The sequence below is a fragment of the Luteococcus sanguinis genome (genome assembly GCF_039527675.1).
GTDB lineage: Bacteria > Actinomycetota > Actinomycetes > Propionibacteriales > Propionibacteriaceae > Luteococcus > Luteococcus sanguinis.
The window spans coordinates 23,675-65,368 of the sequence record NZ_BAAAKI010000002.1; the positions used below are offsets into that span (position 1 = coordinate 23,675).

41 protein-coding genes are annotated in these 41,694 nt (G+C 68.8%); 25 read left to right on the top strand and 16 right to left on the bottom strand.

Annotated elements, in window-relative coordinates; all coding sequences use genetic code 11:
- Nucleotides 1–26: 26 nt before the first annotated feature.
- Nucleotides 27–1,883 carry a glycoside hydrolase family 13 protein gene (locus ABD089_RS01495; protein WP_343884406.1) on the bottom strand — a complete coding sequence of 619 codons (1,857 nt, stop codon included), beginning with the start codon at nucleotides 1,881–1,883 and terminating at the stop codon, nucleotides 27–29.
- 108 nt (nucleotides 1,884–1,991) lie between these two features.
- On the opposite strand from ABD089_RS01495, the gene ABD089_RS01500 reads away from it, so the two are divergent.
- Nucleotides 1,992–2,426: a MarR family winged helix-turn-helix transcriptional regulator gene (locus ABD089_RS01500; RefSeq protein ID WP_343884407.1), complete on the top strand. Its 435-nt coding sequence runs from the start codon at nucleotides 1,992–1,994 to the stop codon at nucleotides 2,424–2,426.
- 137 nt (nucleotides 2,427–2,563) lie between these two features.
- On the opposite strand, the gene thpR is transcribed toward ABD089_RS01500, so the two are convergent.
- Genes thpR through ABD089_RS01515 form a run of 3 tightly spaced genes read right to left on the bottom strand, consistent with a single transcriptional unit; the run spans nucleotide 2,564 to nucleotide 5,271 of the window.
- Entirely contained in the window at nucleotides 2,564–3,094 is a 531-nt protein-coding gene (thpR, locus tag ABD089_RS01505; protein ID WP_343884408.1) for an RNA 2',3'-cyclic phosphodiesterase, read from the bottom strand.
- The gene (locus ABD089_RS01510; protein WP_343884409.1) at nucleotides 2,991–4,274 is read right to left on the bottom strand and encodes a glycosyltransferase; all 1,284 of its coding nucleotides are present in this window, start codon (nucleotides 4,272–4,274) and stop codon (nucleotides 2,991–2,993) included. Before ABD089_RS01510 ends, thpR begins: the two co-directional genes overlap by 104 nt.
- A 7-nt stretch (nucleotides 4,275–4,281) precedes the next feature.
- Nucleotides 4,282–5,271, bottom strand: a complete 990-nt coding sequence (locus ABD089_RS01515; protein WP_343884410.1) for a phosphodiester glycosidase family protein — start codon at nucleotides 5,269–5,271, stop codon at nucleotides 4,282–4,284.
- A 169-nt stretch (nucleotides 5,272–5,440) separates the two neighbouring features.
- On the opposite strand from ABD089_RS01515, the gene ABD089_RS01520 reads away from it, so the two are divergent.
- The 7 genes from ABD089_RS01520 to ABD089_RS01550 all read left to right on the top strand — a co-directional run bounded on the left by ABD089_RS01520 (nucleotide 5,441) and on the right by ABD089_RS01550 (nucleotide 13,293).
- The gene (locus ABD089_RS01520; RefSeq protein WP_343884411.1) at nucleotides 5,441–6,043 is read left to right on the top strand and encodes a DUF4956 domain-containing protein; all 603 of its coding nucleotides are present in this window, start codon (nucleotides 5,441–5,443) and stop codon (nucleotides 6,041–6,043) included.
- Nucleotides 6,040–6,828 carry a polyphosphate polymerase domain-containing protein gene (locus ABD089_RS01525; protein WP_343884413.1) on the top strand — a complete coding sequence of 263 codons (789 nt, stop codon included), beginning with the start codon at nucleotides 6,040–6,042 and terminating at the stop codon, nucleotides 6,826–6,828. Before ABD089_RS01520 ends, ABD089_RS01525 begins: the two co-directional genes overlap by 4 nt.
- A 36-nt stretch (nucleotides 6,829–6,864) precedes the next feature.
- The gene (locus ABD089_RS01530) at nucleotides 6,865–8,625 is read left to right on the top strand and encodes a carbohydrate-binding domain-containing protein (protein ID WP_343884415.1); all 1,761 of its coding nucleotides are present in this window, start codon (nucleotides 6,865–6,867) and stop codon (nucleotides 8,623–8,625) included.
- Between the two features lie 85 nt (nucleotides 8,626–8,710).
- Nucleotides 8,711–10,309, top strand: a complete 1,599-nt coding sequence (locus ABD089_RS01535; protein ID WP_343884416.1) for an ABC-F family ATP-binding cassette domain-containing protein — start codon at nucleotides 8,711–8,713, stop codon at nucleotides 10,307–10,309.
- 65 nt (nucleotides 10,310–10,374) lie between these two features.
- Nucleotides 10,375–10,938 carry a helix-turn-helix domain-containing protein gene (locus ABD089_RS01540; RefSeq protein WP_343884417.1) on the top strand — a complete coding sequence of 188 codons (564 nt, stop codon included), beginning with the start codon at nucleotides 10,375–10,377 and terminating at the stop codon, nucleotides 10,936–10,938.
- 28 nt (nucleotides 10,939–10,966) lie between these two features.
- Nucleotides 10,967–12,823, top strand: coding sequence for an ABC transporter ATP-binding protein (locus tag ABD089_RS01545; RefSeq protein ID WP_343884418.1), 1,857 nt, complete (start codon nucleotides 10,967–10,969; stop codon nucleotides 12,821–12,823).
- On the top strand, nucleotides 12,823–13,293 hold the full coding sequence (locus ABD089_RS01550; protein WP_343884420.1) for an NUDIX domain-containing protein: 471 nt from the start codon (nucleotides 12,823–12,825) through the stop codon (nucleotides 13,291–13,293). The genes ABD089_RS01545 and ABD089_RS01550 overlap by 1 nt, the downstream gene beginning before the upstream one ends.
- Before the next feature lie 294 nt (nucleotides 13,294–13,587).
- On the opposite strand, the gene ABD089_RS01555 is transcribed toward ABD089_RS01550, so the two are convergent.
- The 5 genes from ABD089_RS01555 to ABD089_RS01575 form a co-directional block, all read right to left on the bottom strand.
- A complete protein-coding gene (locus ABD089_RS01555) occupies nucleotides 13,588–14,961 on the bottom strand; it encodes a DUF222 domain-containing protein (RefSeq protein WP_343884422.1) in 1,374 nt (457 codons plus the stop codon).
- A 275-nt stretch (nucleotides 14,962–15,236) separates the two neighbouring features.
- Nucleotides 15,237–16,046 carry a putative RNA methyltransferase gene (locus ABD089_RS01560; protein WP_343884423.1) on the bottom strand — a complete coding sequence of 270 codons (810 nt, stop codon included), beginning with the start codon at nucleotides 16,044–16,046 and terminating at the stop codon, nucleotides 15,237–15,239.
- A gap of 19 nt (nucleotides 16,047–16,065) precedes the next feature.
- Nucleotides 16,066–16,812, bottom strand: coding sequence for an SDR family oxidoreductase (locus ABD089_RS01565; RefSeq protein ID WP_343884424.1), 747 nt, complete (start codon nucleotides 16,810–16,812; stop codon nucleotides 16,066–16,068).
- Nucleotides 16,796–17,569 carry an SURF1 family cytochrome oxidase biogenesis protein gene (locus ABD089_RS01570; RefSeq protein ID WP_343884425.1) on the bottom strand — a complete coding sequence of 258 codons (774 nt, stop codon included), beginning with the start codon at nucleotides 17,567–17,569 and terminating at the stop codon, nucleotides 16,796–16,798. The genes ABD089_RS01565 and ABD089_RS01570 overlap by 17 nt, the downstream gene beginning before the upstream one ends.
- 10 nt (nucleotides 17,570–17,579) lie before the next feature.
- Nucleotides 17,580–17,927, bottom strand: coding sequence for a DUF3099 domain-containing protein (locus ABD089_RS01575; protein WP_343884426.1), 348 nt, complete (start codon nucleotides 17,925–17,927; stop codon nucleotides 17,580–17,582).
- 166 nt (nucleotides 17,928–18,093) lie between these two features.
- Between ABD089_RS01575 and fabG the strand changes: the two genes are divergently transcribed.
- From fabG to ABD089_RS01590, 3 genes are all read left to right on the top strand, one after another.
- Entirely contained in the window at nucleotides 18,094–18,837 is a 744-nt protein-coding gene (gene fabG, locus ABD089_RS01580) for a beta-ketoacyl-ACP reductase (protein WP_343884427.1), read from the top strand.
- A 66-nt stretch (nucleotides 18,838–18,903) separates the two neighbouring features.
- On the top strand, nucleotides 18,904–19,677 hold the full coding sequence (gene fabI / locus ABD089_RS01585) for an enoyl-ACP reductase FabI (RefSeq protein ID WP_343884428.1): 774 nt from the start codon (nucleotides 18,904–18,906) through the stop codon (nucleotides 19,675–19,677).
- 145 nt (nucleotides 19,678–19,822) lie between these two features.
- Entirely contained in the window at nucleotides 19,823–20,014 is a 192-nt protein-coding gene (locus tag ABD089_RS01590) for a hypothetical protein (protein ID WP_343884429.1), read from the top strand.
- Between the two features lie 5 nt (nucleotides 20,015–20,019).
- Here ABD089_RS01590 and ABD089_RS01595 read toward each other — a convergent pair whose 3' ends face one another.
- Nucleotides 20,020–20,751, bottom strand: coding sequence for a hypothetical protein (locus tag ABD089_RS01595; RefSeq protein ID WP_343884431.1), 732 nt, complete (start codon nucleotides 20,749–20,751; stop codon nucleotides 20,020–20,022).
- A 77-nt stretch (nucleotides 20,752–20,828) separates the two neighbouring features.
- Here ABD089_RS01595 and ABD089_RS01600 point away from each other — a divergent pair, with 77 nt between their 5' ends.
- Nucleotides 20,829–21,638: an ABC transporter ATP-binding protein gene (locus tag ABD089_RS01600; RefSeq protein ID WP_343884432.1), complete on the top strand. Its 810-nt coding sequence runs from the start codon at nucleotides 20,829–20,831 to the stop codon at nucleotides 21,636–21,638.
- Here the strand turns inward: ABD089_RS01600 and ABD089_RS01605 are convergent.
- Nucleotides 21,610–22,623 carry a bile acid:sodium symporter family protein gene (locus ABD089_RS01605; protein ID WP_343884433.1) on the bottom strand — a complete coding sequence of 338 codons (1,014 nt, stop codon included), beginning with the start codon at nucleotides 22,621–22,623 and terminating at the stop codon, nucleotides 21,610–21,612. The two genes, ABD089_RS01600 and ABD089_RS01605, sit on opposite strands and share 29 nt — an antisense overlap.
- A gap of 127 nt (nucleotides 22,624–22,750) precedes the next feature.
- On the opposite strand from ABD089_RS01605, the gene ABD089_RS01610 reads away from it, so the two are divergent.
- The 3 genes from ABD089_RS01610 to ABD089_RS01620 all read left to right on the top strand — a co-directional run bounded on the left by ABD089_RS01610 (nucleotide 22,751) and on the right by ABD089_RS01620 (nucleotide 24,464).
- Complete coding sequence (locus tag ABD089_RS01610; RefSeq protein ID WP_343884434.1) at nucleotides 22,751–23,551, top strand: TrmH family RNA methyltransferase; 801 nt, start codon at nucleotides 22,751–22,753, stop codon at nucleotides 23,549–23,551.
- A gap of 80 nt (nucleotides 23,552–23,631) precedes the next feature.
- The gene (locus ABD089_RS01615) at nucleotides 23,632–23,958 is read left to right on the top strand and encodes a PadR family transcriptional regulator (RefSeq protein WP_343884435.1); all 327 of its coding nucleotides are present in this window, start codon (nucleotides 23,632–23,634) and stop codon (nucleotides 23,956–23,958) included.
- On the top strand, nucleotides 23,955–24,464 hold the full coding sequence (locus ABD089_RS01620) for a hypothetical protein (protein WP_343884436.1): 510 nt from the start codon (nucleotides 23,955–23,957) through the stop codon (nucleotides 24,462–24,464). Before ABD089_RS01615 ends, ABD089_RS01620 begins: the two co-directional genes overlap by 4 nt.
- Nucleotides 24,465–24,480: 16 nt before the next feature.
- Here the strand turns inward: ABD089_RS01620 and ABD089_RS01625 are convergent, their stop codons facing one another.
- Nucleotides 24,481–24,957: a DoxX family protein gene (locus ABD089_RS01625; protein WP_343884437.1), complete on the bottom strand. Its 477-nt coding sequence runs from the start codon at nucleotides 24,955–24,957 to the stop codon at nucleotides 24,481–24,483.
- 3 nt (nucleotides 24,958–24,960) lie between these two features.
- Nucleotides 24,961–25,581 (bottom strand): peptide deformylase, encoded by a 621-nt coding sequence (gene def / locus ABD089_RS01630; protein ID WP_343884438.1) that lies wholly within the window; start codon nucleotides 25,579–25,581, stop codon nucleotides 24,961–24,963.
- A 141-nt stretch (nucleotides 25,582–25,722) separates the two neighbouring features.
- On the opposite strand from def, the gene ABD089_RS01635 reads away from it, so the two are divergent.
- Nucleotides 25,723–26,646: a tyrosine recombinase XerC gene (locus tag ABD089_RS01635; RefSeq protein WP_343884439.1), complete on the top strand. Its 924-nt coding sequence runs from the start codon at nucleotides 25,723–25,725 to the stop codon at nucleotides 26,644–26,646.
- Nucleotides 26,647–26,664: 18 nt separating this feature from the next.
- Here ABD089_RS01635 and ABD089_RS01640 read toward each other — a convergent pair whose 3' ends face one another.
- Entirely contained in the window at nucleotides 26,665–27,645 is a 981-nt protein-coding gene (locus tag ABD089_RS01640; RefSeq protein ID WP_343884440.1) for a M23 family metallopeptidase, read from the bottom strand.
- Between the two features lie 326 nt (nucleotides 27,646–27,971).
- Here ABD089_RS01640 and rpsB point away from each other — a divergent pair, with 326 nt between their 5' ends.
- The 7 genes from rpsB to gdhA all read left to right on the top strand — a co-directional run bounded on the left by rpsB (nucleotide 27,972) and on the right by gdhA (nucleotide 34,889).
- Nucleotides 27,972–28,937 carry a 30S ribosomal protein S2 gene (rpsB, locus tag ABD089_RS01645; protein WP_343884441.1) on the top strand — a complete coding sequence of 322 codons (966 nt, stop codon included), beginning with the start codon at nucleotides 27,972–27,974 and terminating at the stop codon, nucleotides 28,935–28,937.
- Between the two features lie 32 nt (nucleotides 28,938–28,969).
- The gene (tsf, locus tag ABD089_RS01650; RefSeq protein WP_343884442.1) at nucleotides 28,970–29,782 is read left to right on the top strand and encodes a translation elongation factor Ts; all 813 of its coding nucleotides are present in this window, start codon (nucleotides 28,970–28,972) and stop codon (nucleotides 29,780–29,782) included.
- Nucleotides 29,783–29,882: 100 nt separating this feature from the next.
- Complete coding sequence (pyrH, locus tag ABD089_RS01655; protein WP_343884443.1) at nucleotides 29,883–30,596, top strand: UMP kinase; 714 nt, start codon at nucleotides 29,883–29,885, stop codon at nucleotides 30,594–30,596.
- Between the two features lie 69 nt (nucleotides 30,597–30,665).
- Complete coding sequence (frr, locus tag ABD089_RS01660) at nucleotides 30,666–31,220, top strand: ribosome recycling factor (protein ID WP_343884576.1); 555 nt, start codon at nucleotides 30,666–30,668, stop codon at nucleotides 31,218–31,220.
- A gap of 11 nt (nucleotides 31,221–31,231) precedes the next feature.
- Nucleotides 31,232–32,119, top strand: a complete 888-nt coding sequence (locus tag ABD089_RS01665) for a phosphatidate cytidylyltransferase (protein ID WP_343884444.1) — start codon at nucleotides 31,232–31,234, stop codon at nucleotides 32,117–32,119.
- Nucleotides 32,116–33,408, top strand: a complete 1,293-nt coding sequence (gene rlmN / locus ABD089_RS01670; protein WP_343884445.1) for a dual-specificity RNA methyltransferase RlmN — start codon at nucleotides 32,116–32,118, stop codon at nucleotides 33,406–33,408. Before ABD089_RS01665 ends, rlmN begins: the two co-directional genes overlap by 4 nt.
- Nucleotides 33,409–33,551: 143 nt before the next feature.
- The gene (gene gdhA, locus ABD089_RS01675; RefSeq protein WP_343884446.1) at nucleotides 33,552–34,889 is read left to right on the top strand and encodes an NADP-specific glutamate dehydrogenase; all 1,338 of its coding nucleotides are present in this window, start codon (nucleotides 33,552–33,554) and stop codon (nucleotides 34,887–34,889) included.
- Nucleotides 34,890–34,917: 28 nt separating this feature from the next.
- On the opposite strand, the gene ABD089_RS01680 is transcribed toward gdhA, so the two are convergent.
- Together ABD089_RS01680 and ABD089_RS01685 are read right to left on the bottom strand one after the other, a co-directional pair.
- Nucleotides 34,918–36,030: an LOG family protein gene (locus tag ABD089_RS01680; RefSeq protein WP_343884447.1), complete on the bottom strand. Its 1,113-nt coding sequence runs from the start codon at nucleotides 36,028–36,030 to the stop codon at nucleotides 34,918–34,920.
- On the bottom strand, nucleotides 36,027–37,469 hold the full coding sequence (locus tag ABD089_RS01685; RefSeq protein ID WP_343884448.1) for a serine hydrolase domain-containing protein: 1,443 nt from the start codon (nucleotides 37,467–37,469) through the stop codon (nucleotides 36,027–36,029). The genes ABD089_RS01680 and ABD089_RS01685 overlap by 4 nt, the downstream gene beginning before the upstream one ends.
- A 48-nt stretch (nucleotides 37,470–37,517) precedes the next feature.
- On the opposite strand from ABD089_RS01685, the gene dxr reads away from it, so the two are divergent.
- Together dxr and ABD089_RS01695 are read left to right on the top strand one after the other, a co-directional pair.
- On the top strand, nucleotides 37,518–38,735 hold the full coding sequence (gene dxr / locus ABD089_RS01690; RefSeq protein ID WP_343884577.1) for a 1-deoxy-D-xylulose-5-phosphate reductoisomerase: 1,218 nt from the start codon (nucleotides 37,518–37,520) through the stop codon (nucleotides 38,733–38,735).
- Nucleotides 38,736–38,986: 251 nt separating this feature from the next.
- Entirely contained in the window at nucleotides 38,987–41,686 is a 2,700-nt protein-coding gene (locus ABD089_RS01695) for an ExeM/NucH family extracellular endonuclease (protein WP_343884449.1), read from the top strand.
- Nucleotides 41,687–41,694 lie beyond the last annotated feature (8 nt).

The window sequence follows — 41,694 nt, forward strand, 5'->3', positions numbered from 1 at the left end:
GTGTCTTGTCCGTGTCTTGCTCGCTGTCACCAGACCCAGATGGTCACCGGGGAGCCGGTGTCGGTGATCGTCACCTGGTGGTCGTCGACGCTGACTCCGCCGCCGATCACCGCGCGTCCCTCGCCGATGCCCTTGAGGGCAGCAGCGGGCAGGCGCAGCTCACCGAAGGCGTCGCGGCTGACGACCACCAGCGCGCGCTGGTCTCCGGTCTCGCGCAGGAAGCAGATGGCGTCGTCGTTCGCGCCGGCCCAGCGCAGGCCGCCGTGGCGCAGCGCGTCCAGCTCGCGGCGGGCGGACCCCAGGCTGCGGTACAGCTCGAGCAGGTCGGTGTCCCAGCCGGACTCGTCACCCCAGGGGAAGGGACGGCGCCCGTCCTCGGCGTAGTCGCCCTCGAGGCCGACCTCGTCGCCGTAGTACAGCATCGGGACGCTGGGCATCGTGTAGAGCATCGCGGCCGCTGCGCCGGCGATCCGCCGGTCACCGTGGGCCAGCGTCAGCACGCGGGTGGTGTCGTGGGAGCCGATCAGGTTCATCGAGTGGCGCAGCACGCTCCACGGGATGTGGGAGCTGAACTCGGAGATGGTCTCGACGACCTGCTCACCGCCGAGGCGGGGGACCATCAGCGGCGAGCCGAGGAACTTGGGGGCGTCGTTGGGGTGGCGCAGCCAGGTCCACATCGGGCGGGTGAAACCGGTGTAGTTCATCGCGCCCTGCCAGCCGTGGCCGTCCAGGTCGCCGGTCAGGTCATGCCCGTGCTCGACCACGAGGTACTTGTCACCCTCGGCGTCCACGGCGGCGCGCATCGCCCGGGCCACCTGGTGGTAGTGGTCCTGGTCGCGGTAGCGACCGGTCATGTTGCCGACGTCCACCCGCCAGCCGTCCAGACCATAGGGGGCGCGCAGCCACCGGCGGATCACACCGTCGGTGCCGAACAGCCGCTCGAACAGGGCCTCGGACGCGAAGTTGAGCTTGGGCAGGGTGCGCACCCCGAGCCAGGTCGCGTAACCGAACTTTCCCTCCGGTTCCCAGAGGTAGAAGTCGTGCTCGGGGGAGTTCGGGTCGGCCAGTGCGGTCTGGAACCACTCGTGGGTGACGCCGGTGTGGTTGGTGGTGAAGTCGCCGATCACCTTCATCCCGCGGGCATGGGCAGCCTCGACCAGTTCGACCAGCGCCTCGTCGCCACCCAGGATCGGGTCGACGTGGTCGAAGCTGGTGGCGTCGTAGCGGTGGTTGGACTCGGACGGGAAGAAGGGGGTCAGGTAGACCACGTCGGCACCGAGCGAGGCGATGTGGTCGAGGCGTTCGGCGACGCCGCGCAGGTCTCCGCCGTAGACGAACTCGCTGCCGTGGGCGGGGGTGTCGAGCTTGACCGGCTCATCCCACCCGCGAGCGACGGCCCATTCGGGCAGATCGCGCTCGTCGGCTGCGGACGAACGCGCGAAGCGGTCGGGGAAGATCTGGTAGACGACGGCATCGCGGGTCCAGGCGGCCGGTTCGGGGGCAGTCACCAGCCGGAAGTCGGCGGCATCGGGGACGTCGCGGGTGTGCACGCCCGTCCCGTTGACCCACGCGTAGCCGGTGGGGCCGCCGGCGAGGATCCAGCGGTAGTTGAGCGTCGGGTTGGGCATCACGAGCTCGCACTGCCAGACCGACTCCCAGTCGTCGCGCGACAGTTCGTGCGCCTCGACGAAGCGGGGTTCGGCGTCCGCGAGGTGACGAATGTGCACCGAGGTCACCGGATGGGAATGGGGGACGCGGAGCCGCAGCCGCACCTTCTCGCCCAGCGCCGGGTGCGCGGGGTCGACGTACAGCGCTGACCCGTCGTGGTGGGGTTCCTGTAGAGGATGCGCGGCAGGAAGCGGTGGTGGGGCAGTGGGTGACACAATCATCCTTCAGTGGTGCCGGGCATCCTGCTGGTGCTCGCGGGCAGGGTCAATGGAGCCATTATGGTGACTAGTCACCAAAAAAGGGAATGGGCAGGAGACGGACTGATGGAGGAGCTGGTTGAGCGGCTGCGCGTCGCCTACCTCGTGCTGGACGACGGCGACCGTCGCACCATTGCCGCGGCCGACCTGACCCCCACCCAGTACAACCTGCTGCGCACCGCCGACGAGCACCCCGAGGACCCGTCCGTCTCGAGCGTGGCCAAGGAACTGCTCTGCACCCGCGGCAACGTGACACGCCTGGTGTCCCGCATGGCTGCGCAGGGCCTGGTGGAGACGGTGGGAGACAAGGACGACCAGCGACTGGTGCGGGTACGGATCACCGACGACGGCCGGGAGCGACTCAACCAGGCCAGGGCACTGCTGGCGGAGGCGGACGAGCGTCGCTTCGGTTCGCTGGCTCCTTCGGAGCTCACGCACTACCGCGAGGTGCTGGACGAGATGATCCAGCTGATGCGGGCCGACCTCGACGCCCGGTTCTGATCGCTGCCGTCGGCGCCTGCGCGTCCGGCCGGAACACGACCGGCGGGGCGGATCTCCCCCACGAAGATCCACACGCCCGCCGATCGGGTGCCATTCGCTTTTTCAACGGCACAAGACGATTGTGGCCCATCTCGGGGTCAGAAGCGATGGTCTCCAAGGGGTAGACGAGCAACCGGAGTGTGGGTCGCACGCCCGTGCTGGCGCGTGTCGAGCGTGGATCGGACCAGCGCCAACTCCGCCACACCGAAGCGCGGACCGTCCAGATCCTGGAGCACTGGTTCCCACGCCGACAGATCGGACGGACGGTTCGCCCGGGCGAGCGTGAGGTGTGGCTGGTAGGGCCTCGACTCGATCTGGATGCCGGCCCGACGCGCAGCCCGACGCGACCCACGGGCCAGCTCCGGCAGACCGTCCGCGGGGTCGTCGAGCAGGGCGATCAGGTGGCGGGCCCGGACGAGTTCGGGGAAGGCGCCGCCGCCTCTGATGGCCAGCTCGAAGGGCGCCGTCCCGCGCGCCACCTCGGCCAGCCCGTCCACGAAGTCGTCCAACTGCTCGTCGTCTACCTCAGGGCAGAAAACGGTCGTGACGTGCCACTGGTGCGGCTGGTTCCAGCGCAGGTCCCAGCCCGGCCGTCGCGACTCCAGCCGGTCGTCCAGCCACTGCACCACCGCTGGCGATGGCAGCACCGCGGCGAACAGCCGCTGCGTCGCTCGCCCGCTTGTCCGTCCCATGCCCAGATTCTTCCAGCCCCGAATGGTGCAACCCAGCGTGGCCGCGCGCGAAGACCCACAGCGCCTGGCCGAGATAGCTGGTCACCACCAGGGACACCTCCGTGGCCACCTTGGCGATCGGCAATGAGACCCCGGCGCTGGTGAAGCTCAGCATCAGCAGGTAGTTCGCCACCAGCAGCAGCACCGCGAGCTGCAGGTAGCGCCACAGCGAACGGCCCAGGGGCTGCTTCTCGGCGCGGAAGACCCAGTGCCGGTTGAGCGTGAAGTTCACCGCGCCACTCACCACCCGCGCCACCACCAGGGCGCCCAGCAAGGACCCGAGGGCGCCCTGCAGCACCAGCAGCAGGGCGGTGTCGATCGCGAAACCGGTCAGGGACGAGGCGGCGAAGCGCAGCTGTCGCGCGCTGCGGCGCAGGCCGTGGGCCAGCAACGGACGGTAGATCCGCGCGGAGTCGGCCAGGGGCCGGAAGTGCGAGGACTCGTTGTCGGCAAGGTAGATCGTCTCGATCGGCACCTGGGTGATGCTTAGGTGGTCGTCCCCGGCGGCCAGCAGCAGGTTCAGCTCGTACTCGAAGCGGTCGCCCTCGATGCCCTCCAGCCACCCGAGCAGGCGGGCCGGGTAGGCGCGCAGGCCAGTCTGGGTGTCGAGGATGGAGGTCCCGGTGATCCAGCGGAACAGGATGCGCGTCGCGTCGTTCCCGAACCGGCTGCGCGCGGGCACCTGCCCGGTGAACATCCGCACCCCCAACACCATGTCCGTGTCGTTGCGCAGACCCTCGGCGACGGACTGGATGTCGGCTGGGGTGTGCTGGCCGTCGCAGTCGGCGCACACGACATCTCGTCCGGCCCGATGCTCGCGCACCCACGCGAAACCGGCCCGCAGCGCGGCTCCCTTGCCCCGGTTGGTGGGGAAGCGGACGACCGTCGCGCCGGCCACCTCGGCGAGGGCGAAGATGGAGTCGTACTCGGGGCCGGAGCCGTCGTCGACCACCAGCACCTCGTGTTGCGGGGCGGTGCGGGAGAGGGTGTCGACGAGTTCGGCGAGGCGGGTGTCCGGCTCGTAGGCGGGCACCAGGACGACGACATCTCGGGTGCTGGGGACTGCTGCGGCACTCATGTCACGCTCACTTCGACAGGTAGATGATGTCGGAGGTACCGCGCTCCTGGCCCTTGCCGAGCGGGTTGTTCACCAGCGACCCGTTGAAGACCATGGCGGTGGACCCGCCACCGTCCAGGTTGTAGGCGACGGTGCAGCCGATGCCCTTCATGAGTTCGGCCAGATCAGGCAGCGTGAGGCCGTTGGAATAGCCGGACGATCGTCCGTCGACGGCCACGAAGACGAAGTGGTTGGTGCCCAGGGTGCCGACGGCGGTACGTGGCTGGTTGCCCTGGATGGAGTGGTTGCCGACATTGGTGTCGATCTCGATCGAGTCGATGCCGTCGATGACCTTGCCACCGGTCACCAGGCCGGGGCCGAAGCTCCAGGTCTGCCAAGCGCCGTCGGAGACCAACTGCTTCGCGGTGGTGGCGGTCTCGTCGTAGAGCGACATGTCCCCGTCGCGGGTGAGCAACAGGCCCTGGCGGGCCCCGGAGTCGCGGAAGGCGACGCCATTGCGGATGACGATGCCCGTCTCGCGGAAGCCGTAGTAGTCGCCGTTGATGCCGAACAGGCCCCCGAACTGGCTGAGGATGTCGGAGGGGTTGGCGATGATGTTCGTCCCGAAGGTGTCCTCGGCGAAGGCGGTCTTCACCAGCGTGGCGTCGGTGACCTGCACGTCCGCGATGAACCAGGCAAGGGCGCTGTCGCCCGAGCCGGAGCTCTTCGAGGTGATGGTGATCTGCTCGGTGTCCGAGGTGTAGGAGGTCTCGGTCAGAGTGCCGCTGGTGGCCGAGGTGGTCGATGCCGACTCACTCGCCGACGCGGTGGCGGTCGAACTGGCCGACGAGCTCGCGGACGAGCTGGCGCCCTGGCCGTAGGACGAGGCATTGGTGATCTCCGCATGGTCCACGACGAAGCGGTCGAGGGCCCAGGCGGTGCCCCCGCCGACGCCGAGAAGCGTGGTGCCGAGGGCGCCGCCGAGGATGGCTCGGCGGCTGGTTCGTGAAGTGGTCATGGGAAAACTGTGGACACCGACCCTGTCCGGGAACTGTGCGCTGACTAGGCAGGACATGTATCGACGACTCACAGGGCGGCCAGGTGGCCCACACAGGGAACCCACAGACCCAGCGGGCTTGATGGAGCCTGTCCGAACCCCCCCACCACCAACCCACTCAAGGAGCGATATGACCATCGCCGCACTCTGGCCGATCGTCGCCAACCTGGTCGCGATCAGCATCTTGACCTTTGGCCTGTACTTCCCCCGCCACCACCGCCGGGACCTGCTGACCGCCTACCTCGGCGTGAACGTCGGCGTGCTGGCGGTCGCGAGCGTCCTGATGGACTCCGCGATCGGGGCCGGCCTCGGCCTGGGCCTGTTCGGTGTGCTGTCGATCATCCGTCTCCGCTCCGACGAACTCAACCAGCGCGAGGTGGCCTACTACTTCAGCGCCTTGGCACTCGGGCTGCTCGGTGGCATGAGCACCGCTCCGATCGCGATGACGGTCGCGCTGATGTCGGCCATCGTGCTGGTGATGGCCGTCGCAGACCATCCCGGCCTGTTCCCGGGACACCGTCGCCAGGTGATCGTCGTCGACCGTGCCCTGGCCGACGAGGACGAACTCATCGCGCACCTTGAGGGGATGCTCGGTGGACGGGTGCTCGGCGTCACCGTGCAGCGCGTCGACTTCGTGAACGAGACCACCTGGGCCGAGGTCCGCTGGACCGGTGCCGGCCGCCGGGCACTGCACGACGACAACATCCCCAGCCTCGAGCGGGTCGCCGCATGAGCCAGCTCGCGGGGAAGACCGACATGGAGCGCGGGGAGCGGGGGTGGGAATTCGACCCCATCACGCTGGACGAACTGACCGAGCGTGCCGAGCTGATGACCCGGATCGACCGCAAGTACGTGCTGCTCGGCGACGAACTGCCCCGATTCCTGGAGCAGGCGCCCAGCGGCACCCGCGTACTCACGATCGACGGGGCTGACCGCTTCGGCTACGAGTCCACCTATTTCGACACCCCCGAACTCGACTCCTACCGCCAGGCCGCCTGGGGGCGCTCCCGGCGCTGGAAGGTGCGCACCCGCGACTACCTCGACACCGGCTCACGCTTCGTCGAGGTGAAGACCCGCCGCGGTGAGCACTCCTCGAAGCAGCGCGTCCTCGCCAGCCCCGGGCTCGACCGCGGCGCGCTGGACGACCCGGCTCGACGCTTCGTCGCGGAGGTCCTGCACTCGGCCCGGATCGAAGGTCTGGAGGTCGACGACCTGCGCCCCGTGTTGCGCAGCCGCTATGCCCGCCAGACCCTGCTGGCACCAACCGGCAACGCCCGGATCACCATCGACACCGAGCTGGCCTGGGCCGAGCTGTGCGGGGGTGCCCGCCTTCGCCGCCCCGACCTGGTCGTCGTCGAGACCAAGACCGCTGGCGCCCCGACCGTCTTCGACCAGGCGCTGTGGCGGCTCGGGCATCGTCCGCAACGCATCTCCAAGTACGCCACAGGTCTGGCCGCGCTCGAGCCCTCACTGCCCGACAACCGCTGGAGCCGCACGCTCCGCCACCACTTCCGCTGACCCGCCGAACCGCCCCTGACCAGAAGGACACCAGACATGAACCAGACCACACCCAAGTTCCTGACCCTGCGCAAGACCCTCGCCGGCCTGGCGGTGGGCGCCACCCTGCTCACCGGTTGCTCGGTCGCCGGCGCCGACTCCAGCAGCACCGTCGTGACGAGCACCTCCTCGAGCAGCTCGTCGACCTCCAGCTCGTCCAGTTCCGCCAGTTCGACCACCAGCGCGTCGACCACCTCGGCCACCGCCGGGGCCAGCGCGGCCACCGTCCTGGCCGACAACCAGGAGTCCCACGCCTCCGCCGCCGACGAGGCCTACTCCGAGTCCGATGTCGTGAGCATCACCCTGGACGGCGACACCGCGTCCGCCACCGGTGACGGCGTCACCATCGACGGCTCGACCGTGACCATCACCACCGCCGGCACCTACAAGCTCTCGGGCACCCTGGCCGGGCAGGTCGTGGTCAACTCCACCGCCGACGGCGTGGTGCGCGTCATCCTCGACGACGCCACCATCACCTCGTCCAGTGGCCCGGCCATCTCCGTGGCGGCTGCTGACGAGGCGGTCATCATCCTGGCCGACGGCTCCACCAACTCCGTCACCGACGCTGCCTCGTCCACCGACGATGCCACCGCGGCGATCGACTCCAAGGCCGACCTGACGATCACCGGTGACGGCTCGTTGTCGGTCACCGGCACCGCCAACGACGGCATCGCGAGCTCCGACGGCCTGGTGATCGAGTCGGGCACCATCAGTGTCAAGGCCGCCGACGACGGCATCCGCGGCCAGGACTACGTCATCGTCACGGGCGGCACCGTCACGGTGGACGCCCAGGGCGACGCGGTGAAGTCCGACAACGACACCGACGCCGACCGCGGCTACATCTCGGTCACCGGCGGCACGATCACCGCCACCGCCGGCGGGGACGGGCTGGTGGCCACCACCGACGTCGTCGTCAATGGCGGCACCGTCGACGTCACCACCGGTGGCGGCTCCGGAAGCCAGGTCGCGGACGACGCCTCCGCCAAGGGCCTCAAGGCGGGCGTCAACCTCGTCGTCAGCAAGGGCTCGGTGACGGTCGACGCCGCCGATGACTCCCTGCACAGCGACGGCCAGATCACCATCGACGGCGGGACGCTGTCGCTGAAGTCGGCCGACGACGGCATCCACGCCGAGCAGTCGATCACCCTCGCGGGCGGCGCCACCACCGTCGAGCAGTCCTATGAGGGCATCGAGGCGCCGCAGATCACCATCAGCGGCGGCACCAACAAGATCACCACCAGCGACGACGGCATCAACGCCTCCGGCGACGGCGAGACCGGCGTCACCGTCAGCGGCGGCACGACCGAACTACTGGTCGGCGGCGACGGCCTGGACGCCAACTCCGGTGCCATGACGATGACCGGCGGCACCGTGATGGTCTCCGGCCCGACCCAGGGCGGCAATGGCTCACTCGACCTCGACAACGGCCTGACGATCAACGGGGGCACCCTGCTGGCGGCGGGTACGTCGTCGATGGCGCAGTCGCCCACCAGCGACTCCAGCCAGGGCTGGGTGATGGCCTCGGCCACCGGATCGTCCGGCGACGTGGTGACGCTGAAGAGCGGCGACACCGAGATCGCGTCCTACACCGCGCAGGCCGACTTCGGCACCGTCTGGTTCTCCACCTCCGAGATCACCTCGGGCGAGAGCTACGACGTCTACGTCAACGACACCTTGGTGACCACCGTCACCGCCAACACCGCCTCGGCCAGCGAGATGGGCGGCGGGGGCATGGGTGGTGGCGGCGGCCGGATCTGAGGCGACAGAGTTCTCGAACCGAGCCCGGAAACCACCGACATCGGTGGTTTTCGGGCTCGGTTGCGCTCATGGAACACTGGACGGCGTGCTGCAGGTCAAGGATCTCGAAGTCAGGGCGGGCGCCCGGTTGCTCGTCTCACCCATCTCCTTCCAGGTGATCAACGGCGACAAGGTGGGTCTGGTCGGTCGCAATGGCGCCGGGAAGACCACCCTCACGCGCATCCTGGCGGGGGAGGGGCTCCCCGCCGGCGGCCAGGTAACCCGCTCGGGCCAGCTCGGCTACCTTCCGCAGGACCCACGCGACCCCGACCTGGAGACCATCGCCCGCGACCGCATCCTCTCGGCCCGCTCGCTGGACCGCGTGTTGGTCAAGATGCGCGACCTGGAGCAGGCGATGAGCACGGCCACCGGGGACGAGCGCGACCAGGCGATGACCGCCTACTCGAAGGCCGAAGGCCAGTTCGTCGCCGCCGGTGGCTATGCCGCCGAGAGCGAGGCGCACCGGATCGCCGCGAACCTCTCGCTGCCCGACCGCGTGCTGGCGCAGCCGCTGCGCAACCTGTCCGGTGGTCAGCGCCGCCGCATCGAGCTGGCGCGCATCCTGTTCTCCGGCGCAGACACACTGCTGCTGGACGAGCCCACCAACCACCTCGACGCCGACTCGATCACCTGGCTGCGGGACTTCCTCAAGACCTACCCCGGCGGGTTGATCATGATCAGCCACGACACCGGCCTGCTGGACGCGACGGTGAACCGGGTGATGCATCTGGACGCGAACCGCGCCGAGATCGACATCTACTCGATGGGCTGGAAGCTCTACCTCAAGCAGCGCGAGACCGACGAGAAGCGTCGCAAGCGCGAGCGCGCGAATGCCGAGAAGAAGGCCTCGCAGTTGCTCGCCCAGGCCGACAAGCTCGGCGCCAAGGCGACCAAGGCATCGGCGGCGCACTCGATGCAGAAGCGCGCTGAACGGATGCTGGCCGGTCTCGAGGACGAGCGCGCGGCCGACAAGGTCGCGAAGATCCGTTTCCCGGAGCCCGCGCCCTGCGGCAAGGTGCCGCTCACGGCCAACGACCTCTCCAAGACCTATGGCTCACTCGAGGTCTTCATGGGCGTGGACCTGGCGATCGACCGGGGGTCGAAGGTCGTCATCCTGGGCCTGAACGGCGCCGGCAAGACCACCCTGCTGCGCATCCTGGCCGGGGTGGAGGAGTCCGACACCGGCGAGGTGCTCCCCGGCCACGGGCTGAAGCTCGGCTATTTCGCGCAGGAGCACGATCTGCTGGACCTGAACTCCACGGTGCTGGAGAACATGGTCGCCTCGACCCCGAACATGAACGAGACCGAGTGCCGCAAGGTGCTGGGCTCCTTCCTGTTCACCGGCGAGGACGTCGAGAAGCCCGCCCGAGTGCTGTCGGGTGGCGAGAAGACCCGGCTCGCGCTGGCGACGCTGGTGGTCAGCGCGGCGAACGTCCTGTTGCTGGACGAGCCGACGAACAACCTCGACCCGGCCAGCCGCGAAGAGGTGCTCAACGCGATCCGCACCTACGCCGGGGCAGTGGTGCTCGTGACCCACGACGAGGGCGCGGTGCACGCGCTCGACCCCGACCGGGTGCTGGTGCTGCCCGATGGCGTCGAGGACCTGTGGACCCCCGAATATGCTGAGCTGATCTCGCTCGCCTAGCGGCTCCCATCCCACTCGCACTAGCGTGGCAGCACACCCGTCCCACCCCGAAGGAAGGCCCGTCCATGGCAGTGACGCAGCCCCCGTCCAGGCCGGGCCGCGGCGCCCGCGTCGTCGGTGAACAGCGCAGCCAGCTCGGCGCCGACCTGGCTCTTCGCTACGGGGACGGGGAATCGATCCGCGCGCTGGCGATCGACCTGGGCCGTTCCTATGGCTGGGTGCAGACGGTGCTCAAGGAGGCCGGGGCGGTGCTGCGCACCCGCGGTGGGGACACTCGTTCCCCCGCGGCTCGCGCGCGCATCCCTTCGTCCGTCCGCCCGGTGCCGGTGCCCCCCGTGGCGCCGGAGGTGGCGGCCCAGAAGGTGGTGGATGCGGACGCCGCCACCCTCCCGCCGCAGGAATCGGCGAAGCCCACGAAGGCGAAGTCGTCCAAGAAGGCTGACAAGAACAAGCAGGGCGGCAAGCCGGACAAGAAGAGGCCCGACAAGTCGCCCGCAGGCAAGGCGTCGTCCGCGAAGACGTCGTCCGCCAAGGACAGGAAGACCGAGAAGAGCACGTCCGGCAAGGCCAAGAGCACGGCAGACAAGAAGAAGCCCGGCAAGAAGAACGGGCGCGACAAGCGGAAGTGAGCCAGCCAGCGTGAGCATGGGGATGGGCATGGGCCGTGCAGGCGGCGGCGTGATGGGTGGCCTGCGCAAGGACCAGTCGGTGAAGAGTCATCGGCTCGCGCCCGGCACCGTGCGTCGCGTCATCGGTTATGGCAGGCCCTACCGCGGGCTGCTGGCCGTCTTCGGGGTCTGCATCGTGCTGGACGCGGTGCTGGCCGTCGCCCCGCCCCTGTTGTTCAAGTCGATCATCGACGAGGGCGTGCTCAAGGGGAACAGCCGGCTGGTCATCACCCTCGCGGCCGTGGTGGGGGTGCTGGCCGTCATCGAGGCGGGCATCGGGATCCTGAACCGCTGGTGCTCCGCGCGGATCGGCGAGGGCCTGATCTTCGACCTGCGCACCCAAGTCTTCGACCACGTCACCTCGATGCCGCTGGCCTTCTTCAGCCGCACCCACACCGGCAAGCTGGTCAGCCGCCTGCAGTCGGACGTTCTCGGGGCGCAGCGCGCGTTCACGTCCACGCTGTCGAGCGTGGTGAGCAACATCATCCAACTGGTGCTGGTGCTGGCCGCCATGCTGGCGTTGAACTGGCAGCTGACCCTGGCGTCGCTGGTGATGCTGCCGATCTTCTTGGTGCCCGCACGCATCGTGGGCGGCCGGTTGGCCGACCTGACCCGTGACTCGATGCAGCTGAACGGGGACATGTCCGCGATCATGACCGAGCGGTTCACGGTCTCCGGTGCGCTGCTGGTCAAGCTGTTCGGACGTCCGTCGGAGGAACACCGGCTGTTCGCCGACAAGGCCGGCGCGGCGCGAGAGACGAACGTCCGGATCGCCCTGGTCGGACGATACTTCATGACCTCGCTGACGCTGGTCGCGGCGCTGGCGACCGCGCTGGTCTACGGCGCGGGCGGCGTGATGACCATTCGCGGCGCCATCACCGTGGGCACGTTGACCGCGCTCGCCAGCCTGCTGGCCAGGCTCTACGGGCCGCTGGTGCAGCTGACCAATGTGCGGGTGGACGTGATGAGCGCGCTGGTGAGCTTCGAGCGGGTCTTCGAGGTGCTGGACGTCGAACCGCTGGTGGCCGACCGTCCGGGCGCCCATGCCGCGTCCGGGCAGGCGTCCATCGACTTCGACCGGGTGCACTTCACCTACCCCGAGCCCGAGGAGGTGTCGCTGTCGTCGCTGGAACCGGTGACCCCCGGCGTCGAGGCCCGCAACACCGAAGTGCTGCACGGGATCAACTTCCACGTCAGTCCCGGGCAGACGCTGGCGCTGGTGGGGCCGTCCGGGTCGGGCAAGACGACGATCACAAACCTGCTGACCAGGCTCTATGACGTCACCGAGGGTGCCGTGCGGGTCGGCGGGGACGACGTGCGGGAGCTGACCCTGGCCTCGCTGCAGCAGATGGTGGGCTATGTGACGCAGGACGCGCACATGTTCCACGACACGATCCGCAACAACCTGGCCTACGGCGCTCCCGAGGCCACCGAGGAGCAGATGCGCGCGGCCCTGGCTGCGGCGCAGGTGCTGGAGCTGGTGGACCGGCTGCCGGACGGGCTGGACACCATGGTCGGGGAGCGCGGCTACCGGCTCAGCGGTGGCGAGCGGCAGCGGCTGGCGATCGCCCGGTTGTTGTTGAAGGCACCGCCGATCGTCGTCCTCGACGAGGCGACCGCGCACCTGGACAGCGAGTCGGAGGTGGCCGTGCAACGGGCCCTGGACACCGCGATGGCCAACCGCACCAGCGTCGTGATCGCGCACCGGCTGTCGACGGTGCGGGCCGCCGACCAGATCCTGGTGGTGGAGCAGGGGAGCATCGTCGAGCACGGCACTCATGACGAGCTGCTGGCCGCCGGGGGTCCGTACGCCGAGCTGTACCACGCCCAGTTCACGGAGGACTGATGAGTGAGGCTGCTCGGGAAGTGAACAGGTCGCGCATCCGCGTCAAGGCGATGCTCATTGCCCCAAACCCGGAAGGAACCGCGCACGCGGTCAGCGTCAGTGGACCGTCGCTGGAGAACCCCGAGGGCTTCCACCGGTTGATTGGCGGCTCGGTCGAGTTGGGGGAGACCCATCGTGAGTGCATCATCCGCGAGGTGGACGAGGAACTTTGTGCCCGCATCGACGACCTGCGCTTCCTCGGCGTCGTGGAGAACATCTTCCGTTACGAGGGCGAGCTCGGGCACGAGATCGTCTTCGTCTGGACGGGACTGTTGGACCCGCCGCCCGCCCTTGAGGGCGCCACGATGACCGAGATCGACGGGACCGTCCTGCCGGTGGTCTGGCGGCGGTTCGGCGGCGGCGAGGACGTCGTGCCCCTCTACCCGGCCCGGGCCGAGGACCTGTTCACGGCGGAAGCCCCGGGACGCTGACGATGGCTGGGGACGAGGTGATCGCCAAGATGCCTTCCCGGTTGCGCCCGGTGCTGTCGCCTGCCCGTGCGATCCCGAGCCCACGCTCGATGGCCCGGTCCGGGTAACCCAGCAGGCTCACCCCCACCGGGCGCTGCTCCCTTGCTTCCCCCACGGGGGCACAGGGGAATCGCGTGATCAGTGAATCCATGGTCGTTTCCCGTCTGGGAAAGAATCCAGTGCCTCCGCTGGACGCACACATTCGACCGCGTGAGCCCGCACGGATTCCGCACGCGAGCAGGTGGGTGTGTTCGATCAGGCGACGAGGGGGACGACTTCCTCCGGAGCGTCCAGCGCGATCGTGTGGGAACGCGTGACGAGATAGCGGTGCCCGAGCGGGCTGGTCCAGACGAACAGACCTGATTCGGGTTGGTCGAGTTTCCAGCCCCCGTGGGTCTTCGCACGATGCACGAACCGGGTCAACGGTCCGAGGTTCTCCAGCCGGGTCTGGCCCGGGGGTCCGCCGGGGTGGTAGGGGGCCGTGTGGTCCAGGTCACACCGGGCGGACGAACGCGTCGACCAGGGGAAGACCTCATTGGGATTGCGTAGTTGGACAGCCTGGCGCAGCCTGTCCGGCGCTTCGTAGGCATCGCTGGCTGCGGTCCGGTTCGCGTCCACGACCGGACGCACGCCGACCCGGTGGTTGCGCAGCATCTCGGCTGCCCACTGGGCCAGCATCGGGCCGACCTTCTCCACGCGAGCCGGACCGTCGCCACCAGCCAGTGTGGTGTCCGTGAGGTGCACCACGAGTTCCGCAGTGGGGAGGAGGAGGTCGGGATCGACGGTGATCATGCCGCAGGCGTGCCCTGGCTGCCCGGCGCGGATGCAGTCCTCGAACTCGTCCGGGTCTTCGGGCAGGTGGTCCATCAGGTCGGCTTGCAGAACCTGTAGTGCGCGCCCCGGATTCGCGAGAACCCCAAGGGACATCGCGCGCAGTGCGTCGTGGGTGCCCCGCTGGCCACCCTCGCGGAGGATTCGTGTCACGCGGTTGAGCTGGCCGTCCAGCAGGATCGCGTCCCCAGCGTCCAGCCACCCGTCCACGTGACTGACGCCGTTCTCCGACTCGCGGATGTCGACCCGCCGGCGCTCCAGTGCACGCTCCCGTTCGGCGTCTGCCTCGTCGGGATCGAGTAGCTCCAGTACGAGCGCGCGAGCCAGCTCCTGGGTCTTCTTCCACGACATGCCGACCATCACCGGCGACAGTCGGCGATCGAGTTCGAGGCATGCGTCGTGTGGGAGCAGGCGAGAGATCGACGCCAGTTCGCGCGCCTGCCACACGGGCACGGCGCCCTGGTCCAGCAGTCGCCAGAGCTGGGGGAGTCGGTGCCGCACGTCCAGTGCGTCGGACATCAGCGCTTCCACATGGTCGTTCGTGACGCCGAGGTAGGAGCAGATCTCCAGGGTGCAGAACTCCGCGACCTCGGGGGTGCCGTCGGAGCCGACCTGCACCAGCCGTTCGGTTCCTGGCAACATGAAGGTGGGGTCATCGTCCAGTTCGGAGTAGAGGTCGGCGATGTGGGCGGCGAGTTGGAGGTCGAGGGCCTGCGCCCGACGGATCGCGTCCCTGTTCCGACGCATCAGGCGGATCGCCTCATCCCGGTCTGCCGGTAGTTCCTGCACTGCGCCCACCCCCTCTCACCTTCGAGCTGTCAAATGGAATTATATTCAAACACCAGTTCCAATGCAAGGTTCCACGTGAAGAAATCAGGGGTCAAGACACCCTGTGGGGGGCCGTGCAGGGGCTCGTTCGGTCAGGTGTGGCCCGGGCCCCGTAACGGAGCTGCCGCTCCAACGAGCCAATGCCCTGGGATGACGAGTTTGTACCGCCTGCCGCGTGGCAGCGCCAGACCGGCTGGGCGCCAAGCCGGCCGTGACGTCGGTCCGCCGGTGTTACCTGGGCTCCCTCATCCCCGCTGGGCTGGCTTGCGGAAGATGCTGACCTGGACGTCGGCGTCCACGCTCATACCCTCGCGCACCGATTCGTGCTGGTGGAAGGCGTTGGGACCCATCGCGACCAGGTCGGCCAGAGCCTCGGCCGACAGATCGATCGTCCAGGCGATGCGCTGGGTGCCGATCGGCTCGAAGGCACCCGCGAACTGACGCTGCACCTTGGCCAGCTTGTCGGCCTCGAGGCCCATCAGTCCCAGGGATTCCCGCGCCCGCGCCAGGTGTCCCGGGTTGGGCGTCACGACCAGCAACAACCCGCCCTGGGCCAGCACCCGGGCGAACTCGGGCGCATTCCGGGGCGCGAAGACGCAGGTCAGCAGGTCCACCGAACCGGAGCGCACCGGCAGCCCCGCCCAGGTGTCGGCCACCACCGACCCAGCATGGGGGTGCGCCTTTGCGGCCCGGCGAGCTGCCATGGGGGAGACGTCCGTGGCCAGGCCCACCGCATCGTCCAAGGCGTCCAAGACCTGCGCGAGATACCAACCAGTACCGGCCCCGACCTCGAGCACCCGGCGCGCTCGTCCCGCACGGTGCACCAGTGCGTCCGCGATCGGACGGTAGTGACCGGCTCCCAGGAAACGATCCCGGGCAGCCACCATCTCGGCTGTGTCGGCGTTTGCCGGCGCGGCACGTCCGAGCAGGTTCACGTGCCCCTGTTTGGCGATGTCGAAGCGGTGCCCTTGGCGGCAGGCCAGCGAACCACCGTCCCTGGTCAGAGGCGAACTGCACTGCGGGCAGGCCAGCAGGCCCAATGCGACATCGATCATGGAAGGGGTGTCGACCAGGTCACAGCGCGCGCATGGCGCCGCCGTCGACCGGCACCAGGCAACCAGTGACATAGGACGCGGCGTCGGACAACAAGAAGGCGGCGATGCGGCCGAACTCGGCGGGATCACCCATCCTGCGCAGGGGGATACCGGCTTCGGTGGCGGCCTTCGCTGCGGCGGGGTCGGGAGCCTGCCCCAGCAGGTAGGTCATCCGGTCGGTACCGATCGAGCCGGGCAGCACGCCGAAGGCGCGCCCGCCCGCGGGACCCACCTCGTCCGCAAGCTGCTTGACCAGCATGGCCAGCCCGGGACGAAGACCGTTGGAGGGCGCCATCTGCGCCAGCGGCGACTTCGCGGACGACGACAGCACCAGCCCGGCGCGCCCCTGCGGGTTCGCCGCGAACAGGGCTCGTGCCACGCGCACCGCGGGCATGAAGACGGAACCGAAGGCGTCCGCCCACTGCTCGTCCGTGGTGTCGAGGACGGTGCCCTTGGGCGGTCCGCCGACGCTCACGAAGGCACCGTCGATTCGGCCGTAATGTCCCACGGCAAGATCCACGGCCCGCTGCGGGAGGTCGGCGTCGGCCAGGTCACCGGCAAGAACCGCTGCACCGAGCTCGTCGGCGAGCTGCTCGAGCACCTCGGCCCGACGCGCCACCAGGACGACCTTCGCGCCTTCGCCCACCAACTCGTGCGCGGTCGCCAGGCCGAGCCCGGAGCTCGCCGCCGTGACCAGGAAGACCTTGCCCTCAAGTCCGAGATCCATCGACGTCCCCTTCCAGTTGTTTTGCAGCCTGTTGCTTCATCTTCTTTCGGTCGCGCATGTCACCGCGGATCAGCACGACCATGCCCGCCACCGCGATCGCGGTGAAGCAGAACCACTGGATCGCGTACGACAGGTGCGGACCCTCGCCCAACTCCGGTGTCACCATTGGCAACAATTCTGCCGACTGGCCGCTCACCTCGGTCGCCCCCAGGTATCCGTCCAGGACGGGGTAGGGGAGCACCTTGGCGATCTCGCTCGAGTTGACCAGCCGCATCCGGTTGTCGACGACGGTGATGTTGGACGCCTTGCCGTTCTCGCTACGCCGGACATAACCGGTGACGGTCACCGTGCCGGTGGGCGCCGCAGGAATGGCGATGTTCTCCTGGGTGCCGCGATCACGCTTGATGAAACCGCGGTCGACCAACAGGTACTCGCCTCGATCGGTCTTCAGCGGGGTGATGACCTCCGAGCCGGAGTCATCCGAACGGTTGCGGAACATGGCCAGGAACTGGTTGTCTCCGTCGAAGGTGCCGGTCGCGGTCACCCGCTGCCATTGTTCGTCGTCCGTCACGGGCGTCTGGTCGAAGACGGCCTGGTAGGGCTGGATGGCCTTGGCGGAATTGGCCACCACCTGCGCGTTGGTCTCCTTGCGCCAGTCGAGGCGGTGCAACTGCCACTCACCCAACCGGACGAAGGTCGCCGCCAGCACGATCACGAACAGTGCCAGGGCGATCCAGCGCAACCACAACTTCTTCACCTTCGCGACCCTACCCTCGGTCAACCTCGGTGAACTCGCCGCTGATCACCTCCTGGCCGGCGGTGAGCTGGGGCATGACCTGCTGCGGCTCTTCGGGGCGGGCCATCGGCAACGAACGGTTGTCCTGCGCATTGCCCAGCACGACCGCGATGGGTGGCAGGATCGCCGCTCCCGCGACGACGACCAACTTCCACCAGCCGGGCACCAGGAAGATGATTCCGAAGCAGGCGGTGCGGAAGGCCATCGTCACCAGGTAGCGGATCTCTCGCCGGGAGATGTCCTCGCTCCTTGACAGCCGCGCGTCCGTGATCACCGCCGGTTCCGCCAGCGGCCTCGTCTCGCGCTGCTGGAAGGCCATGAACCCACCCTACGAGCGTCCGCGGCATGGCAGAAGTGCCCAAACTCGCCCAGAAACCACAACTTGCCCAGAAACCACAACTTGCCCAGAACCCCACAAAGGCCCCCAGTGTTGGTTGTGGGAGTCGCACCAGTCCAGCGATGCCTGCCCTCGATAGGTTTGACGGGTGAATGACACCAGCACCCCCAGCGGCGGGCAGGCCGAGGCCGGACGAGTGGCGTTGGTCACCGGAGGTTCCAAGGGCATCGGACGCGCGATCGCGGCCCACCTCGCACAGCAGGGATACCGGGTCGCCGCGACCTACCGTTCCGGCGACGTGCCCGAGGGCGTGCTCGGTGTCCGGTGCGACATCACCGTCGCCGAGGACGTCGAGTCCGCCTTCGCCCAGGTGGAGAAGGAACTGGGCCCGGTCGAGGTGCTGGTCGCGAATGCGGGCATCACCAAGGACGGCCTGCTGATGCGCATGAGCGACGACGACTGGAGCGCGGTCGTCGACACCAACCTCACCGGAACCTTCCGGGTGGTGCGCCGCGCCAGCCGCGCGATGATGAAGCAGCGTTTCGGCCGGATCATCCTGGTCGGCTCGGTCGTCGGGCTGCTCGGATCGGCGGGTCAGGTCAACTACGCCGCCACCAAGTCCGCCCTGGTGGGCATGGCCCGTTCGGTGAGCCGTGAGCTCGGCGGCCGCGGGGTCACCTGCAATGTCGTGGCCCCTGGCTTCATCGAGACCGACATGACCGCCGTCCTGTCCGAGGACGTCATCAAGGGCTACCAGGCCCGAATCCCGGCCGGGCGCCTCGGCCAGGTCGACGACATCGCCGCGGCGGTGACCTACCTCGCCGCGGACCAGGCCGGATATGTCACTGGCGCCGTGCTGCCCGTCGACGGCGGCCTCGGTATGGGCCACTGACACACCCTTTCGACCCAGCTGACCACGGGCACCGCCCACCATCCACCCCAGAACTGGAGCAACACCATGGGAATCCTCGACGGCAAGTCCGTGCTCGTCACTGGCGTCACCCACAAGACGTCCATCGCCTACAACGTCGCCCGCATCGCGCAGGAACAGGGCGCGCAGGTCGCGGTGTCCAACTTCGGACGCGCGCTGAGCCTGACCAACCGAGTCGTCCAAGCGCTCGACCCCGTCCCGGCCGTGCTCGACCTGGACGTCACCAACGCCGAGCAGCTCGCCCAGGTTCCCGACATGCTGCGCGCGGCCGGCTTCACCAAGGTCGACGGCGTCGTCCACTCGGTCGCCTTCGCGAACCCCGAGACCGCTCTCGGCGGCAAGTTCCTCACCACTCCGTGGGAGGACGTCGCCACCGCACTGCACGTCTCGTCCTACTCACTGGTCAGCCTGGCCATGGCCTGCAAGCCGATGTTCAGTGAGGAGGCCTCGGTGGTCGGCCTGACCTTCGACGCTACCGTCAGCTGGCCGACCTACGACTGGATGGGCGTCTCGAAGGCGGCCCTGGAGTCGGCCTCCCGCTACCTGGCTCGCTACCTGGGCGCCGAGGGCGTGCGTTCCAACATCGTCGCCGCCGGCCCGCTGGACACCATTGCCAAGAAGGCGATCCCGGGTTCCACCACCTTCAACGATGTCTGGGATGAGCGCGCCCCGCTCGGCTGGGACCTCACCGACACCGAGCCCACCGCGAAGGCGGTCGTGGCGCTGCTGTCGGACTGGTTCCCGAAGACGACCGGCGAGATGATCCATGTCGACGGCGGCGTGCACTCGATGGGCGCCTGAGCCCCGCATCACCCGTCACTCCCGACCCCGTCACCCCCGACCGGTTCGCTCCTCGGCCACGCTGAGGGCGAACCGGTCGTGACTTTCCTGGCTGCGGCGGCGCACGATGGTTGACAAGGCATCCACGACGCACGAGGAGTCAGTCATGACGCAGCCAGGTTTCAACCCGCCCATCCCGCCGCTCCCGGCCGACGACGCCGATCTCACCGGCGTCGACGCAGCGGTCGACGAGCCGCGCGAGGACGAGCCGACCATCGTCCGCTCACCCGACCTGGACGGCGACGAGCGCGCCGACCTGGACGGTGAGGACGAGGCCGTCGAGGACGAAGAGGTCTGAGCCCCTCAGGCCAGCGCCACCGTCGGCCACGAGACGGCCGACGACACAGCAAAGCGTGCGGCACCTGCGAGCGATCGCAGGTGCCGTTCGCGTTCCAGAACGGCGTGCGAGTGCAGCACCTCGGACGCATCGGCCAGCCCCTGCTCACAGGCCTCCAGCAGCAACCAGGCCCGATCGAGCAGGTGCTGGGCGCGCTCGTCATAGGCCGGGCCCAGTGTCGGCGCGGCGAGATGCTCGGGCCGGGTCCCGGTCGCGGCGTCCAGCTGGGTGAGGGCTTCCGCGCTGGCCAGTAGTTCGGCCTGCAGCATCCGGGTGGCCTCGCGTGGGTCGTCCGGCAGGACGACGCGGTCGGCTGCCCACAACCGCCACTGGACGGCCGGTCCGACGCCCTGGCCGATCCACGCCAGCGCCCGACCGTCGAGGACGGGGGAGTGGCTGACCACCACGGCGCCCGCGTCGATGGCGGCGGTCGTGACCGGCGCCGGTCCGCGGAGCCCGGCAGCCCGTCCGGGTTCGGGCAGCAGCAGCACCCACACCGTGGGCCCCAGCCTCTCCGCCCGGGCCAGCGCGAGGCGCACCGGAGACCCTGTCAAGGGGTCGAGGCCCAGCAAGCCGTCCGGGTCGGCGACGTGGTGGGCGACCGGCCCGCGCAGCCTTGCCTCCGCCTCCGGCGCCGTGATCCGGCCGCTGGAGAGCAGGTTCAGCGTCGTCGCCAGGCGCAGGTGGGTCTCGAGCACGTCGACGAGCATATGCACCCACCGAAGGCGTGGCCCGCGGGTGGGAGGCCCTCGCGCGATCCGCTAGGTTTGCAGGCATGGCAGCTGTGGTGGACCTGGCCGGTGTCGGCGTGCGACGTGGTGGTGCCGACTTGCTCGACGACATCAACTGGACTGTCCGCGAGGGCGAGCGCTGGGTGCTGATCGGCCCCAATGGCGCCGGCAAGACGACCCTGCTGCAGGTGCTGGCCGCGCAGATGCACCCCACCCGGGGCGTGGCCGAGTTGCTGGGCGAGGTGCTGGGGACGGTCGACGTCTTCGAGCTGCGCCCCCGCATCGGCGTGACCTCGGCGGCTATCGCCGACCGCATCCCCAAGGGGGAGCGGGTGGACGACGTGGTGATGAGCGCCTCCTACGGCGTGATGGGCCGCTGGCGCGAGCACTATGACGCCCTGGACGAGGGCCGCGCGACCGAGCTGATGGACCAGCTCCAGGTGGCTCCGCTGGCCGATCGCACCTTCGGTACCTTGTCGGAGGGGGAGCGCAAGCGCGTCCAGATCGCCCGTGCCCTGATGACCGACCCCGAGCTGCTCCTGCTCGACGAGCCCGCAGCCGGGCTGGACGTCGCGGGCCGCGAGGCACTGGTCCAGACCCTCGGCGAGATCTGTTCCGATCCCTACGCGCCGGCCACCGTGCTGGTCACGCACCACGTCGAGGAGATCCCGCGTGGCATCACGCACGCCCTGCTGCTCAAGGGTGGCCACATCGTGGCTGCCGGACCCATCGAACAGGTGCTCACCAACGAGGTGATGAGCGATACCTTCGACATGCCGTTGGAGATCAGCCCTACCGACGGACGCTACGCCGTCCGCGCCGCCTTCACCGGTCGCCGCGGCCTGCCGCAGTGACGCCTGCGCTGGTCGCAGGCACCTCGCCCTGCTGGGCGTAGCGTCCCGCCAGCGCCCCACAGACCATCAGCTGCGCCTGGTGGAAGACCATCAGCGGCAGCACCAGCAGGCCCAGCGTGGGCAGCCCGGCGAACAGCACCGTCGCCATCGGGACCCCGGTGGCCAGTGACTTCTTCGTCCCGCACATCTGGATCGCGATCCGGTCGGCGCGGTTGAAGCCCAGCAGACCGGCCACCGTCCACGTCACCCACAGCATGACCGCCAGCAGCACCAGGCAGACCAGCACCAGCCATGCCACCTGCCCCGCCGAGACCATCGTCCACATGTGGTCGCGCATGCCGTGGCTGAAGGCGGCGTAGACCACCAGCACGATCGATCCCTGGTCAACGAGCTTCAGCCGCTTGTGTCGGGTCACGAAACCCGCCGTCCAGCGCCGGGTCAGCTGGCCGAGCGCGAACGGCACCAACAACTGGACGACGATGTCGAGGATCGAGCTGGGCTGGATCACCAGTCCGCCCGAGGTGGCCATCAGGGCCAGCGCCAGCAGGGGAGTGACCACGACGCCGATCAGGTTCGAAAAGGACGCGCTGACGATCGCCCCGGCCACATTGCCCTTGGCGATGGACGTGAAGTTGATGCTCGACTGCACCGTCGAGGGCACCAAGCAGAGCCACAGCAGGCCCTGGTACAGCTGCTGGCTGATGATGGTCGGTGCCAGGACGCGCATGCCCAGCCCCAGCACGGGGAAGAGCAGGTAGGTGAAGGACAGGATCACCGCGTGCAACCGCCAGTGCTTGAGGCCGGCCAGGGCCTCCTGCGGGGACAGTCGGACGCCGTAGAGGTAGAACAGGATCGCGATCAGGATCTTGGTGGCCCAGTCGAGCACGGGGACCACACCCCCGCGCGCCGGCATCACGGTGGCGAGCACCGCGGCTCCCACGATGCACACAACGAACCAGTCGATCCTCAACTTGCGCGTCTTCACCCCGACACCCTAGGCCGTCACAGGCACCTTCCCAGAGCGCCCAAAGCACGTTCCCCGAGCCTGCGGAGGGGTCGCTGGGGCCAGCCCCACTCATCAACGTCAGAGGCGTGGCCTACGGTTGTTCGACGTGGCAGAACTGATCGAGCTCGACGACCCCGCCGACGAGCGGGTCCGCGACTATCTCGCTTTGCGGGAGACCACGCTGCGGCACTCGCTGGAGGCCGCGGAGGGGATCTTCATCGCTGAGGGTCCGCTGGTGATCCGCCGGGCGATCGAAGCGGGCTATCGTCCGCGTTCCCTGCTGCTTGCTCCGCGCTATTTGGACGAACTGGGCGACCTCCTGGACGGCCTGGACGTGCCCGTCTACGTCGTCAGCACCCGGTTGGCCGAACGGATCACCGGCTTCCATGTGCACCGGGGAGCGCTGGCGTCCGTGGAGCGCCACACCCGGCACCGCGTCGAGGACGTCCTGGCCGGCAATCGGCTGGTGGTCGCCGAAGACCTGGTCGACCACACCAACGTCGGCGCGATCCTGCGCTCGGCTGCCGGCCTGGGCTGGGACGGGGTGCTGCTGGCACCCGGATCGGCCGACCCCCTGTATCGCCGTTCGGTGAAGACATCCATGGGGGCGGTCTTTTCGCTGCCCTGGGCACGGCTGGACGAACGCGGCCTCGCACCGTTGCAGGAGGCTGGATTCACGCTGGTCGCGATGGCTCTGCGCGACGACGCGGTCACCCTCGACGAGTACGCGGCCGGCGTTGGTCCCGACGACCGGATCGCCCTGCTGATGGGCACCGAGGGCGCAGGGCTGTCGGACGAGTGGCTGGCCGCGGCAGACGTGGTGGTGACCATTCCGATGGGGCACGGCATCGATTCGCTCAATGTGGCGGCCGCCACGGCCGTCGCCTGCTACGCCCTGCGCCCCTGACGTGACCCGTCAGCTCGTCCCGGGCGTCTTGACATTGCTAGGTACTTGACAATAACCAGTACCGGGCCAAGAATGGTTCCATGACCTACGACCCGCAGATGCTCAAGGGGATTCTCGCGCCCCTGCTCCTGCTGCTTCTCGACACGCGTGAGGACTACGGCTACTCCGTCGTCACGCGCTTGCAGGGGGCGGGGTTCACGGAACTGAACGAAGGCACCGTCTATCCCGCACTCACCCGACTCGAGAAGGCGGGGTTCCTCACCTCGTCCCTGCGCCCCTCCGCAAGCGGTCCGGCGCGCAAGTACTACTCGACCACGCCCGCCGGGCGCGCCGAGCACCAGCGTCTGCTGGCGGCATGGGCCGACCTCGCTGGCGCTGTGGACACCGTGATCAAGGAGAACCGATGAACGTCTCGCGCGAACTGCTTGTTCTCCGCTACGACAGTTGGTTCGACCTCTACGGGGTCCCCGGCAAGGACCGCAAGGCCCTGCGCAATGAACTCAAGGCCAACCTGATGGAGGCGGAGGCGGCCCAGGGCTGGCCTGCTGCCCGCGCCGGCGTCGGATCGGTGCAGGACCTGGCCCGCGAGCACGCCGAGGCCGTCCGGGACCCGCACCGCCCGGCGTGGGGTGTCGGCGTGACGGTGGCAGCCCTGGTCTTCGGCGCGGTCGTGTGGGGCATGGTGTGGACGATGTTCGCCTTCGCCGACGGGGTCTTCGCGAGCGGCATCGAGGCCGGACGAACGATCGAGGCACCCGTGACGCTGCTCCCGGGCTCCCGATTCAGCGCGGGACGAGATGCCGACGGCGCCATCTGGACCTCCGCCTACTTCTCGCCCTGGTTGGTCCTCGGGCTTCCGTTCATCGGCTTCCTGTTGGGCAGCAGGGTGTGGCGGCTGCTGGGCTCACGCTGAGCACCCTCGGCGAAGCTCAGCGACGGCGGGTCGAGCGGCGACGGCGGCTCGGCCCGTCGTCGTCGCCATTGGCCCAGGCGTCATAGCTGAAGCGTCCGGCCGAGGCGATGGACAGGGCCATCAGGCCCGCCGCGAGACCGGCACACAACTCCCAGCCTCCCGTGCCGACGAACAAGCCATGGTGGCGATGGATGAACCAGATCGCTCCGGCCATCTCCACGCTGAGCAGCACGCACACCACCCAGGTGTAGGCGCCCAGCACCAGGCAGGCTCCCCCCAGCACCTCGAGGCCACCGACGAGCGGGGCCGCGATGGACGGGAAGGGGATGTGCCACTTCGTGAACTGGCTGATCGTCGACTGGATGGTCGGATCGGTGAACTTGCTCCAGCCATGCGCGATGAAAATCACGCCCAGCACGACGCGCACGAGCAGCAGGATGAGCGCGCGAGCTGGGTTCTGCGCGTAGGGGGTCTGGGTGGCGTGGATCGCCACGCCTCAGCCCTCGTTCGGTGTGCCGAAGGCGGACGAGTTCTCCCGTCCCACCTTGGGCGTGATCGGCCAGTCTGCGGGGTAGAGGTGGGCCAGCTGCTCGTGCTGCTCGTCCAACTTGCGACGCGCCCGCCCGCTCAGGCGGTCGCCGAAGATGATCCCGCTGAGGTGGTCGGTCTCGTGCTGGAGGCAGCGGGCCAACAGTCCGGTGCCGGTGAGCTGGATGTCGTTGCCGAAGGCGTCCTGGCCGGCGCAGGTGGCGTGGTCGGGGCGGGCCAGCGACTGGTAGCCGCCGGGCCAGCTGAGGCAGCCCTCGTCCGCAGCCTCCAGGTTGCGGTCCTTGCCCGAGGGCAGCGTCACCTCGGGGTTGCAGAAGACGCCGAGGTGCACTCGCCCGTCGTCGTCCGGGCACTCGAAGACGAAGACCGCCAGGTCGACGCCCACCTGGGTCGCGGCCAGGCCGACTCCCTCGGCGGAGCGCATGGTGGCGAACATGTCGCGCACCAATTCGTGCAGGTCTTCATCGAAGGCCTCTACCGGACGGGTCCGGGTATGCAGCACGGGCTCCCCCCAGCGGGTGATCCGGCGGACGGTCCCGCCCTGGGTGAGGTCCAACGTGTCGCTCATCGTGCTCCTTCGGCTGCCCTGAAATACCTGTGCGAATCTACCAGCCGACCCCGCCCTGCCCGCCGAGCCGCGCGCGGCAGGGGAGCCCTAGCATGGCGCCATGGCCTTCCCCCTCAACTCGCCAGCGGGCGCAGCGACGCCATGACCGAGTACGAGCTGCCACCGGCCTGGACGGCGGCGATCGACGGCTTCGCCGAGTGGTTGCGCACCGAGCGCGGCAACTCGGTGCACACGGTGCGCGCCTACCGCACCGACATCGCCTTGTTGGCCGGCCATTGCAGTGAGCAGGGCATCGAGGTCCCCGGCGACGTGGCGTTGCGGCACCTGCGCGGCTGGTTGGCTGCCATGCAGTCGGACGGAGCCAGCGCCGCCACACTGCAGCGTCGCAGCGGCGCCACCCGCGTCTTCTTCGGCTGGGCACTGGACGAGGGCGTCGTGGGCGCCGACCCAGCACGCACGCTGAAGTCCCCGAAGGTCGGACGAAGACTCCCGGTGAACCTTTCCCGTGCCGACCTGGACGAGGTCTTCGCCGCCGCCACCGCCCGGGCCGGTGAGACCGACGGCCCCGCCGGAATCCGCGATGTCGCCCTGATCGAGGTGTTGTACGCGTCCGGCATCCGGGTCAGCGAGTTGTGCGGGCTCGACCTGGCAGACGTCGACCGCGAGCACCGAGTGCTGCGGGTGCTCGGCAAGGGCAACAAGGAAAGGACCGTACCGGTGGGCGGCCCCGCGTTGGCCGCCCTGGATGCCTGGCTGGCCGTCCGGGGCCAGTGGGTGCGCGAGACGACCAACGCGGTCTTTCTCGGCGCTCGTGGTTCGCGGATCGACCCCAGGGTCGTCCGACGTGTCATCCACGATGCCCTGCTTGCCGTCCCGCAGGCCCCTGACATCGGGCCGCACGGTCTGCGGCACGCGATGGCAACCCACCTGCTGGAGGGCGGGGCCGACCTGCGCAGCGTCCAGGAGATCCTTGGCCACGCGTCCCTGGCGACGACCCAGGTCTACACGCACGTCACGGACGAGCGATTGCGAGCCGCCTTCAAGCAGGCCCACCCCAGGGCCTGACACTGCCAGACCCACGACTCAGCCCACCAACGCCGCCGGGTTGGTGATGGCACCGTTCACCCAGGTCATCAGGTGCAGGTGGCACCCGGTGGAATAGCCCGTCGAACCGACGGCCCCGATCGCCTGGCGCTGGGTCACCGCCTGTCCCATCCCGACGTTCGTGGACGACAGATGGTTGTAGGAGGTGCGGATCGAGCGTCCGCCCACCGTGCCGTGGTCGACGATGACGCGCAGCCCGTAGGCGATGTTGTGCTCCACCAGCACCACCCGTCCGGCCGCCGCCGACCCGACGGGGGTCCCGCACGGCACGCCGAAATCCATCCCGTCGTGCAACTTCCACACGTGCAGCACCGGGTGCAGCCGCATCCCGAAGGGCGAGGTCGTCGGACCATTGACCGGGCGCAACAGCCCGGACGAGGACGCGGGCATGGGCTGCGACCTCAGCATCGCCATCAGGCCAGCCGGTGCCGTGCCGACGGCCTCGGCCGGACGCGCGTCCGCGGGCAGCAGGCGAACCCCGTCCGCCGACAGCCAGGCCATCGGGTCCAGGTACTCGTCGTGCCCACGGCGCAGGCCCCAGTGCAGGCACCCTGACGCGCACTCCTGCGACGCCGTGGTCCACCCGATCCGATCCCCCCGCGACACCCGCTGGCCCGCACGCACCGTCCCATGCACTGGCTGGTACGTGGTCCGCCACGAGTCCCCGCCGGTGGAGTGGTCGATGCTGACCGTTGGGCGACCAGCCACGACGCCGACGAAGGCGACCACCCCGTCGGCCGCGGCCAGCACCGCCGTCCCAGGGGGAGCGAGCAGGTCTGCGCCCCGATGCCCCGCCGAGTAGGGACCGGCTGGCGCGTCGAAGGCCCGGACCAGTTCACCCGGCACGGGTCGCAGCAGGCCGGGGGGACCGGCCATCGCCGGCACCGGGGCCAAGACGGTTGCGACCGTCCAGAAGGCGAGGAGACAGGCGAGGAGTCGACACCGATTGACACGCTTCACGACCTCACTCTTGTCATCTGGACGCGCAGCCGTTCCACGCCAGAGTGTCCCTGTGGACAATTCCTCCATCACCCCCAGGCTGTGGAAAACCACAGCCGACCTCGGTTCTCCGCGCCCTGGATTTCCCTCCCATCGGCCCCACGCCTAGACTTGCGCTGCGGCCCAGACCGATTCTGGGTCGACTTCGCATGCGCCGGGCCCGCAAGGGGTCCAGTCCCACGGTCCCGGGAAACCGGGCGGGGCAGGACAGCGCATCAGGGGAACCGAAAAGCTCGGTTCCAGCCAAACCACCGTGGGCGCAGTGCGTCCACACGAAAGGACCGGCCATGGCCGTCGTCACCACTCGCCAGCTGCTCGAGAGCGGTGTCCACTTCGGGCACCAGACCCGCCGCTGGAACCCCAAGATGAAGCGCTTCATCTTCACCGAGCGCAATGGCATCTACATCATCGACCTGCAGCAGTCGCTGACCTACATCGACAAGGCCTACGCCTTCGTCAAGGAGACCGTCGCGCGGGGCGGCCAGGTGCTCTTCGTCGGCACCAAGAAGCAGGCCCAGGAGGCCATCGCCGAGCAGGCCACCCGCGTCGGGATGCCCTACGTCAACCAGCGTTGGCTCGGCGGCATGCTCACCAACTACCAGACGGTCATCAAGCGCGTGCAGCGCCTGAAGGAACTCGAGACGATGGACTTCGACGACGTCGCCGCCTCGGGCCTGACCAAGAAGGAACTCCTCGGTCTCAAGCGCGAGAAGGAGAAGCTGGCCAAGACCCTGGGTGGCATCCGTGAGATGGCCCGCGCCCCCCAGGCCGTCTGGATCGTCGACACCAAGAAGGAGCACCTGGCGGTGGACGAGGCGCGCAAGCTGCGCATCCCCATCATCGGCATCCTCGACACCAACTGCGACCCCGACGAGGTCGACTTCCCGATCCCGGGCAACGACGACGCGATCCGTTCCGTCGCCCTGCTCACCCGCATCATCGCCGACGCCGCGGCCGACGGCCTGATGTCGCGTGGTGGTCAGAACACCACCGGGGAGGCCTCCGAGCCGATGGCCGAGTGGGAGCGCGAGCTCCTGTCGGGTGACCCCGCCGCCGAGGCTCCTGCCGCCGACGCCACCGCCGAGGCTCCTGCCGCCGACGCCACCGCCGAGGCTCCTGCCGCCGACGCCACCGCCGAGGCGCCTGCCGCCGAGGTGACCGAGGCCCCCGCCGCCGAGACCGAGGCCCCCGCCGCCGAGGCGAACGAGGCCCCCGCGGAGGCGGCCACGGTCACCGAGTCCGACGCCAACTGACACCGACCAACCACTCCTGGAACGGAATACACATGGCAATCACTGCTGCCGATGTCAAGAAGCTCCGCGACGCCACGGGCGCGGGCATGATGGACGCCAAGAAGGCGCTCACCGAGGCCGAGGGCGACTTCGAGAAGGCCGTCGAGATCCTGCGGGTCTCGGGTGCCGCCAAGATGGCCAAGCGCTCCGACCGTGAGGCCAGCAACGGCATCGTCGCTGCCTCCGGCAAGACTCTCATCCAGCTCGCTGCCGAGACCGACTTCGTTGCCAAGAACGACGAGTTCGTCGCTCTGGCCGACGAGATCGCCCAGGCTGTCGAGGCTGCCGGCGTGGCCGATCAGGCTGCCGCCGAGCAGGTCACCCTGGCCGCGGGCAAGACCGTCCGCGAGGCCGTCGACGAGCTGGCCACCAAGATTGGCGAGAAGCTCGAGCTGGCCGACGTCCGTCGCTACGAGGGCGACACGCACACCTACCTGCACCGCCGCTCGCAGGACCTGCCGCCGCAGGTCGGCGTGCTGGTCGAGTACGATGGTGGCGACGAGGCCTTCATCCACTCGGTCGCGCTGCAGATCGCGTCGATGGTGCCCCAGTACGTCTCCCGCGAGGAGGTGCCGGCCGACGTCGTCGAGCGTGAGTCGCGCATCGCCGAGGAGACCGCCCGCGAAGAGGGCAAGCCCGAGGCCATCCTCCCGCGCATCGTGGAGGGTCGTCTGAACGGCTTCTACAAGGACGTCTGCCTCGTCGACCAGGCTGCGATCTCGGACGACAAGAAGTCCGTCGGCCAGCTGTTGGCCGACAAGGGCGTGACCGTCAAGCGCTTCGCGCGCCTGCAGGCCGGCGCCTGAGGGCCACCAATTCAGTAGAGTGACATGCGCCGCGGGCAATCCGCGGCGCATGTCTCATGTCCAGAGCACTGCGAGAAGTGCAAACGGGGAGGATGGACCAGTGAGCAAGCCCTATGACCGGGTTCTGCTGAAGCTCTCGGGAGAGGTCTTCGGCGGAGGCAAGATCGGCGTCGACCCCGCCGTGGTGTCCGGAATCGCGCAGCAGGTGGCCGACGTCGCCAACAGTGGCGTGCAGGTGGCCATCGTGGTCGGTGGAGGAAACTTCTTCCGCGGTGCGGAGCTGAGCCAGTCGGGCATGGAGCGTGAGCGCGCCGACTACATGGGCATGCTCGGTACCGTGATGAATGCGATCGCCCTGCAGGACTTCTGCGAGAAGGCTGGAGTCCCGACCCGCGTGCAGAGCGCGATCACCATGCAGCAGGTCGCCGAGCCCTACATCCCCCGTCGGGCGGTGCGCCACCTCGAGAAGGGTCGCGTCGTCATCTTCGGCGCGGGCGCCGGCATGCCCTACTTCTCCACCGACACCGTCTCGGCGCAGCGCGCCCTGGAGATCGGTTGCGAGGCCCTCCTGATGGGCAAGCAGGGCGTCGACGGCGTCTTCGACTCCGACCCGCGGAACAACCCCGCGGCGAAGATGTACGACGAGCTGACCTACGACGAGTACCTGGCGAAGGATCTGAAGGTTGCCGACGCGGCTGCAGTCTCCCTGGCCCGCGACAACGGCCTCAAGATGGTCTTCTTCAACCTGACCACCGAGGGCAACATCGGTCGGGCCGCGCGCGGTGAGGCCATCGGCACCACTGTCCACGCCTGAGTCCCCCCACGCATCACCCCCTCCACGCCTGAGAACCACAAACCACCAAGACCGGAAGGATCATTCGTGATCACCGACATCATCAAGGACGCCGAGAAGAAGATGGGCGCCGCCGTCGACTTCGCCCGCGAGGAGTTCGCCGGCATCCGCACCGGCCGCGCCCACCCCGCCATGTTCAACAAGCTCATGGCCGACTACTACGGTGCGCCCACCCCACTGCAGCAGCTGGCCACCTTCCAGGTGCCCGAAGCTCGCACCATCCTGATCGCCCCCTTCGACCGCTCGGCGATGACCGCGATCGAGAAGGCGATCCGCGACTCCGACCTCGGCGTGAACCCGTCCAACGACGGCAACATGATCCGCTGCATCCTGCCCGCCCTCACCGAGGAGCGCCGCAAGGAGTACATCAAGATGGCCAAGCACAAGGCGGAGGAGGGCCGAGTGAGCGTCCGCAACGTCCGTCGCCACGCCAACGACTCCGTGAAGCGCCTGGAGAAGGACAAGGAGATCGGCGAGGACGAGGCCTCCCGCGCGGAGAAGCAGCTGGACGCCGCGACCAAGAAGTTCGTCGACCAGATCGACGAGCTGCTGAAGAACAAGGAAGCCGAGCTGCTCGCGGTCTGAGCACCCACTCGATGAGCCAGCAGAAGATCTCCCCGACCGACGTCAACCCGGTCCCGCGCCCGTCGCGGGCCGGGCGCAACCTGCCCGCTGCCATCGCGGTGGGCGTGGTGCTGATCTCGGCTGTCATCGCCACGCTTGCGTGGTGGCACTGGGGCTTCATCCTGCTGGTGGCTGCGGCGCTGTCGATGGGGGTGGTGGAGGTGTCGCGGGCGCTGTCGCGGATCGGGATGCACGCCGCCACTGCGCCCGTCTTCGTGGGCACGCTCGCGGTGGTGCTGGGCTCGTACTACGCCGGGCAGCACCCGGCGCAGCAGGTGCCATCGAACACCCTGATCCTGGGCCTGCTCGCCCTCACCTCGCTGGCCTGTCTGGTGTGGCGGTTGCGTGAGGGTCCGGAGAACTACGTGCGGGACGCAGCCGCGAGCCTCTTCCTGGTCGGCTACATCCCGCTGCTCGGCTCTGCCGTCGCACTGATGATGGCCGCCGACGACGGCCCGGCCCGCATCGTCACCTTCATCCTGTGCGTGGTCGCCTCCGACACCGGTGGCTACATCGCTGGCGTGTTGTTCGGCAAGCACAAGATGGCACCGACGGTGAGCCCGAAGAAGACCTGGGAGGGCTTCGCGGGCTCGGTGTTGTTCGGCGTCGGCATCGGCATCGCCTGCTCCATCTGGTTGTTGGGCGTGGGCTGGTACGTTGGCCTGCTTCTCGGGGTGCTGCTGGTGGCCGTCGGGACGGCCGGCGACCTCGTCGAGTCGATGATCAAGCGGGATGCGGGCATCAAGGACATGTCCAGCTTCCTTCCCGGACACGGAGGAATAATGGATCGACTGGACTCCCTGCTCGTGGCGGCCCCGGTCGCCTGGGCACTCCTGTTCCTGCTGGTGCCGGTCGCATGAGCGCCCCCGACCGTCGCAACCACGCGGCCCCCAAGGCGCTCGTCCTGCCCGCTGAGCCGCTGGCGGAACCCGGCACCGAACTGCCTTTGGTCTTCAAGGCCCCGAAGCGGAACAAGCCTGCGCCCCACTGGATCGACCTGACGCCCGACGAGCGTCGGGCTGCAGTCACCGAACTGGGCCTGCCCGCCTTCCGCGCCGGCCAGATGGGCAAGCACTACTTCGGACGCTTCGAGACCGACCCCTCCACCTGGACCGACCTGCCGGCCGACCTGCGCGCCACGGTCACCGAGAAGTGGTTCCCGAACCTGCTCACCCAGGTCTCTCAGCAGCGCTGCGATGGCGACACCACCGTCAAGAACCTGTGGCGTCTGCACGACGGCTCGCTGGTCGAGTCGGTGCTGATGCGCTACGGGGTGCGTCCCGCTCGTGCGGGGGAGGCCGAGTTGGGCAGCGAGGCGGACAGTGGCGAGGCCGGCCGGACTGGCACCCACCAGCGCGTCCGCTCGACGCTGTGCATCTCCTCCCAGGCTGGCTGCGGCATGGCCTGCCCGTTCTGCGCCACCGGCCAGGGCGGTCTGCAGCGCAACATGTCCACCGGCGAGATCATCTCCCAGGTGTTGGAGGCGGAGAAGCTGCTGGCATCCGGTGCGCTCCCGGGCGGCCCGGGAAGGGTCAACAACATCGTCTTCATGGGGATGGGCGAGCCGATGGCCAACTACAAGGCCGTGATGGCAGCCGTCCGTACGCTCGTGGCGCCCCCGCCCGACGGCATTGGCATGAGCGCGCGCGGCATCACCGTCTCCACCGTGGGCCTGGTGCCCCGGATTCAGCAGCTCACCACCGAGGGACTGCCGGTCACGCTGGCGCTCTCGCTGCACGCGCCGGACGACGAACTGCGCGACGAACTGGTGCCGATCAACACGCGCTACAAGGTGGACGAGGTTCTCGACGCCGCCTGGGAGTACGCGAAGCAGACCAAGCGCCGCGTCTCCATCGAGTACATCATGATCAAGGACATCAACGACCAGGCTGAGCGCGCCCGGTTGCTCGCCAAGCGGCTCAAGGCCCGTGGTGACTGGGGCTGGGTACACGTGAACCTGATCCCGCTGAACCCGACCCCGGGTTCGAAATGGACTGCCAGCCGCAAGGCCGACGAGCGGGAGTTCGTGCGCGTTCTCGAGAGCTACCAGATCCCGGTCACCGTCCGTGACACCCGTGGCCAGGAGATCGACGGTGCCTGTGGCCAGCTGGCCGCCAGTGAACGTGACCTCGTCGCAGCCCAGCCCTGAGCCCGAGCGGCCGCGCCGCGAAGGCCAGCCTGAGCGATTTGAGCGGACCATCCAGCATTCGGACGCTTTCGTGTCCGGAGCTGGACGCTTGGTGAAGTGTTCACGATTAGCCCGGCGACCCCGCCGTGGCGGGAAAGGCTGTCATGCAGGATCCGTTGCAGAGCGTGTACGACACCGTCGTGCGCCGCAACCCCGGTGAGGTGGAGTTCCACCAGGCCGTCAAGGAGGTCTTCGACTCCCTGGGGCCGGTTCTCGACCGCAACCCGCAGTATGCGTCCCACGCCATCCTGGAGCGCATGTGCGAGCCGGAGCGCCAGGTGATATTCCGCGTGCCGTGGGTCGACGACAAGGGCAGGGTGCAGATCAACCGCGGCTTCCGCGTCGAATACAACTCGGCGCTCGGCCCCTTCAAGGGCGGTCTGCGCTTCCACCCCTCGGTCTATCTGGGCATCGTCAAGTTCCTCGGTTTCGAGCAGGTCTTCAAGAACTCGCTCACCGGCATGCCCATCGGTGGTGGCAAGGGCGGCTCGGACTTCGACCCCCGCGGACGCAGCGACGGCGAGATCATGCGTTTCTGCCAGAGCTTCATGACCGAGCTGTACCGCCACATCGGCGAGTACACCGACGTCCCCGCCGGTGACATCGGCGTGGGTGGCCGCGAGATCGGCTACCTCTTCGGCCAGTACAAGCGCATCACCAACCGCTACGAGGCAGGCGTCCTCACCGGCAAGGGCCTCACCTGGGGTGGTTCGCTGGTGCGCACCGAGGCCACCGGCTATGGCACCGTGCTGTTCGCCAACCGGATGATGGAGACCAAGGGCACCTCCTTCGACGGCAAGAAGGTCACCGTTTCCGGCGGCGGCAATGTCGCGATCTACGCCATCGAGAAGGCGCAGCAGCTGGGCGCCGTGTGTCACGCCTTCAGCGACTCCTCGGGCTATGTCCACGACCCCGAGGGCGTCGACCTCAACCTGCTGAAGGAGGTCAAGGAGGTCGAGCGCGGACGCGCCGCCGACTACGCCAGCCGTCGCCCCAACGCCAAGCTGGTCACCGACGGATCGGTCTGGGACATCCCCACCGACGTCGCGCTGCCGTGCGCCACCCAGAACGAATTGAACGGCGACCAGGCCGCGACGCTGGTGAAGAACGGAGTCACCGTGGTGGCCGAGGGCGCGAACATGCCCACCACCCCGGAGGGCATCGAGGTCTTCAAGAAGGCCGGCATCGCCTACGCTCCCGGCAAGGCAGCCAACGCCGGTGGCGTGGCCACCTCCGCGCTGGAGATGCAGCAGAACGCCAGCCGTGACTCCTGGGACTTCGACTACACCGAGAAGCGCCTGGCCTCGATCATGGCCGACATCCACGACAACTGCGTGGAGACCGCCGAAGAGTACGGCCTGCCCGGTGACTACGTCGCCGGGGCCAACATCGCGGGCTTCGTCCGGGTTGCCGACGCGATGATCGCCCTGGGCGTGGTGTAGTCAGCAGCGGTCCAAGACCAGCAGGACCTCACGCGAGGCGGCCGAGCAACCACTCGGCCGCCTCGTCCACGTCCTGGGCCAGGAACAGCGCGGTGCCCATCTGCTTGTCCTGTCCCAGCGATTCCAGCAGCGGCCAGGCCGGCAACGTGGTGGTCCAGTGCTCGACGTCCACCAGCACCATCGGAGTCGTGGTCGCCCCCGCGGCGGTGTAGTAGTTGCCCGTCGCGGCCTGGAAGATCTCCTGGACGGTGCCCGCCGCCCCGGGCAGGTAGACGATCCCGCCCTTGCACCGCTGCAGCAGCGTGTCCTCGCGGATCGCATTGCTGAAGTACTTCGCCACCCCCGTGGCGAAGGCATTGGGCGGTTCGTGGCCGTAGAACCAGGTCGGTATCCCCAGCGAGGTCGCCCCATCGGGCCAACGCTCCCGGACGCTGAACGCAGCGCGCGCCCAGGCCGTGAGGTCATGGCGGAAGTCGGGCGCGGTGGCCAGCATGTCCACCGCCTCGTCCAGCGCGTCGGGCTGGTTGGCCAACCAGGCACCAAGGTTGGCGGCCTCCATCGCACCCGGCCCGCCGCCGGTCATGACCAGTCGTCCGGCACGGGTCAGCGTCCCCGCCAGCCGGGCGGCCGCGCGGAAGTCGTCGCCGCCGCGTTGCGCTGCATGGCCGCCCATGATGCCGATGCTCGCGCCATCGGGGTGCTGGTCGCAGAACTCGTCCAGCGCGTCGCTGATCGCGTGGTCGTGCAGGGCCATCGACAGCGTCGCCTCGATCGAGGGCCGCAATCCCTGCCCACGGTGCCAGGCGTAGACCAGGGCGTCGGTCGCGTCGGCGTACTCGCCGCCGGCCTGGACGGCGTCGTAGAGCTCGGTCGGGGAGTAGAGCCCGGGACGGTAGGGGTTGAAGGGCAGGTCGGGCAGTCGCGGGAAGACCAGTGCGCCGCGATGGCGCAGGCTCTGCTCGTCCGCGGGTGCAAGATCGCAGCCCAGGAAGAGCGCCCCGCTGGGGTCGACCTTGCGCAGCGCCTCGCGGCGCGTGGTCAGGTCGACCGATTGGACGATGCACCGGGCCAGCGGTCGCCCCGCCGCGAGGTGCTCGTCGAAGGCAACCAGCGTGTCGAGCTCGGTGTTCTCGACGCTCATGGCCGCCCGACGCGCTGGCTGTGCGGGAGGGCTGGTACGGCGATCTGGCGAATCGTGGGGGCGCCGCCCAAGGGTTCAAGACGCCAGCGCATCCCCTGTTCCGGGTCGGAGCCGAAGGTGAACACGAGCGTGTGTGGGGTGTCCAGCGAGCGCAGGTGCACCACCGGGATTCCCTCGACCAGCGCCCCGCTGACCGCGACGTGTGCCACCAGACCCAGCTCCGGCCATTCCAGCTGGCTCCTCAGCCAGCGTCCGTGCCCGATCGGGACTTCCTGCCAGGGCGACTGTTCCTGCTCGATGACCTCGCACAGCCCGAGCATCGGGCCGCGCTCCGAGGAGCCGAGCTGGAAGGCCTGGTCGCCGCACCATCCGTGCCGGAATGCATCCGCGGGGATTGGTTCGCCATCCACTGTGGGCGTCGCCAGATGCGCCAGGCGCTGGTCAAGTTCGGCCTGGGCTGCGGCGGTTCCGGGCCGGTCAATGCCGGGCAACAGGTGGCGCCACAGGTTGTCCAAGGGCACCTGCATGTCGGCGACCTCACCGAACATGCAGACGACGAGGTCGTGTTCGGGCAGCACGACGCCGTACTGGCCGAAGGCGCCGTCCCCGCGGTAGCCGTGGGATCCCATCCAGACCAGCCAGCCGTAGCCGCGTTCCCAGTCGCGTCCGTCAGCGGGCAGCCCCGTCGCGCCGGGGGCGGTCTGCACCTGCGCCACCCGGTGGCGTTCAATCCACTCGGACGGCAGGAGCTGCTCGCCTTGCAACCGCCCGTCCGCCGCGATGAGCGCGAAGAAGCGGGCGGCCGTGGTCGCGTCGACCACCAGGCCGCTGAAGCCGATCGGCTGGCCTCCTGTATCGCGCTGCCAGACCAGTGGGGGAGCGCCGAGATGGGTGAGCACGCGCTCGTCGAGCACCTGCAGCAGGTCGCGACCTGCATGGCGGCTGACCACCAGCGAGAGCGCATAGGGGGCCACCTGGTTGTAGCAGAAGGTCTCGCCGGGCGTGCCGGTGACGGGAGCGGCGAAGGAGTCGGCGAGCCATGCGGGGCAGATGCCGCGACGGTCGAAGTCGTCCGCCATGTCGTGTTCGTGGCCGGTGGCCATCGCCAGGCAGTCGCGGACCCGGATCGTGCGCGCCCTCTCGCTCGCGGTGGTGGCCAGCTCCGGCAACAGGTCGACGATCAGGTCGTCGTAGCCGAACAGGCCGTCGGCCACGCAGATCCCCACGGCGGCCGACGTGAAGGTCTTCGACAGGGAGTAGACGAGTTGCCGGTCGGCGGGCGCGAAGGGTGCCCAGTATCCCTCGGCGAGCAGCTCGCCGCGGCGCAGCACCAGCAGCGCGTGGGTCTGCTGGCCCGCCGCTTCCTGGGCGTCGATGAAGTCGAGCAGGGCGCGCGGGTCGATCCCGGCGGTGAGCGCATCGGTGCGGGTCAGCGGCATGGCGCCAGCCTAGCCATGCCGATCTGGGAGACTGGGCGGGTGAGTGACGTGCGCGATGTGGTGATCCTCGGTTCGACCGGTTCCATCGGAACCCAGGCGCTGGAGGTGATCGATGCTCGGCGCGAACGCTTCAACGTCGTCGGGTTGGCGGCCGGTGGTTCGGACGTAGCACTGTTCGCCCGCCAGGTGCTCGACTTCGCGCCCAAGGTCGTCGCGCTGGCCAAGGCCACCGCTGGGCAGGACCTGCAGCTCGCCCTCTACGCCGAGGCGAAGAATCGGGGCTGGGACGAGGGCAACATGAGCCTTCCGAAGATCCTGCTCGGGCCGGATGCCGCGACCCAGCTCGCGCGGATGGACTGCGATGTCGTGCTGAACGGCATCACCGGTTCCGCTGGCCTGCTGCCCACCTTGGCAACCCTCGAGAAGGGCACGACGCTGGCCCTGGCGAACAAGGAGTCCTTGGTGATCGGCGGCCGGCTGGTCACCGATGCTGCGGCCCCCGGCCAGATGGTGGCCGTCGACTCCGAGCACTCAGCCTTCGCGCAGTGCCTGCGTTCGGGAACCGCCGACGAGGTCCGACGGCTGGTCCTGACCGCCTCGGGCGGGCCCTTCAGGGGCCGCACCCGCGCCGAATTGGCCGATGTCACGCCCGAGCAGGCGATGGCGCACCCCACCTGGGACATGGGACGGGTGATCACCATCAACTCGTCCACGCTGGTCAACAAGGGCCTGGAATTGCTGGAGGCCGGTCTGCTCTACGGCGTCGACCTGGACGACATCACGGTCGTGGTGCACCCCAGCTCGATCGTCCACTCGATGGTCGAGTTCCACGACGGGGCGACGATCGCGCAGGTTTCCCCGCCCGACATGAAGCTGCCCATCGCGCTGGGTCTGGCCTGGCCGGATCGCGTCGCCGACGCCTCTCGTCCGAATGACTGGTCAAGCCCCACCGACTGGCACTTCGAACCACTGGACTCCGAGGCCTTCCCCGCCGTCGAGCTGGCGCGCCGCTGCGGCAAGGCCGGTGGTTCCGCGCCGGCCGTGTTCAATGCCGCCAACGAGGAACTCGTCGACGCCTTCTGCGCCGGGCACCTCAGTTTCCTGGCGATCACCGACACCATCGCCGCCGTCGTGGACGAACACCTCGCCTCCAGCGAGGGTGATGGCGCCTTCATCGCCGACGACCAGATGAGCGTCAAGGGCGTGCTGGCCGTGGACGCCTGGGCCCGCCGCCGCGCGGCGGAACTGGCCCGCACACCCGGGTGACCACGCTGCTGGTCATCACAGCAGGCGTGGCCTTCTTCGCCTGGTGATGGCCTCCAGCGCTCTGCATGAACTGGGGCACCTGGTGGTTGTCGCGGACGCGTTGTCCCGTCCAACTGTTCTGAACGTGACCGCATGACAAACTTCGGACGACATGTTTGTCATGCACCCCGCTGGGGCTGTCCAGATGAGAGGTGGCACAGGTAGTTTTCGGCGTGACCCCACCCCACTCACCCCGACTCTCCTGGAGCCCCATGTTCACGCCCCTTCGGCGCGGAACCCGGCGCACGGCACTGATTGCCGCTGCCGGGATCGCCCTGACCGCAGCCCCCCTCGCCCAGTTGCCAGCCCTGGCCGCCACCGACCACCTCGTCATCAACGAGGTCTACGGCGGCGGTGGCAACTCCGGCGCGACCTACACTCACGACTTCGTTGAGCTGTACAACGGCACCTCCTCGGCCATCGACGTCACCGGCTGGAAGCTCGCCTACTACTCCGCCGCCGGCAACCTCGGCAGCAGCTGCACCTTGACCGGCTCGATCGCCGCGGGCAGCCACTTCCTGGTGCAGGAGGCCAAGGGCACCGCGGGCACCGAGCCCCTCCCGACGCCGGACGCCACCTGCACGGCCGCCATGAGTGGCACCGCGGGCAGCGTGGAGCTGGCCGATGCCACCGGCACCGTCGTCGACCTGGTCGGCTACGGCACCGCCACCCGCGTGGAGACCACGGCTGCCCCGACCCCGTCCAACTCCACGTCGGTGACCCGCGCCAACGGCACCGACACCAACAACAACCAGGCCGACTTCACCGTCGGCGCACCGACCCCTCAGAACTCGGGCACCTCGACCGCGCCGACCGATCCCACCCCCACCCCGGATCCGACCGGGACCGCCACCCCCACGCCGACCCCCACCCCCACGCCGACCCCCACCCCGCAGGTCTCGATCGCCGACATCCAGGGCGCCGGCACCGCCACCCCGCTGGTGGGCCAGACCGTGACCACCACGGGCATCGTCACGGCCACCTACCCGACCGGCGGCTTCAACGGCTTCTACGTGCAGACTCCCGGCACGGGCGGCACCCAGAAGGCGGCCGGTTCGGCGTCCGACGGCATCTTCGTCTACACCGGCACCGCGCCCACCGTCGAGGTCGGCCAGTGCTTCACCATCACCGGCGTCGCCGCGGAGTACAACACCCTCACCCAGCTGACCAAGCCTGTGCTGACCCTGGCCACCGACTGCGCCCCGGTGCAGCCCACTGCGCTGGCCTCCGTCCCGGCGACCGATGCCGAGAAGGAGGCCTACGAGGGCATGCTGGTGCTGCCCACCGGCACCTACACGATCACCAACAACTACGCGCTCAACACCTATGGCCAGCTCGGCCTGGCAGTCGGTGACGAGCCGCTGTGGCAGGCCACCGACCGCGTGCCCTACACCGATGCTGCGGCCTACGAGGCGGCGCAGCTGCCGAAGTACATCACCCTCGACGACGGCTCCAGCTGGGACTACATGCGCAACACCACCGCGCAGAAGAGCCCGCTGCCGTACCTGAGCCAGGACGAGCCGATGCGCACAGATTCGCGGGTCACCTTCGTCCAGCCCGTGATCCTCGACCACCGCTTCCAGTGGAACTACCAGCCCACCGGCCAGATCGTCGGCTCCACCGACGAGCAGGACCCCCTGCAGACCGAGAACGACCGTCCCACCGCGGCCCCGGCCGTCGGCGGTGACGTGAAGATCGGCGCGATGAACGTCCTGAACTACTTCACCGATCTCGGCCAGGACGAGACGGGCTGTGCCTCCTACAAGGACATGTACGGCAACCCCGTCACCGCCAACGGCTGCATGGTCCGCGGCGCCTACACCGCCTCCGCGCTGGGCGACCAGCAGGCCAAGATCGTCGCCGCGCTGGCGATGCTGGACGCAGACGTCGTCACCCTGATGGAGGTCGAGAACTCGGCCGCCTTCGGCCACGACCGCGACGCCGCGCTGAAGACCCTGGTCGACGCGCTGAACGCCAAGGTTGGCGCGGGCACCTATGCCTACGTCCCCAGCCCGCTGATCGTCCCCGACAGCGAGGACGTCATCCGAGTCGCCCAGATCTACAAGACGGCCAAGGTCAAGCCCGTCGACTCCTCGGTCATCCTGATGGACCCGGCCTTCGCGAATGCCCGCCAGCCGCTGGCCCAGAAGTACGAGTCGCTGGCCACCGGCAACGAGATCGTCGTGGTCGCGAACCACTTCAAGTCGAAGGGTTCGGGCGCCGACGACGGCACCGGCCAGGGCCTGTCCAACCCCTCCCGCGAGGAGCAGGCCAGGGCGCTGACCAGTTGGATCGAGCAGATGTGGCCCGACCAGGCCGTCTTCGCGCTGGGTGACTTCAATGCCTACACCGAGGAGACCCCGGTGCAGATCATCGAGGATGCCGGCTACACCGACCTGGTGCGCAAGTTCAACCCCGACTCCACCTCGTACCAGTTCTCCGGCCGTCTGGGCTCGCTCGACCACGCCTTCGCCAACGCCGAGGCCCTGGCGCTCGTGACCGGTGCGGACGACCTGAACATCAACGGTGACGAGTCGGTGGCGATGCAGTACAGCCGCCGCAACTACAACATCGTCGACTTCCACTCCCCGACGCCCTATGCCTCCTCCGACCACGACCCGGTGCTGGTCGGCATCACCGACCAGGCCCCGGCCCCGGTGATCCCCGTGATCTCCGCGAAGGGGGGCTGCAAGCAGTTCAGCTTCACCGCCGAGCCGACGGTGGCGGGCGACAAGCTTCTCCTCGAGGGCCACTGGCGGGGCAACAAGAAGCAGTCGGTCACCGTCGATGCGGCAACCGGCTTCGCCAGCGGCAAGCTGCCCAACTGGAAGGACGTCACCGCGGTCATCGTCCGCGACGGTGTGAAGCTGACCGAGACCCAGGTCTCGATCACCAACGCCTGCCGCAGCTGACACACCTC

Bases quoted from the DNA above. Each gene is read 5' to 3' on its own strand.
- ABD089_RS01530 (WP_343884415.1), top strand. From the start codon at position 6,865: ATGAACCAGACCACACCCAAGTTCCTGACCCTGCGCAAGACCCTCGCC.
- ABD089_RS01685 (WP_343884448.1), bottom strand. From the start codon at position 37,469: ATGCCGCTGACCCGCACCGATGCGCTCACCGCCGGGATCGACCCGCGC.
- ABD089_RS01520 (WP_343884411.1), top strand. From the start codon at position 5,441: ATGACCATCGCCGCACTCTGGCCGATCGTCGCCAACCTGGTCGCGATC.
- ABD089_RS01510 (WP_343884409.1), bottom strand. From the start codon at position 4,274: ATGAGTGCCGCAGCAGTCCCCAGCACCCGAGATGTCGTCGTCCTGGTG.
- rpsB (WP_343884441.1), top strand. From the start codon at position 27,972: ATGGCCGTCGTCACCACTCGCCAGCTGCTCGAGAGCGGTGTCCACTTC.
- ABD089_RS01680 (WP_343884447.1), bottom strand. From the start codon at position 36,030: ATGAGCGTCGAGAACACCGAGCTCGACACGCTGGTTGCCTTCGACGAG.
- ABD089_RS01615 (WP_343884435.1), top strand. From the start codon at position 23,632: ATGACCTACGACCCGCAGATGCTCAAGGGGATTCTCGCGCCCCTGCTC.
- ABD089_RS01550 (WP_343884420.1), top strand. From the start codon at position 12,823: ATGAGTGAGGCTGCTCGGGAAGTGAACAGGTCGCGCATCCGCGTCAAG.
- def (WP_343884438.1), bottom strand. From the start codon at position 25,581: ATGAGCGACACGTTGGACCTCACCCAGGGCGGGACCGTCCGCCGGATC.
- ABD089_RS01575 (WP_343884426.1), bottom strand. From the start codon at position 17,927: ATGGCCTTCCAGCAGCGCGAGACGAGGCCGCTGGCGGAACCGGCGGTG.
- ABD089_RS01565 (WP_343884424.1), bottom strand. From the start codon at position 16,812: ATGGATCTCGGACTTGAGGGCAAGGTCTTCCTGGTCACGGCGGCGAGC.
- rlmN (WP_343884445.1), top strand. From the start codon at position 32,116: ATGAGCGCCCCCGACCGTCGCAACCACGCGGCCCCCAAGGCGCTCGTC.
- ABD089_RS01665 (WP_343884444.1), top strand. From the start codon at position 31,232: ATGAGCCAGCAGAAGATCTCCCCGACCGACGTCAACCCGGTCCCGCGC.
- tsf (WP_343884442.1), top strand. From the start codon at position 28,970: ATGGCAATCACTGCTGCCGATGTCAAGAAGCTCCGCGACGCCACGGGC.
- ABD089_RS01600 (WP_343884432.1), top strand. From the start codon at position 20,829: ATGGCAGCTGTGGTGGACCTGGCCGGTGTCGGCGTGCGACGTGGTGGT.
- ABD089_RS01560 (WP_343884423.1), bottom strand. From the start codon at position 16,046: ATGATCGATGTCGCATTGGGCCTGCTGGCCTGCCCGCAGTGCAGTTCG.
- ABD089_RS01590 (WP_343884429.1), top strand. From the start codon at position 19,823: ATGACGCAGCCAGGTTTCAACCCGCCCATCCCGCCGCTCCCGGCCGAC.
- ABD089_RS01500 (WP_343884407.1), top strand. From the start codon at position 1,992: ATGGAGGAGCTGGTTGAGCGGCTGCGCGTCGCCTACCTCGTGCTGGAC.
- gdhA (WP_343884446.1), top strand. From the start codon at position 33,552: ATGCAGGATCCGTTGCAGAGCGTGTACGACACCGTCGTGCGCCGCAAC.
- fabI (WP_343884428.1), top strand. From the start codon at position 18,904: ATGGGAATCCTCGACGGCAAGTCCGTGCTCGTCACTGGCGTCACCCAC.
- ABD089_RS01695 (WP_343884449.1), top strand. From the start codon at position 38,987: ATGTTCACGCCCCTTCGGCGCGGAACCCGGCGCACGGCACTGATTGCC.
- ABD089_RS01635 (WP_343884439.1), top strand. From the start codon at position 25,723: ATGACCGAGTACGAGCTGCCACCGGCCTGGACGGCGGCGATCGACGGC.
- ABD089_RS01620 (WP_343884436.1), top strand. From the start codon at position 23,955: ATGAACGTCTCGCGCGAACTGCTTGTTCTCCGCTACGACAGTTGGTTC.
- ABD089_RS01545 (WP_343884418.1), top strand. From the start codon at position 10,967: ATGGGCCGTGCAGGCGGCGGCGTGATGGGTGGCCTGCGCAAGGACCAG.
- ABD089_RS01540 (WP_343884417.1), top strand. From the start codon at position 10,375: ATGGCAGTGACGCAGCCCCCGTCCAGGCCGGGCCGCGGCGCCCGCGTC.
- ABD089_RS01525 (WP_343884413.1), top strand. From the start codon at position 6,040: ATGAGCCAGCTCGCGGGGAAGACCGACATGGAGCGCGGGGAGCGGGGG.
- ABD089_RS01515 (WP_343884410.1), bottom strand. From the start codon at position 5,271: ATGACCACTTCACGAACCAGCCGCCGAGCCATCCTCGGCGGCGCCCTC.